Below are 57,066 nucleotides of genomic sequence, written 5' to 3' on the forward strand. Positions count from 1 at the left end.
GGCAGAGGCCCCCCTGGCTGCATTCTCGTCACAGTACAGCGGTCTCCGGGAGGATCGGCGGCGGCAGCGGAGCCCCGTCCGGGCGCAACCCGGCGAGGAACACCGTGATCAGCCGCGGAACGAGATTTGCCGTCGTGTCGTCGAACATCAGCACGTGGGGCCGGGTGAGCATGGCGATCCCCATGATGATCTCGAGCGGCACGACGTCCTCGCGGACCAGCCCGACGTCCTGGAGCCGGCGAATGAAGTCGGTGACCGTCGACTTCGTGAGCTCCCTCGACTCGCGGACGTCGCGTGGTAGCTCGTCGAGGCTGTTGACCAGCGCGGGAACCAATGCTCCCATGCGCAGTTCGACCACGGCGTCGACGAACCGCCGCCACGCTCCCTCCGAGTCGTCCGTGCATTCGTCCAGTCCCCGGACGGCAAGTTCGCGGACTTCGGCGAGCGTCGTCCGGGCAACGGCGTGGGCGAGCTCGTCCCGGCTCGGAAAATTCCGGTAGAGGGTGGCGATCCCGACACCGGCCTTCGCGGCGATGGCGTCGAGTGGTGCGTCGTGCCCGCGGTCGGCGAACACCGCGCGGGCAGCCTTGATCAGCGTGTTGCGTCGTTCCAGCGCGTCTGCCCGCACGATTCCACCTCTTCCGTTGACAACCCAGCATAACCGGAGGAATATTCTCCACAAGTAACGGAGGAATTTCCTCCACTTAGTGGAAGGGGAGTCCGATGAGCACTTCGGATATCGGGACACTTGCGCCGCGCACGAAGCCGACCGCGCGGTCGGCGCACGGTCCGTCCGATCCCGTGAAATTGGCCGCTGTGGTGCTGGGACTCACCGCGGTGATCGCGCTGATGCTGCTGGCGTTCGCGTTGCCCGCCGTCAACAGCGGCCCGCACGACCTCCGGCTGGGCGTCGCCGGACCCGACGCGGCCGTCACCCGGATCGACTCCGCGCTCGACGCAGCACACCCGGGCGCGTTCGTCACCGAGCGCTTTCCCGACGCCGATGCGGTCCGGACGGCGATCGAACACCGCGAGGTGGTCGGCGGAATCGTCGCGACATCGGACGGCATGAAGGTCCTGTCGGCGGGCGCCGGCGGGGCGCCCATCGCGCAGACGATGAACGGTATCGCGGCGGGCATGAGCAAGACTGCGGGACAGACCGTTCCGGTCGAGGACGTCGTTCCGCTGACGGCCGGCGACCCCGCCGGCGTCGGTCTCGGTGCCTTGGCGCTTCCCCTGGTCTTCGGCGGCATGATCCCCGCGCTCGCGCTCGTGCGGCTGTTTCCGCGCAGTGTCGGTCGGCGGGTGGCCGGGGCGGTGCTGTTCGCCGTGAGCGCCGGGGTGGTGCTGACGGCAATTCTGCAGTTCGGCGTCGGAAGCATCGACGGCAACTACTGGACGACCACCGGCACTGTCGTTCTCGGCATCGCCGCCATCTCGCTGACCGTTCTCGGGCTCGAATCGGTGCTGGGCACAGCGGGGTTCGCGCTCGGCGCGGTGACGATGATCTTCTTCGCCAATCCGCTGTCCGGCCTGGCGACGTCCGCGGCGTGGCTGCCGTCGGGGTGGGGCGCATTCGGTCAGCTGCTGCCACCCGGAGCGGCGGGAACCATGGTGCGGTCGACGGCGTTCTTCGACGGACACGGAGCCGGTGCGGCAGTGCTCGTGCTGACCTGCTGGATTCTGTTCGGGCTCGGCCTGTGCCTGGTATCCGGACTGCGTGAGCGGCGCGCCGGGGAAGAACTGGCCGTCGCCTGAGGCTGTGGTTTGATGGCGGCATGGGGGAACGACGGATCGTCCGCCGACTGGTCGGCATCGGAGCGGGACTCGGCGCGCTCGCGGTCCTCGTCGTCGCGGCCTCGACGGTGTGGATATCGCGCGAGGCCTCCGGCTACGTCTACGACGTCGACGACGCACCCGAAGCACCGGTTGTCATCGTCCTCGGTGCGCAGGTGCGCGACGGCAAACCCCGGGAGTACCTGGCCGGACGCCTCGACGTCGCCGTCCGTCTCGTGCAGGACGGCCGCGCGCGGGCGGTCCTCGTCTCCGGCGACGGCGCAGGCAGATCCGGCGACGAGATCGCGGCGATGACGGAATACCTGGTGGAGAAGGGCGTCGACCGCAGCAAGATCGTCGGCGATCGGTACGGGCTCGACACCTACGACACGTGCGCTCGCGCCGTCCAGACGTACGGCGTGACCAAGGCGCTGATCGTCACTCAGGGTTTCCACGTCCCCCGTGCGGTCGCGCTGTGCCGCGGTGCCGGGATCGACGTCGCCGGTGTCAACGCCGGATGCGAATGCCGCCCGATCACGATGGCCAGGAACACCGTGCGCGAATCACTGGCCCGGCCGAAGGCCGTCCTCGACCTGCTGTCCGGGCGCGATCCTGTGGTGGTCTCCGAACCGGAGGACTCACTCGGGAAGGCGCTCGCCGCCGAGGACTGAACTGGAACCGCCGCGGTGGGGAGGGGCTCGTCGGTACGCTTCTCCCTCGACGATCGGGAGGCTGACGATGGTTGGTGCACGACCGGATCCCGGTCCGCGAGAAGTCCGGAAATGGCGTCGCTACCTCGCCGACGAACGCGCCGAGGCGGCCGTCTACCGCGACCTCGCGAAACGTCGGACCGGTGAGGAACGCGAGATTCTGCTGGCGCTCGCCGACGCCGAGGGACGGCACGAGGCGCACTGGCGCGAGCTGCTCGGCGAACACGTCGGCAAGCCCGTGCGCGGTGACGTCCGCACGCGCATCCTCGGTGTGCTGGCCCGGCGGTTCGGATCGGTGTTCGTGCTGGCCCTCGCGCAGCGCGCGGAGACCCGGTCCCCGTACCCGACGGACGTCGACGCCACCGACGCCATGGGTGCGGACGAGCGAATCCACGAAGAGGTGGTGCGGGCGCTGGCGGCGCGCGGGCGAAATCGTCTGTCCGGCACGTTTCGTGCCGCAGTGTTCGGTGCCAACGACGGTCTGGTCAGCAACCTCGCCCTCGTCCTCGGCATCAGCGGTAGCGGCGTCGACAATCACATCGTCCTGCTGACCGGCCTCGCCGGTCTGCTCGCGGGCGCGTTGTCGATGGGCGCGGGTGAGTACGTGTCCGTGCGGTCGCAGCGTGAACTGCTCGAGGCTTCGGCACCGGGGCCGGGCGCCCGTGAGGCGGTGCCGCTCCTCGACGTCGACGCGAACGAACTCGCACTGGTGTACCGCGCGCGGGGAATGCCCGCGCAGGACGCCGAGAAACGCGCGGCCGACGTGCTGCGGAGAGCCGTTCAGCCCGAGCCCGTTTCGGGTACGGAAACCGTCGACGAGCACGAGGCCATCGGCACCGGGCTCGGTGCGGCTGCCGCGAGTTTCTGCTTCTTCGCGTCCGGTGCGGTGATCCCCGTGCTGCCGTACCTCTTCGGCATGGAAGGCACCGCCGCGCTCGTGGTCGCGGCCGCGCTGGTCGGCGTCGCGCTGCTCGGGACCGGTCTGGTGGTGGGGTTGCTGTCGGGTGGACCCCCGGTCAAGCGCGCGTTACGCCAGCTGGCAATCGGGTACGGCGCAGCCGCCGCCACCTACCTGCTGGGCATGCTGTTCGGGACAGGCGCCTGAGAACGTCATCATCACCACGGGTGTGGAACCGTAGCCGGGGACGGGAAACGTGCGCACCGTGTGCCGGGACCAGGACCCGTCGGACAGGGCGACGCGGGCGACACCGGGAAGGCGCGCCGTGATCCGTTGCCGCACGTCGGCGAGGTCTTCGTCGTGCAGCAGTCCGATCTGCCCGCCTTCCGCCGCCGCGGACAGACCCGCCAGCGGTGCCGTGATCCATTTGATGGCGTACCCGTGCTGTGAATCGACCAGTGCCGCATGAACCCCCGCGACCGCGTGCACGGTCGACGCGATGTCCGAATCCATCACCCGGATCGCCAGTTCGCCGACGTCGGTCTTGTGTGTGACGTCGTGATCGACGCCCCGCAGCACCACCCCTTCGGGTGTCTCGACGGCGCGGCGCACGAACCGGACGAGGCGTAGCATTCCGTCGTCGTGGCGGGCGATGAGTTCGCCGGACAGGAATTCGCCGTCCCGCGCGTTGTCGACGCGTTCCATCAGCACCGCGATGTCGGAGATCCGCGGCACCCTCCGGTACAGGTCGGCGAGACCGAAATAGCCGTGTTCCGGCCGGGTGTCCGCGACCCCGTACAGATTCCGGAACTCACGGGTCCATCGAGTGCGTCGCGGACCCGCCGATACGGACAGGTTCCATTCCCATCCCGCTGCCCGGTGCGGCGGTGGCACCGGACTGTCCGCACGACCGGTGAAGATCTGCACGGCGAGGACGTCCCCACCCGGACCGAGTACCGGTTTTCCCACGACGAAATCGATATCGCCGACCGTCTCGCCGAGTGCCACCTGCACCGGCTGTCCCGACGACTTCACCGTGTCGATGGCGCCCGCCACCAGCGTCAGCATTCTGCCGCGGTAGACGTTGCCGAGCGGCCGGCACTGCCGCTGCTTGATGCCCTCGGCGATCACCGTCGGTGCGTCTCCCAGGATTTCGACCAGAATCCAGCCGTCGCCGCTGCCCCGTTGTTCCACTCGTACCGCCCCCTCATGGCGCCCGATCATCCCATGGCGGTGAGGCGGGTGCTCGGCGAGACGGTCGCCGCAACGGCGTTCAGGCCGGTGCGGTCGCGACGGCGTCCAGGAGTCCGGGGAAGCGGGATTCGATGTCGGATCTGCGCAGCTGAGCCATCCGCGAATTGCCGCGATCGACCTGTGTGATCAGCCCGGCCTCGCGCAGGACCTTGAAGTGGTGGCTGCGGGTCGATTTGGACACCGGCAGCCCGAACGACGTGCAGTGACGTTCCGCCCCGTCCGCCTCCACCATGAGCTTCTGCACGACCTCCAGTCGCAGGGGATCGGCGAGTGCGGCCAGGACGGAGACCAATTCGATCTCGTCGACCGCGGGATGTCCCTCGGCGTCGGGCACGGCACACCTCCAGGTTCGGGTCGTCGACCACCAGAGTGAAGGTTCGTCTTGCATCGAACCTAACTCTGGTGCATGGTTCGTATTATATCGAACCTCTGGTGCACGGGGGCCGCACTCTTCAGGAAGGATCGACATGACCTCGGAGCTGACCACGTCGGAAGCCACGACACCGACGTCACCACCCGAAGCAACACCGTCCGACCCGCGACGCGGGAACCTCACTCTCGCCGCCGTACTGCTGGCCGTTCTCGTCGTCCCGATGTCGATCTCCGGAACCGCGGTGGCGCTGCCCGCCATCTCCTCCGACATCGGTGGCGGCGCATCGGGTCAACAGTGGGTGGTGAACGCGTTCAACCTGTCGTTCGCGTGCTTCACCCTGGTCTGGGGGTCACTGTCGGACCGTTTCGGCCGCGGCCGCCTGTTCGCCGCCGGAGCCGCCACATTCGCGGTCGGGAGCGTCGCCAGCGCACTGGCCCCGAACATCGTGGTCCTCGACGTCGCCCGCGGCGTCGCCGGTCTCGGTGGCGCCGCCATTTTCTCGTGCGGCGCGGCGATCCTGTCCTCCGCCTTCGACGGGCCCGCCCGATTGCGCGCGTTCGCCCTGTTCGGGACGACCGCGGGCATCGGTGTGGCCCTCGGACCGACGCTGTCCGGGCTCCTCGTCGACACGGCCGGCTGGCGACCCATCTTCGCGGTCCAGGCCGCAGTGCTGCTCGTGGTGCTCGCGGCGACCCCGGTGATCGGACTGGGACGGCCGGCGGGCGACGCGGCCGCGAAGTTCGACCTCCTCGGCACCGTCCTCCTGGTTCTGGGTCTGCTCGCGGCAATGGTCGGCATCGTCCAGGGCGAACCCTGGGGCTGGGGGAGCCCGGCGGTCGTGGCGTCCTTCGTCCTCGCGGTCGCGCTGCTGGTCGCGTTCGCCCGCGTCGAATCGCGACGTCCTGCTCCGCTGCTGGACCTCGAACTGCTCACGCACGCACGGTTCATGGCCCTGTGCCTCGTTCCGGTGGCGGCATCGTTCGGCTTCGTCACGTTGCTCACCTACTTCCCGACCTTTCTCCAGTTCGTGGCCGGCCAGTCTTCGGCGAAGGCGGGCCTGGTGATCGTGCTCCTCACGATTCCGGTCGTGGTGGGACCGCTCGCCGCAGGCCGCGCGGTCGGCGCCGGGGTGAACCCGCTCGTGGTCATCTGGATCAGCCTGGGAGCGTTGATCGCCGGTGACCTGGGACTTCTGTTGGCGGGCCCCGACACGGTGGTCGCGGTCATCGCGGTGCCGCTGCTCCTCGCGGGCTGTGGAATGGGACTGTCCGCCGGTCTCGTCGACGGTCAGGCGCTCGCCCTCGTCCCCGAGGAGAAGGCGGGTATGGCTGCGGGAGTGGTGAACACGATGCGACTGGGCAGCGAGGCCATCGCGGTCGCGGTGTACGCGGCGCTGCTCACCGGTCTCGTGACCCGCAGGGGCGAGGAAGCGCTGGCCGGCGTCGACGGCGTGGGCAATGCGGCGGACGTCGTCGGCAGGGCCGCGAGCGGTGACCTCGAGCAGGCCCTGGCGGCGGCCGGGCCGGACGTCCGGGAACAGGTGGCGCCGCTCGTGATCGACGCCTACAACAGTGCGTTCCACACGACGCTGGTCGTTCTGGCGGGTGTCGTCGCCGGATTGTCGGGTGTCATCGCGGTGCTGCTGCGACGCGGGGTGGGCGCGCGATGACGGAAGCGGACGACCTGCGACAGCACTATCAGGTCGTGGTGGTCGGCGGCGGCCCGGTGGGATCGCTGACGGCACTCGAGCTGGCGCGCAGCGGAATCGACGTCCTCGTCCTGGAGGCGGCTCCGCACACCACGGACGTTCCGAAGGCGGGGACGATCCACGCGCGGAGTATTCAGCTGCTCACTCGTCGAGGGCATTTCGCGGCGCCGGACGTCGACGCCGGAGCCGCGTCGACCACCTTTCACTACGCCGGGGTCTGGGGTCTGGAGATCACGGCACCACCCGGCGAGGGACCGGCCATCGCCGGTATCGGGCAGAGCGATCTCGAAAGGCTCTTCACCGCACGGCTGATCCGCCTCGGTACCCCGCTGCTGAAGGCCGCGGTGGTCACGGACGTCCACCAGGACGACGGCGGGGCGACGGTGACCTTCACCCACGAGGGACACACCCGAGTGGTGACGGCCGACTGGGTGGTCGGCGCGGACGGCGCCCGCAGCGTCGTGCGGCGAAGTGTGGGCTTCACGGCGACGGAGACTGCCCCGACCGCCGCCGCGCTCCTGGGCCTCGCCGTCCTCGACGACCCCGCGAACGCCCCCAGGGGGTGGGTGCGCACCGAACGGGGCTGGACCGTCCTCAACGTCGATCACGCCGGCTTCAGTCGCATCATCACGTTCGATCTCGGTGGTCCGCACGAGGATCATCGCCGGCCCCTCACTGCGGAGGAACTGCAGGTGACGGTCGACAGATTCGCGGGCCGTCCCGTTCCGTTCCGCAACGCGCGGTCGTTGTCCCGGTTCAGCGACTACTCGCGGCTGGTCGACGACTACCGGCTCGGCCGGGTCCTTCTCGTCGGTGACGCTGCGCACGTGCACTTTCCGCTCGGCGGGCAGGGTCTGAACCTCGGTATCGGCGACGCGATCGGCCTCGGCTGGCGCCTCGCCCTCGTCGCGCGGGGACAGGCCGACCCATCGGTGCTGGACGTGTACTCGCGGGAGCGGCACGCGTGTGCCGCCGGGGTGATCGCCAACGTCGCGGATCAGCGTGAACGTATGCGAATCGGTGTCGACGGTGACCGCCTGCGACACGAACTCGGTGTGCTGCTGGAGGACCGCGACCGCAACCGGGCGCTGGGTTCGGCGATCAGTGCGCAGAGTCAACCGGCGCCCCGCGCTCTCCAGGACGCGGCGCGCGGCGACTTCGCCGCGAACACCGTGATCGAGACGGACACCGGAATCACCGACCTGATCCGGTTGCACGTCGCGGCGGGGAACCGGGGCCTCCTACTGTGCGGGGACGCATCGGAGTCCGTCCGCGCACTCGTCGAACCCTTCTGGGGCGAACGGGTGCGGGTGATTCGGGCGCGGAACCTCGGGGCCACCACCGTGCTCGTGCGACCGGACGGTGAAGTGGCCTGGTCGGGGGAGTTGGGAGACGGCGGCGAACTCGTCACCCGGCTCGCGGAGACGTTCGGCGGCTCCGCCGCCCGTGCGCGGTTGACGAGTGCAGGGACTCGTTAACCGCGCACGGGCGCGAAGCGCCTACCAGCGGACGGGAAGCGATGTCGGACGCCGGAGGAGCACTCCCGAATCCCATGGCACCGCAGCCGGTTCGGTTGCGAGGGCGAGAGTCGGGAACTCCTCCGCCAGCCGGACCAGTGTCGTGGTGATCTCCATCCGGGCCAGCGACGCGCCCATGCAGTGATGCATGCCGTACCCGAATTGCAGATGGCGTTTCCCGTCCCGGAACGGGTCGACGAGTTCCGGGTGGGGGAACGTGTCGGGGTCCCGGTTCGCGGCGAACGCGTCGGCGTAGACGAGGGCGCCCACGGGGATCACGGAGTCCCGCAGCCGAACTTCACGGGTGGCGATCCGGGGAAACGTCGAAATGTTTCCCAGCGGAAGCACCCGCAACAGTTCCTCGACCAACTGCGGCGCAGCGGCCGGCTCCTCCACCAGCAGAGTCCATAGCGCAGGCGCCTGCAACAGCACGTACACGGCCTTCGCGAGCACGGACAGCACGTTCTGGTCGGCGCCGAGGACGGAGCCGAGCAGGATCGCGACGAGTTCGTCGTCGCTCAGCGGCGGTTCCGCCTCGTCCCGCGCCGCCAGGAAACGGTCGATCAGTCCGCCCGGTTCGACGGGCCGCGTCCCGTGCACGAGATCGGTCACGTAGTGGTAGACGAGCCAGAAGTTCTCCAGCAGCCCGGGAATGTCGGTGTCGTGCGACAACTGCACCACCCGCGACGACGTGCGGAAGTAGTCGATGTCCGACTCGGGGATCCCGAGGAAGCCGGCATTCACCTCCACCGGCAGGCGGTCGAGCACCGTGGCGAACAGGTCGGGGTGTTCCTCACTGCGCAGCAACGCGAACCGGCGGTCGAGGATGCGGCGGACCGACCCCTTCAGCTTCTCGACGCCGGCGGGACTGTAGTCGGCGTTGACGAAACTCTTCATCCGCGCGTGATCCGGGGTGTCCAGATTCAGCAGAAGGTCCGGGGGCATCGTGGTGGGCTGAAAACTCGGCCCCCCTTCGACGTTGGTGTCCTTCCGGCCGAAGGACGGATCCGTCAGCACCTTCAGGACGTCGTCATATCGCGTGACGTGCAGGGCGGTGTGCCCGCTCGGCAGGGTGATCTCAGGCAGTCCGGTGGGCCCCTCCGCGGTCACCGGGGTATACGCGACCGGTGGGTCGAGGTGGGGAATGTCGTCGATGGACACCGCGACACCGCGTCGGCCTCCGGGTGGAGCGAGTGTCGAAACCTGGGTCGTCACGTCGTACTCCTTCTGTTGGTGGGATTCACAGGGCGGCGGCGACGCCGGTCAGCCGGGACAGTTCACTCGACGCCTGGGCATTGGTGCGGAAATGGACGGCACGCCAACCGCTCTCGCGTGCCGCGCGCACGTTCTGCTCGAGGTCGTCGATCAGGATGCACTGACCGGCGTCGACGCCCGCCGTCTTCTCCGCGATCGCGAAGATCTGGGGGTCCGGCTTGCGCGCGCCGACCAGGCACGAGTCGACGAGAGCATCGAGCGGGCCGGCGGGTTCGATGATCGGTCTCCAGAATCGCTCCCACTCGACCACGTTGTTCGACAGGACCCCGACGCGCAGACCGTGAGCCTTCAGTCCGCGCAGCGCCGCGGCCATCGCCGTGTTGACGGTGATCCCGTCGAACCACTGCTCGCCGAACGTCTCGAGCCGCGCCCGGGTGAGGTCCAGGCCGGGGTCGGCGGCGGTGAGGTGCTCCCTCAGCCTCGCACCCCACTCGCGCTCGGTGATCTGGGCCAGTTCGATCGGGGCGAGAGGAGGTGCCCCGAGGTCGTCGCCGACGGCCTGCATCGCCGCCTGCAGGGCTGCGGGTGAGATGCCCGTCTTCGTTTCGTACGCCGTGAAGAGGTCGGCGAGCGGGGGCGAGAGCACACCACCGAAGTCGAACCAGACCATGGCGTCGTCCCGCGTCGTCATCGGACGATCCGATCGAGAGCGGCAGTCGAGGCGCTCACTCGCTGCAGGGTGACCCGGCCGTGTGCGATCTGCCGGCCCTCCTGCGCCAGGGTGACGGACAGGACGACCTGGCGGGAGCAGATTTCCGCCTCGGCGACGGCCGCGCAATCCGTCGGCAACTCCAGCTCACCGAAGCTCTCGAAGACGGCGTCGCACCCCACGAGCACGAGCATTCGCGGGGACAGGCCGAACAATTCGTGCGCGGCGACGAGGGCGGTCTGACGCATCGCCTCGAAGATCAGGGCGCCCGGCACGTGGTCGAGCGGGTGATCGAACAGGCCGGGGTGGGCCTGATCGACCAGCACCTGGCTGCGCACGGTGTCGCCGTCGACCCCGATCCGGCTCAGCACCACGTTGTCGAACGAATGTCGAGCCACCTCCCGAGGCTCGACCCGCTCGTGCAACGGATGCGGACGGGCGGGATCGAGCTGCAGCGGTGCTCGACCCCTCTGCCGGAGGCGGTCCCACGCGTCGCCGGGCATCCACTGGATGGTCATGCTCATGGTGGCCGCGGCAGACCCGTCCAGCGCGAGTGTCATCGCGAGGGTTATTCCGACGATGTCGGCGCCCCGCCTCTTCTCGGCGGTGATCGTGGCGTCCAGAACCCCCGCGGCGGGTGCGGGGCCCACTCTCACGGCGTCGAGGTCGACGATCTCGAGCGCTCCGGCGTTGAACACGAACTTGGCGTCGAGCGGAGCGTCGACGTGCCGATGCGAGATCAGGATGGACGCCTGCCGGAACGTTTCGAGCAGAAGCAGCGGATCATACTGTCGTACAACGATATTGTGATCGCTGTAGTAGCTGTGGACTCTGGGCAGTTGCACGCCGAGACGGAATTGTGGGTAACTCTCGCAGATGATGTCGGTGAGGAAGACCTCGCAGATTGCGGCGCGGTGCACGTGCGCGCGGGGGATGGACGACGAATAGGACAGGGTCGGCTCCAGGACGGCGGTCATGTCGATTCCTTTCGTTGACAGCGGAATTCGCACGGGTCGACGCCGCCGGACGACGACGGCGGTGATCAGTGGAATGCGGGACCCGTGCAGAACGGTGGTTCGCGCTGGATCGGAAGAACGCGGGCGAGCCCGCAGCGCGGAGGGCGAGGAGCTCGGGGTCTCGTCGCGGGCCGGGGATCCCGGTGGATGCGCACGATCAGTGAATACCGGGCGATCCGGAGCGTCAACAGATGTAATCCGGTGTTCACCGATCCCTTGACGGTGTTCGGCAGGCGAACGCGACAGTCGAAAGTCGTTGACCTGCGGTATCGGTGACTACGCGTACGAGCAACTTCCGCTGTCGCGTGGCAGGAGTCACAACGTTCGTTCCGGATCGCGACGGAAATGTTACCGCCAGGTATGGCGTGTGGTAACCGGTGAGCGTAGAAGAGCGATGCTATGTTCCCCTCGCCGGGAGTGGCCGGAGTTGACGGAGGGGTCGGGGATGTCGAAGAGGTGGGTCGCGTCGGTCGCGGCAGTGGCGATCGGCTCGGGCATGATCGCCTATTCGAACCAGAACGCTGCCGTCGCGGAACCCGAGCCGGTGTCCAACGGCATACCCGGCAGCGGTCCCTGCGCCAGCGAGGTGTCGAACGAGACGCATTCGCTGATACCGGAGAAGCTGGAGATTCCGATCCCGTACCCGAAGATCACGACGGTGCCGTATCCCGCTCCCGTCACGGAGCCCGTCCGCGTCTCGCAGGCGTTGCCCGCCGACACGTGCACCGATCCGTGCCCCGACCTCACGGACGAGACCGACCAGGCCCCGGGAAACCTGTCGAGCGTGCTGAACATCCCGGACGTCAGCGTGAAGTTCACACCCTTCCACTTCGGTATTCCCGTCCCAGGCGCCGACATCCAGTTGCCCCCGCCGCCGCCCCTCGTGCACCCCGCGACCGAGGAGGCGCCGCGCAGCGCGGCCCCGGCAACCCCGAAGATCGGCGACGTGACCCGGGTGGCCAAGGTGACCGGGTCCGGTTCGGTCAGCCGCACCGACAAGCGTTACCAGGTCAACGGCACCGACCTCGGTATCATGTGGGAGAGCGCCCCCGACCGGATCGCCGTCGCGTTCGGCGACACGGTCGGCAAGGGATTCCAGCCGCCCGGTGGCCAGGGCGACGACTGGCGCAGCAACGTCCTCGGTTTCAGCTCCGACCGCAACCTGTCCGACGGCATGAGCCTCGACAGCATGGTCCAGGACAGCCGCTGCCACGCGGCGGAACTGCTCGACAGCCGCAAACTCGACAACATCGAGATCACCACCATCCCGACCTCGGGTTTCGCCGTCGGGAACCGGCAGTACATGAGCTACATGTCGATCCGCACCTGGAACAGCATCCCCGCCACGTGGTGGACGAACTACGGCGGCATCGCCCACTCCGACGACGGTGGATCGACGTGGACCAAGGACCCGTACGCGAAGTGGGACAACATCTTCGGGGTCACCAAGTTCCAGGTCGCGTCGATGGTCCCGGCCGGCGATTTCGTGTACATGTTCGGCACCCCCAACACGAGGCTCGGCGCCATCGGTCTCGCCCGCGTCCCCGCCGCCGATGTGCTGAACACGTCCGCGTACCAGTACTGGCAGAACGGCAACTGGACGCCCGTCGGTGGCTACACGGAGGCGACGCCGATCGTGGACGCCCCCGCCGCCGAACTGTCCGTGCGCTACGAGCAGGCCACCGGCAAGTGGCAGATGGCGTACCTCGACACGTCCAAGGCGGCCATCGTTCTCCGCGAGTCCGACTCGCCGCAGGGCGTCTGGTCCGACGGGGCGCCGATGGTCAGCGCCGTCGAATACCCGGAACTGTACGGCGGCTTCATCCACCCGTGGTCGAGCGGCGACGATCTGTACTTCACCATGTCGACCTGGTCCGACTACAACGTCTTCCTCATGAAGGCGGACGTAGGCTAGCGCCCGTGCGCGGTTGACGAGTCCAGGGACTCGCTAACCGCTCACGGGTGGCGGAGCCGCCTACAGCAGGCCGTGGCGGGGCGGGACGGTGCCCGACAGTGTCCACCGGCCGATGCGCTGGATCTTCCACCGCGTCGGGTCGTGCAGGGTGTGGGTGCGGGCGTCGCGCCAGTACCGGGACAGGTTGGACGTTTCCGACGCACTGCGGGTGCCGCCCAGTTCGAACAGCACGCTCGACGCCTCGAGTGACGCGCGGGCGGCGGCGACCTTGGCTGCGGCGGCGTCGATCGAGGCGACCGCGGCGCTCTGCTCGCTCAGGTCGCGCCGCGCTGCGTCGATGCTGCGTGCACCCTCCCTGAGGAGTGCCGTCGCGGACCGGACGCTGACCGACGCCTCGCCGGCCAGTTGGATCAGCAGGGGATCGTCGACGGCGTCGGTGACGCCCGCCTCGAAATAGGGCCTTGCCTGACGCGCCGATCGCACGCCCTCGTTCAGGGCTGCCGCGGCGATCCCGGCGTCGATCGCGGCGTGCAGGATCTGGGCCTGCGACCCGTACGTGGTGGGTGCGTCGAAGATGGGAGAGAACGGCACGACGTGGAACGCGGGCACCCGGACTGCGTCCAGGGTGACGGTTCCGCTCGCCGTGGTCTTCTGCCCCATGCCGTCCCAGTCGTCGACGATCGACAGTCCGGCGACGGTGCTCGGCAGGTAGGCGACGGCCTTGGCGGGTTTCCCCGTCGGCGTCGTCGTCCCAGGAAGGGTGGCCCGTACCGCGATCCAGTCGGCGAACAGTGCGCCCGTGCTGTAGAACTTGCGACCGTCGACGACGAAGTCACCACCCTGCTCGGTGAGCGTCGTCGCGTCGATGTCGATCGTCGTCGTTCCGCGCTCGCTCTGGGCGTTGGCGAACCGGCGCCCCGCGAGCACCTCGGAGTAGAAGAATTCCTGCTGCGCCGGCGTGCCCTGGTGACGCAGCACCTCGAGGAACGTGTAGTGGCTGTGCGGGATCTGCGCGATGCTCGGATCGCCCTCGGCCAGGAGACGGAAGACTTCGGCGAGGGTTTCGGTCCGCGCGTCGATGCCACCGTGCTCGCGGGGAACACCGAGTGCGAGCAGTCCGGACGCGGCGAGCACGCCTACCTGTTCGTAGGGGAGTTGCCGACCGGCATCGCGAGCTGCCGCCTCCTCGGCGAATTGTGCGGCGAGATCGGCAGCGACCGCGAGGGCTTCGGCCTCGTCACTGATGCGGTGGGCGTTCTGGACGGCGGTCATGCCTGATCTCCCTGTACTGCGGTCATGCCGTCGAACCTCACACGGACCCGCGAGCCGGGTGAAGGGTTGTACGCGCACTGATTGGAAGGGTGGGCGTGGGCTGCATGGGCGGGTTGCATGCTGGGTATGTCAACCGAACACATCGCTGAGCAGATCAAGTTCGCCTACTGGGTGCCCAACGTCAGTGGCGGGCTCGTCACGTCCGACATCGAACAGCGGACCAGCTGGGATTACGAGTACAACAAGAAGCTCGCCCAGACCGCCGAGAACAACGGTTTCGAGTACGCGCTCAGCCAGGTCCGGTACGAGGCCAGCTACGGTGCCGAGTTCCAGCACGAGTCGACCAGCTTCAGCCTCGCACTGCTGCTGGCCACCGAACGGTTGAAGGTCATCGCTGCCGTCCACCCGGGTCTGTGGCAGCCCGCGGTGCTGGCGAAGCTGGGGGCCACGGCCGACCACCTGTCGAACGGCCGGTTCGCCGTCAACGTCGTCAGCGGCTGGTTCAAGGACGAGTTCACCCACCTCGGGGAGCCGTGGCTCGAGCACGACGAGCGGTATCGGCGCAGCGCCGAGTTCCTGCAGGTGCTCCGCAAGATCTGGACCGAGGACGACGTCGACTTCCGTGGCGACTTCTACCGCATCCACGACTTCACCCTCGAGCCGAAGCCGCTGAACACGCCCGACCGTCCGAACCCCGAACTGTTTCAGGGTGGCAACTCCGCCGCCGCACGGCAGAATGCGGGCCGGTACTCCACTGGTACTTCAGCAACGGCAAGGACTACGACGGCGTCACCGAACAGATCGTCGACGTGCGACAGGTGGCCCGCGAGCACAACCGGGAAGTGAAGTTCGGGCTCAACGGATTCATCATCGCCCGCGACACCGAGAAGGAAGCCCGCGACACCCTCCGCGAAATCATCGAGAAGGCGAACAAGCCCGCGGTCGAGGGATTCCGGTCCGCCGTCCAGCAGGCCGGCGCGTCCACCGCCGACAAGTCGGGGATGTGGGCCGACTCCACGTTCGAGGATCTCGTCCAGTACAACGACGGATTCCGCTCCCAGCTGATCGGGACGCCGGAGCAGATCGCCGAGCGCATCGTCGAATACCGCCGCCGCGGAGTCGACCTCATCCTGGGCGGCTTCCTGCACTTCCAGGAGGAGATCGAGTACTTCGGCGCCAACGTCCTGCCGCTGGTCCGCGAACTCGAGGCTTCCGAGAGGCTCGCGCCCGTGAGTGGTTGACGAGTCCAGGGACTCGTCAACCACTCACGGGCGGCGGAGCCGCCTACAGGTGCCGGGCCAGCGCGCGACCCGCGGCCCGGCCAGAGAAGATGCAGCCGCCGAGGAAGGTGCCCTCGAGCGCGCTGTACCCGTGGACGCCGCCACCACCGAATCCGGCGACCTCACCGGCGGCGTAGAGACCCTCGAACGGTGTGCCGTCGGGCCTGATCACCTGCGAGTCGAGGTTGGTCTCGAGGCCGCCGAGGGTCTTGCGGGTGAGCAGGTGCAACCGGACCGCGATCAGCGGACCGTTCTTGGGATCGAGCAACTCGTGGGGGCTCACGACGCGGGTGATCTTGTCGGCCAGCAGGTTCCGTGCGTTGCGGATCGCCATGATCTGGAAATCCTTGGTGTAGCTGTTCTTCACCTCCCGGTCGCGGGCCACGATTTCGCGTTCGAGGTCCTCGTACTTCAGCGGTGCCTCGGGGGTGAGGGCATTCATGCCGTCGACGAGGTCACGGAGATTGTCGCGGACGACGAAGTCCGCACCGTGCTGCTTGAACGCCTCGACTGGACCGGGCGCGCCCTTCTTCAGGCGTTCGGCGAGCAGCTTGAAATCGCGGCCGGTGATGTCGGGGTTCTGCTCGGAGCCCGACAGCGCGAACTCCTTCTCGATGATCTTCTGGTCGAGGACGAACCACGTGTGGTGGTGGCCGCTGTTCATGATGTGGTCGAGGGTTCCCATGGTGTCGAAGCCGGGGAAGTTGGGGCTGGGCAGGCGTTTGCCGTTGCCGTCGAACCACATCGACGACGGACCGGGGATGATGCGGATGCCGTGGTTCGGCCAGATCGGGTCCCAGTTCTGGATGCCCTCGGTGTAGTGCCACATCCGGTCGCGGTTCACGATGTTGCCGCCGGCGTTCTCGGTGATCTCGAGCATGCGGCCGTCGACGTGCGCGGGGACGCCGGCGAGCATGTTCTCGGGAGCTTTGCCGAGGCGCGCGGGCCAGTTCTTCTTGACCAGTTCGGGATTGCCGCCGATGCCGCCGGACGTGACGACGACCGCCTGCGCGGAGAATTCGAACTCCCCGACCGCGGTACGCGAACTCTTCACACCGCGCGCCTCGGTGGACGGTTCGAGGACGGTGCCGCGCACGCCGGTGGCGGCGCCGTCGGTGACGACGATCTCGTCGACCTGGTGACGATGCTTGAACGTGACGAGACCGCGCTTCGACGCGGCCGTCACGCGGGTGAGGAAGACTTCGACGACACCCGGTCCGGTGCCCCAGGTGATGTGGAAGCGGGGAACGGAATTGCCCTGTCCGAGTGCGGATCCGCGTCCGCGTTCGGCCCACCCGACGTTCGGCATCAACCGCAGTCCGAGGTCGTGGAGGTACTGCCGCTTCTCGCCTGCCGCGAATTCGACGTACGCCTGGGCCCACAGCCGCGGCCACTGGTCTTCGCGGGCGCGATCGAATGCCGCGGTGCCCATCCAGTCCTGGATCGCCAGTTCGTACGAGTCCTTGATGCCGAGGCGCCGCTGTTCGGGGCTGTCGACGAGGAACAGGCCGCCGAGCGACCAGAAGGCTTGCCCGCCGAGATTCGCCGAACTCTCCTGGTCGACGACGAGCACCTTTCGGCCGGCCTTGACCATCTCGTAGGTGGCGACGAGTCCGGCCAGTCCGGCGCCGACGACGATCACATCAGCCTGTTCGGTCACGAGGACCCCTCTTTCCGGTGTGTGTGGGTGTGGGTGGTGTCGGGTTCGGTGTACGCGGCCACGACGTGGGTGAACAGTTCGAGACGCAGTTCCCGGGCGGACGCGTCGTCGTCCTCGATGAGGCACTGGACGCTCGTGCCGTCGTGCAGGGCGACGAGCGCGCGGCCGAGAACGCGGGGATCGCCGACGACGCGGCGCCCGAGCCGGTGCAGCGCCTTCTCGAGGATCGGCACGATGGTCTCCAGAATCGTGTCCTCACGGGCCGCGAGGGCCTTCTTCAGCGACGGGTTGCGCAGGGCGTGGGCGGTGAATTCCGCGTTGATCCGGTACCACTGGTCGTCGACGGGGACGACGCCGAGCACCAGTTCGGTGCCGGCGCGCAGTTTTTCGGCAGGCGTGAGCCCCGAGAGGTCGATGCTGGACGAGTCGGCTGCCAGCCGGATCTGTGCGAGCATCGCGCTGGAGCGCTGTTCCCACATGGCGAAGAACATCTCGTCCAGCGATGCGAAGTTGGAGTAGAAGGCGCCGCGGGTGTAGCCACCGCGTTCGCAGATCTGCTCGACCGTCGACCGTCCGAAGCCGTTTTCGGCGAACACCTCGACCGCGGAGTCGAGCAGACGCCGGCGAGTTTGGCCTCGCCGTTTCGTGACCCGGCGGGGTGTGTCGGTGGCAGGCTCGGAGGAGCGCGCCGGTGACGTCGGCATGGGCACTCCTCCGATCGGGTCGACAGCAGCCGTCGATACACTAGCGTATCGGATACACCGGTGTATCGAACTCGGCTGTCAGAGCCCGTTCGGAGAGTTCTGCGGTCTCAGAGGTAGAGGTCCTGCTTTCGGATCAGGGCCGTCGCCACCACGCTGACGACCGACCGCGTTGGATGGTGTCACGCGGGAATGCTTCCGTTCGAGCTCAGTAGTGGTCGTCGGGCACAGTCCTGGGCGGAGATGCTGCGGTCGGCACACCATCTGTCGGGGATCCGGTCGCGGTGGTGGCATATTGCCGTGTGTCGTCGTCTGATCAGAAGGCCGAGATGGAGCGGCAGGCGACGCGGGTGGTGACCGAGTGAGGTGAACGTGCTCTGAGTGTCGAAGACAGTCATCGAGGTGGCTTCCGGCCTGAACGAGAAGCGCACGAAAGTTTCTAAGCTGCTTGCCGATCCGAGTGGAGCATCGGAAGCGGCTGGTCAGGTTCGGGTGCGTCGCGGCTGCTTTGTCGGTACAAGTTTGTCGGTACAAGGTCGTACTGTACTGGTGTTGGCCGTCGAGGGTGGTTGCTGGCGTGGTGCGGGAGGTGACCGAGATATTGACGTCGCGGTGTGCGCGCCTGCACCGGCAGCGCAGTTCCCGTCGCGGTGACGCCGCTACCGTGACCGCCGGTACGGACCGCCCATGATGGCCACTGCTGCACCTGCGGACCGCAGTGCCGACATAGCTGCGCCGGATCCGTCTCGATTGGTGATCCGGGCGTACGTGTATGTACTCGATCCCACCCCTGTGCAAGTCGAGGCGTTGCGGTCGCATTGCGGGGCGCAGCGTTTCGCCTACAACTGGGCACTGTCGCAGGTGAAGGCGAACCTCGACCAACGGACCGCGGAACGGTCCTACGGGATTCCTGACGCGGAGTTGACCCGGCCGATGTCGTGGTCAGCGTACAGCCTGCGCAAACACTGGAACACCGTCAAGAACGACGTCGCCGTCAACACCGACACCGGGAAGGTGTGGTGGCCGGAGAACTCGAAAGAGGCCTACAGTTCCGGAATCGCGAACTGCGCTGCCGCCCTGTCAAACTGGTCCGATATTCGGTCCGGGAAACGTAAAGGCTCGATGGGGTTTCCACGGTTCAAGGGCAAACGGGCGTTGCTCTCCTGCCGGTTCACGACGGGCAGTTTCGGGTTGGTCATTGACGGCGGGGATCGACGCCACATCCAGCTACCCCGGATCGGGGTGGTCCGGTCTGCCGAATCGACCCGCAAGTTGGCACGCAAAATCGTGGCGGGGACAGCCCGGATTCGGTCGGCGACCCTGTCGTATCGTCGAGGCCGGTGGCAGGTGTCGTTCTCCGTCGAAACGACCCTCCCCGCCAGGGCACTTCCACCCGCCACCACTCGTACCGCCGCCGCCGTCGGTGATCGTGCTGTGGGCCGTTCGGTGGTCGGAGTCGATGTGGGGGTGAAACACCTCGCGGTCCTCTCGACCGGGGAGATGATCGAGAATCCGAAACACGCACGGAAGCGGGCAAAGAGGCTTCGTCGTCTCGGGCGCCGCGCATCGCTGCGGGTCGGCCCGGATCGCCGCACCGGTCAACAACCCTCCCGCCGGTGGCTGCGCACCCGGGAACAGATCCGGACAGTACACGCCCGTATCGCGGACAGTCGCCGCGATCACCTGCACAAACTCACCACTCGACTAGTGCGGGACTTCGACACCGTCGTCGTCGAAGAGCTCAACATCGCGGGAATGACCCGTTCCGGTGGCGTCTACAAACGCGGGCTGAATCGGGCTCTGAATGATGCGGGGCTCGCCGAGATTCGGCGACAACTAATGTACAAGACCGAGTGGACCGGCACCGGACTGCACGTGGCGGATCGTTGGTATCCGTCGAGTAAGACCTGCTCGAACTGTCAGGTAGTGAAAGCCAAACTGCCCCTGAAGGTTCGGGTGTTCACTTGCGATGCGTGCGGATTCCGCGCTGATCGTGATCACAACGCTGCCCTCAACCTCGCTGCCCTCGCAGCAATTGTTGACGGTGGTGCGTCTTCGGCGAGTTGCGGACGAGACGTAAAAGACGCCCGACAGAAACCAACCATAAGACCCGCCGCTCGGCGGGCTGACGGTATCGCTGCGGGAACGCCACATAGTGGTGAACGTGGCCGGGGTAACCCGGCCGCTCATGCCGAGTGCACAAACGACACTCAGCGTGAACGGTACAGGCTCGCGTACAGTTCGTCGTTCGCCGGCCGGACCACGAAACCGACCGCGAACGTGGCGAATGCCAGCATGGTGCCGACGAACGAACTCTGATCGGGAAAGAACAGCTGGTTGAACACCAGGCTGGCGGCCGTCGCGTAGAGGAAGAAGTCGTACCACTCGACTGTCGTCCCCAGGAGGCTGGCGGCGACCACGGTGCGGAGCCGCTTGCGCCGCTCGAGGTCGGATTCGGTCGAGGATGTGTACGGGGCGTCGGACAGCGTAGTCATAGCGCCGCGACGCTATGACCTTTCACTCCGGCGGCGCACTGGTCCGAATCAGCGTGATCGAAACCCTCGCGCCGCGGCCCGCCCGGTGATGAACTGGATGGTGATGCCCATCTGTCGTCGACAAGAGGATCGCGCGTGTCTCTGCATTTCCACTGGTTCCTTCCCACCTACGGTGATTCCCGCAACCTGATGGCGGGTGGTCACGGGAGTTCCATGGCAGGAGACCGTCCCGCCACGCTGCGGTACCTCAATCAGATCGGCGCGGCGGCGGAGTCGAACGGCTTCGAGTCGGTTCTGACGCCGACCGGCGCGTGGTGCGAGGACGCCTGGCTCACCACGGCCATGATGCTGGAGACCACCGAGACATTGAAGTTCCTGGTCGCGCTGCGGCCGGGTCTGCTCAGCCCCACGCTGGCCGCACAGATGGCGGCCACGTTCCAGTGGCAGTCGCAGGGGCGGCTGCTGCTCAACGTCGTCACCGGCGGCGAGGACCACGAGCAGCGCACCTACGGCGACTACCTCGACAAGAACCAGCGCTACGCCCGCTGCGGCGAGTTCCTCGACGTCATCCGTCAGCTGTGGGCGGGAACCGGACCGGTCGACTACGCGGGCGACTACATCCGGGTGGAGAACGCCCAGTTGCAGCGCATCCCCGACCCGGTGCCGCCGATCTTCTTCGGCGGGTCGTCGCCGGCCGCGGGCACCGTCGCGTCCCAGTTCGCCGACACCTACCTCACCTGGGGTGAACCGCCGAGCGCCGTCGCCGGGAAGATCGCCTGGATCCGCGACCTCGCCGACGTTCAGGGCCGCACGCTCGATTACGGCATCCGGCTGCACGTGATCAGCCGTGACACGTCCGAGGAGGCGTGGTCCGAGGCCGACCGGCTGCTCTCCGCCCTCGACCCGGCAACGGTCGAGCAGGCGCAGCAGAGTCTGGCCCGGTCGGGTTCGGAAGGCCAGCGCCGCATGCGTGAACTGCACGGCGGTGGGAGCGCCTACTCGAAGGACGCCGGAGCACGCGCCCTCGAGGTGGCCCCCAACCTGTGGTCCGGTGTCGGGCTGGTCCGCGGCGGCGCCGGCACCGCGCTGGTCGGCTCCCACGAGGAGGTCGCCGACCGCATCGCCGAGTACGCGGCGCTCGGACTCGATCACTTCGTCCTCTCCGGTTACCCGCACCTCGAAGAGGCCTTCAACTTCGGTGAAGGGGTCCGGCCGATCCTCGAACGACGGGGGCTGGTGCAGTCGCGCAGTCACCGCCCCGGCGACCTGTCCGGGTCGACGGCGTTCCTGTCCTCGAGTCGGTAGCCGCTGTCAGACTGGGGGCATGGCGGCGGTCGGGCGAGCGCGAACCTGACGGTCACCGAGATCTGCCGCCTCGTCGGGTACACCAGCCTCGGGTCGTTCGGTGCCAAATTCCGTCAGCTGGTCGGCGCGTCGCCGTCGGTGTGTCAGGCGAAGTTCGCCGAGCACGGGGCGCCGCGCATCCTGGGTGCCACGTGTTCATGCACGGCTGAGCGACCGCCGGTGACCGCCGCAATTTCGGAGAAGCGCCGCCCCCTCGACGCCGACACGGCAGACGCGGTCCGCCGGTCGCTCGAGAGCGGGACGATGGGCAGATTCGGGTTGATCACCACCGACTGTCACGAGACGTACCGGGATTTGGTCGCCAGGGTCGTCGAGTTCACGCAGCCGACGGCATTACGGCATCGAGGCGGTAATCCGTGAGTCTTTCGGCGCATACCCGGTCCTTCAGGTCCGGGATAGCCGATCTGGTTTTGTCGGACCGTGTGGCTAGTGTCTTCGGTCATGGCGGGGAGGGTGGTGAAGCGGGCGTACAAGTACCGCTTCTATCCGACCGCGGTGCAGGCGGAACAGCTAGCTCGAACGTTCGGATGCACCCGGTATGTCTACAACCGGGCATTGGCCGAGCGGACGCGTGCCTGGTCGCAGGAGCAGCGACGGGTCACCTACGCGGACACGTCGAAGATGCTCACCGATTGGAAGCGAGACACCGAGACCGCGTGGTTGTCGGAGCCGTCGAAGGGGCCGCTGCAGGAGTCGCTGCGACAGTTACAGGGTGCGTTCGACAGGTTCTGGCGCAAGCAGACCGGATACCCGCAATTCAAGAAGAAGGGGCGGTCGAAGGAGTCGGCGACCTACTTCTCGAACTGCTTCACCTACCGCGGCGGGCAGATCCGGTTGGCCAAGCAGACCGAACCGCTGGATGTTCGGTGGTCGAGGCCGCTCCCGGAGGGGGCAGTGCCGTCGCAGGTGACGGTGTCACGCAATGCACGCGGTCAATACCACGTCTCGATTCTCGTCGAGGACACGATTCCCGAACTCGAACCGGCCGATCGGGTGGTCGGACTCGATGCCGGGATCACGAGCCTGTACACGCTCTCGACGGGGGAAAAGATCACCAACCCGCGTCACGAGCGCAGGGACCGTGCGCGGTTGGCGAAGGCGCAGCGGGTGCTCGCCAGGAAGGAGAAGGGATCCCGTAACCGGGCCAAGGCCCGACTGAAGGTCGCGAAGATTTTTGGTCGGATCGCCGATCGGCGTCGCGATCATCTGCACAAACTTTCCACTCGGCTGGTGCGCGAAAACCAAGTGATCGCCATCGAGGATCTGAGTGTGCGGAACATGGTCAAGAATCGGTCGTTGTCTCGGGCGATCTCGGATGCGGGTTGGTCCGAGTTCCGGTCGATGCTCGAGTACAAGGCCGACTGGTACGGGCGGCGGGTGGTGGTGATCGACCGGTTCTATCCCTCGTCGAAGACCTGCTCGGTGTGTGGGGTGCTCGCGTCGACGATGCCGCTGACCGTGCGGGAGTGGGCGTGCCGATGCGGCACCGTCCACGACCGGGATGTGAACGCGGCGAAGAACATTTTGGCCGTCGGACTGACGGTGACAGCCTGCGGAGATGGTGTGAGACCGCCCCGCGCCTAGGGTGTGGGGAGGCAACTGTCGGTGAAACAGGAACCTCGGGACGCGAGTCTCGAGGGGATTCTCGGTCGTTCACGGCCGAGAGGACGTCAAGCGGGACAACTCCGGCAACTGGCTGGTGCTCGTGGAGAAGCGGGAGTTCACCGGAGATGGCTTCCCGCACTGAGCGATAGGGGTCAGCGCGCCCGGTGACGTCGGACGGCGTCCCGGTTCGCGCACTTCGGTGAGCAGTACCGCTGACGGCCGTTGCGGGACGTGTCGGCGTAGATGGCGGTGCACTCCTCGAGTGCGCAGCGGCCGAGCCGGTGCATGCCGCGGCCGACGAGGTGCAGTGCGGTGCCGACCGAGAAGAGCGCCTCGAGCACGCCCGCCAGCGACTGCTGGTCGTCGCGGTAGTGGAGGTGCCAGCCGTCGCCGGCGTGGTTGGTCAGTCGCGGGTAGGCGGATGCCTTCGTGAGCATGAGGTTGACCTGTTCGGCCCGGGCTTCGTCGCTGGTGGTGTCCGCGATCGACGACCACCGGTCGAGCATCGCGAGCACGTCGGCGAGGTCGTCGTCGGTGACGGGGAAGTCGACGACGATGCCGGCATCGACGCACCGGTCGACGAGTTCGCCGGTCGAGTCGGGTGGGTGATTGGCAAGGTCGGCGGCGAGTGTGACCGCGTACTCGCCGTAAGGGTTGAGATGCACAATGCCATTACATCATGCTGATGGCATGAGCGAACATCACGAACACGACTGGCAGGAAGTATCTCGGCATCGGACGAGCACGGGAGTCGTCACGTACCTCGGCTGTTCGTGCGGGCGGTGGCAGTTATCGCTGGTCCAGGCCTCGCTAGAGGAATCTAGCCATATCTACGTCTGATCGCAGACGTGAATAGATTTGCCTACGAACCGCCGTGTGCCGGGTCGAGGGTCTGGCGTTTTCGGCACGGGGCGCACATAATCACCACGTGAGCCAAGTTACTGTTACTCCGAGTTCACCCATTCTTGCCCAATCGGGCGGAGAGGGTGGCGGTGCGGCGTTCGATCAGATCATCGGAATCTCGGTGGCGACGGCGATCATCACCGTGGGTCTGCTGTGGATCGCGTACCTGCACCGCACACGCAAGATCACGTGGCTGCAGACGGTCGCCGACACGGCGGCACGCGCGCTCGACCGGCCCCCGTGGGTGGCGCTGCCCCTGGTGACGTTCGTCGGGACCATCCTGACAGCGTTCTTCGGTTTCATCTGGGACGTCAGCCTGCATATCGGGCGAGGCCGCGACGACGGGCCGCTCGCGAACCCCGCGCATTACTTCATCCTCGTCGGACTCTTCCTGCTGTTCATCACGGGAATGCTGGCGATGATCCTGCCGCGCGACGAGAAACCCGGTCCGGCGGCGATCAAGATCACGCGCACCTGGTACGTCCCGGTCGGCGGCGTCCTGGTGGCCGGGGCGGGGCTGTACGCCCTCATCGGGTTCCCGCTCGACGACGTCTGGCACCGTATCTTCGGACAGGACGTCACACTGTGGGGGCCGACGCACCTGATGCTGATCGGCGGTGCGGGACTGTCGCTGATCGGCGTCCTGCTCCTGGACTACGAGGGCCGGATGGCCACCCCCGGTGACACGAAGCAGGACAGCAGGCTGATCTGGTTCCTGCGGTGCGGCACGTTCGGTGGCCTGCTCATCGGCCTGTCCGTCTTCCAGATCGAATACGACTTCGGCGTCGAACAGTTCCGCCTCGTCCTGCAACCGATGATGATCGCGGGCGCGGCCGCGTTCACCCTGGTGGCGGCGCGCATCGTTCTCGGACCCTTCGCGGCGATCGTGGCCGTGGCGGTGGCAGGCATCGTGCGCGCGATCACGGCACTGATGGTGGGACCGGTTCTCGGCGCCCCCACGAACGTGTTCGAACTGTGCCTCGGCGCCGCGGTGCTGATCGAACTGCTCGCCCTGACACCGCTGATCAAGAATCGGATGGCCTTCGGTGCCGTCGGCGGACTCCTCGTCGCGACGGTCGGGCTGTGGCTCGAGTCGCTGTGGATCGGCGCCGTGTACATCTACCCCTGGCCCACCAGCATGTGGCCGGAGGCGCTGGCCATGGCCGTGCCGGTGGGAATCGCGGCCGGGGCGTGCGGCGCCCTGCTCGGGCGGGTGCTCCGATCCGAGGGGCTTCCGCGTCCCGCGATCAGCCGCACCATCGTCGTCGCCACGGTCGTGGTGATCGCCGGTGCCACCGCCAACGGACTCGTCGCGACCGTCCCGGACAACGCCACGGCGACAATCGCTCTCACGGAGGCCGCGCCGGACGGCGGCCGGATGGTCGACGCGGAGGTGCGCATCGACCCACCCGATCTCGCCGGCGACAATCCCGCCTGGGTGTCCATTCTGTCCTGGCAGGGTGGCCCCGGTTTGGGCAACGGATTCACGGTCGACCGACTCGAGCGCACCGGGCCCGGCACCTACCGGACTCACGAACCGGTGCCGGTCCACGGAACGTGGAAGACGTTGCTGCGCGTGCAGGACGGGCGCACGATGACGGCCGTCCCGATCTACCTGCCCAGCGACCCGGGCATCGGCGCCGAGGAACTCCCCGCCGTCGCGTCCTCGACCCGCGACTTCGTCCCGGAGATCACCATCCTGCAGCGGGAGCGGAACTTCGATCATCCGTCCTGGCTGTTCGGTGCCGCGTCGCTGGTCGTGCTCGTGTGCACACTTGCGCTGATCACCGCGCTGGCCTGGGGGGCGGGCCGGATCAGCAAGTACACGCAGGGGCAGGCAGCCACCGGCACCCGCGAGGACGTGACGGTGACATGAATCCGGTGAACGACCCGGACGTCGTCTTCCTCGCCGATCACTCGGTGCTGCTGGCGATTCCCGCGTTCGTCCCTGCGTTCCTGGTGGCCGGCCTGGTCATCTACCTGGCGGTCCGGGACCGCAAGGCGGAAGCCGCCGAGAATGCCGAGAGTGCGAAACACGGCCCGAGTGAGAAAGACGAGGAGAATTAGGTGATCAGGCGGTTGGCCGGAGTTGTCGTGGTACCTGCTGTCGTCGTCGCCCTGGTGTCGGGCTGTGGAGGCGACAACGACACTCCGGCAACGGAGGACGGTGTCGTGATCGACGTCGTGATCGACAGCGGCTCGGTCACACCGAACAACGAGCGTATCGAGGCCACGGTGGGGGAGACCGTAACCCTGCGGATCGAGAGCGACGCCGACGACGAACTGCACGTGCACGCCGTGCCGGAGCATTCGTTCGAGATTCACCCCGGAACGCAGGAAACCCAGTTCTCCGTGGACGTTCCGGGCCAGGTGGCGGTGGAGTTGCACGACACGGGTAAGACGGTGGCCACCCTGCTCGTGCGTCCATGACCGTTGTTCTCGCGCACGGCCTCGGTGGATCCACCGACCTTCCGATTCCGTTCACGTATGCGCTGATCGGGGCGAGTTGGGCGCTCACCGTGTCCTTCGTGGTCCTGGCGTTCGCGTGGCGCACCCCGAAACTGGATCCGGACAGTCCCGGGCGCAGACTGCCGGGCTGGGTGACGCGGTTCGCCGACGCGCCGATCACGCGGAACGTGCTGGCGGCGTTCGGTGTGGTGCTCGCGGTGTGGGTGGCCCTCGCGGCGTTCTTCGGACCCGCGGCATCGTCGGAGAATGCACTGCCGGGCGTGTTCTACGTGCTGCTCTGGGTGGGACTGGCCGCGGTGTCTCTGGCGTTCGGCCCGGTGTGGCGGGTGCTCTCCCCGGTCCGCACCGTACACCGATCGGTGTGCGCGGCGATCGGGCGCCCGCCGACCGAAGGCAATGCGCGGTACCGCAACTCGTGGGGCTACTGGCCCGCGGTCGCGGGACTGTTCGCCTTCGTCTGGCTCGAGCTCGCCTCCGGCAACCCGGGTTCCGTTGCCGCCGTGCGCACCTGGCTGCTGGTCTACGTCGTGGTCACGACGGCCGGGGCCTTCGCGTGCGGCGAACGCTGGTGTGAACGGGGCGATCCGTTCGAGGTGTACAGCACGCTGGCGTCGCGCGTGTCTCCGCTGAGCCGGGATCGGCACGACGGCCGGATCGTGCTGCGCAATCCGCTGGACCACCTGGGATCGATGCCCGTCCGAGCCGGCTCGGTCGCGCTGATGGCAACGCTGCTGGGGTCCACGGCCTTCGACAGTTTCTCGGCGTTCCCGTGGTGGTCTCGGCTGGTGGACGCGATCGGTTCGCCGATCGGCGCCACTCTCGTGCGCACGGCGGGGCTGCTGGTGTTCGTCGGCTTCGTCGGGGTGTCGTTCTGGGTGGCCTCGCGGGCCGCGGGCGGACTACGGCCGGAGCAGCGCTCCGCTCTCCCGGGGCTGCTGTCGCATTCGCTGATCCCGATCATCATCGGCTACGTCTTCGCCCACTATCTGACGTATCTGGTGGAGAAGGGGCAGGCGACGGTGATCCTGCTGGCCGACCCGATGGGGCGGGGATGGAACCCGCTGGGGCTCGGCGACGCCGACGTCTGGTACGTGCTGTCCGAGCATCCGGCCGCGACGGCGTCGATCAAGGTGCTGTGTGTCCTCGCCGGACACGTCCTCGGAGTGATTGCGGCACATGACAAATCCGTGCGGGTCCTGCCGCGGGGTCATCAGCTGACCGGGCAGCTGGCACTGCTGTTCACGATGGTCACGTACACCTTCGGTGGGCTGTACCTGCTGTTCGGCGGCTGACGACCCCGGCGTGCGTCAGCGTGCGAGGACGACTGCCGCCTCCGCGGTGAGCGAGGCGAACGTGAACGTCTCCTCGAGGTAGAGCGTGACATCGGTGGCGGTGTGGCTGTCGTAGCCGATCGACAGGTCCGTGCCGAGGGTCAGCTGGTTGTCGCCGCCACGAGTGGACAGCACGTACCCGCCGCTGATGGCGGGTGCCCAGATGATGTCGCCGGTGACCAGGTCGCGCAGGTGGTGGAACACGGGGTGTCCCTCGTCGCGGGTCTCGCTGACCGCGGTGTACGCATCGGCGTCGAGCACCACCGAATACGGTCCCTCGACACCGGCGAGTCGCAGCGCCGACAGCGCGGACGCGACGGCGTCGGGGATGAGCAGCGGATCCTCCGGCAGACTGAGAACCGGGTTGTCGCTGGACGGTCCGAGTCCGCGGATGCCCGCCTCGTCGAATCCCTGGAAGATCGACTGGTCTTCCGCGAACGCGACGGCCTTCGCGGCGTCCTTGACGGGCTGCCAATCGGAGTCGAGGGAACCCCGGGCGACGTCGTCGACCTCGGCGCGGCTGAGGGTGAACGGGAACCGGAGTTCGACGAGCGGGTCGACCTGCCGCTGCTGCGCCCGGATCCTGCTGTCCGACGTCTTGATCGGGGTGACCCGGCCGAGGTTGTGGGCCGAGTAGGAGTATCCGAACGGTCCCGCGACGTCGACGACGCGTCGACCCGCGACGTGCCGCTTGAACGTGCGGGCGGCCTCTTCGCCGATCTGCTGCCAGGCAACCTCGGTCACGGGTGCCAGGTTGCGGTGCAGATTGCTCGAATCACTCATTGCGATACTCCTTTGAGACCACCGATGTTCAGGGACAGGTCGTACGGGCCGGCCGCGGCGGGCTCGACCGGGTCTTCGGGTGCCGACTCGGCATCGGCCGGCTCGTCGCCCAGCGATTCGAGCACGTCCCGACTCGGCACGAAGAACAACGTGCCGGTGGCCGCCGTGGAGAAGTCGAGGATGCGGTCGTAGTTGCCGGGCGGCTCACCGAGAAACATGCGTCGCAACATCAGCTCGGTGACGGCGGGATCCTTGGCATACCCGATGAAGTAGGTGCCGTACTCGGCCTCGCCGAGGCTGCCGAATGCCATGTTGTCGCGCAGGATGTCGTGTTCGACGCCCTCGTCGTCGACGATGGTGTTGAGGGTGACGTGCGAATTGCCGGGCTGGACGTCGTCGTCGAGTTCGACGTTCTCGAGCTTGGTGCGCCCGATGACCCGTTCCTGTTCCTCGGTGCTCAGCGTGCTCCACTCGCTCATGTCGTGCAGGTACTTCTGCACGATCACGTAACTTCCGCCACGGAAGTCGGGATCCTCGTCGCCGATCAGTGCGGCGTCGGCGGCGTCGTCGTCGGTGGGATTCTCGGTGCCGTCGACGAATCCGAGGAGGTCGCGGGAGTCGAAGTAGCGGAAGCCGTGTACCTCGTCGACCACGGTGGCGGCGGAGCCCAGCGCGGAGACGATCTGGCGGCCCAGTTCGAAGCACAGGTCTTTGCGGGCGGCCTTGATGTGGAACAGGACGTCACCCGGCGTGGAGGGCGCGCTGTGGACCGGCCCGGACAGCGGGACGAACGGATGCAGGTGCGCCGGTTTCGACGACGCGCTTACGCGGTCCCAGAACTGCGCACCGACACCGACCACGCACGACAGTGAGCCGGCGAGTTCGCGAAATCCCACCGCTTTGAGCGGTCCGTCGATCCCGGAGATCACGTCGCACACCGTCGCGCGGTCTTCGTCGGAGTCCCCGGCGACGAGCACCAGGAACAGCGAGGCAGCGCTGGGCGGAGTGAGGACTGCTTGGGGTGCCAATCTCGCGACTGGGCCTGGCATCTGTGTCTCCGTTCACTTCGACGTACGACGCTGCACTGTCCGGAACCTCAGGTCCCATCTAACCGTTTCGAACCGCCAGGTTCCATTCAATCGGTCCGCCGCGCCGCTGCGGGGCGCCGAAGTCTGTCGGTGGGGGCTCCTATCGTCGAGGTCATGCCATTGTCTGTGTCCGAGCGCGAACAGTTTCTGTCCGAGCCGCACATCGCGGCGCTGTCGGTCTCCGCTGGTGAGAACCGCGGACCTCTGACGGTCCCGATCTGGTATCAGTACGCCCCGGGGGGTGATCTGTGGGTACTGACCGGCGCCGGTTCGGAGAAGGCGCGCCTCATCGAGGCGGCCGGGCGATTCACCATGATGGTCGAACGCGTCGACCCCACTGTCCGATACGTTTCCGTCGAGGGCGCGGTGACGCGCACCGTCCCGGGAACCGACGACATGCTGCGGGAGGTCACCGAGCGCTACCTCGCGCCGGAGAAGGTCGACGCCTACCTCGATTTCGCCCGGGCCGAACTCGGCGAACAGGTCGCCATCCACCTCCGCCCCGAGCACTGGCGATCGGCAGACATGGGTCCGGCCTGACCGCGGGGCCGGACGCGTCCTGCTGCCAGTAATGAAAGCGGTATCTGACCGGGACTAGCCGGGAAACGTCGAGCATCTTGCTGTGAACTGTGGGAACTGGAATCCACCTGTGTAATCGAGAAAGCGTTTACAAATTCGGTGACGTGGGTCATAGTAGTCGGGTTCCGGCAGTTTCCCTTCACAGTCAGGAGTTCTCGATGGGCATGACCGAACTCGGCACCGAGCGGTCGACCGCGGTGCCGCACGGGTCGGCAGGGCAGCAGCGCCGCCGGGTGATCAAGGCGAGCGCCGCGGGAACCGTGATCGAGTGGTACGACTTCACGCTCTACGGTCTCGCGGCCGCCCTCGTCTTCGGGCCGCTCTACTTCCCCGGGGCGGGATCCCTGGCCGGCACGATGGCCGCCTTCGGGACGTTCGCCGTCGGGCTCGGTGCCCGCCCGATCGGTGGGCTGGTGTTCGCGCACTTCGGCGACCGGCTCGGTCGCAAGCCGATGCTCCTCATGACCCTGCTCGTCATGGGCGCCTCGACAACGCTGATCGGTGCGCTGCCCACCGCGGACGCGATCGGGATCTGGGCGCCGATCCTCCTCATCGTGCTTCGCCTGTTCCAGGGTGCGGGCGCGGGCGCCGAGTTCGCCGGGGCGATCACGATGGTCACCGAATCCACGGACAGCTCCCGGCGCGCTCTCTCCAGTGCGTATCCGGGGGCCGCGATCTACGTCGGGACCGGCGGCGCCACCATGATCTTCGCGTTGCTCACGCTGATGCCCGACGACCAGTTCCTGTCCTGGGGCTGGCGTATTCCGTTCCTGGCCAGCGCCGTCATCGTTCTCGTCGCCGGCTATCTGCGGTTGAAGGTGAACGAGACCGCCGTGTTCGAGGAGGCCGCGCAGCACGGCGAGGTGGACCGCGCGCCGCTGGTCGAGGCGGTCCGCAACCACTGGCGGCAGATCCTGTGCGGACTTGCCCTGTTCAGCTTCGTGATTCCGTGGGCCTACGTCATGCAGGTCTTCGCGCTCTCGTTCGTGACCAAGACCCTCGGCGTCGATTCCACCCAGGCGCTGATCGGATTGATCGTCGCCGAGTTCTGCGCCATCCCCGTCATCATCGGATTCGGCCGACTGGCCGACAGGGTCGGCCGCAAGCCGGTCCTGTTGTCCGGCGCGATCTTCGGCATCATCTTCCCGTTCCCGATGTTCATGATGCTCGATACGCGGTCGCCGTGGATGGTCGGACTGGCACTGATCCTCGGCATCTGCCTCGTGCAGGGCACGACGTCCGGTCCGGGCGGTGCGCTGCTCTCCGAACTGTTTCCCACCAAGATCCGGTGGAGCGGCATCGCGATCTCCCGGGAGATCCCGGCCGCCGTGGTCGGCGGCACGATCCCGCTGGTCGCCACCGCCCTCGTCGCGGTCGCCGGCGGAACGCCCTGGCTCGTCGCGAGCTACCTCATGGGCTTGAGCGTGGTCGGGCTGATCGGCATCGCACTGCTTCCCGAGACCCTCGGCCGGAGCGTGGGTTCGCGCACGTCCGTCGAGGCCGCATCGTGACCCGTCGCGTCGTGGTGATCGGCGCCGGACTCGCGAGCGCCGCGCATCTCACGGCACTCCGGGCTGTCGGCGCCGACGTGGTCGGTGTGGTGACGCGCGACGAGACGAGGGCGGCGGCGGCACGCCGGCTGGCACCGGAGGCACGGATACTCCCGAGCCTCGACGCGGCAGTAGCCCTGGACGCCGACACGGCGGTGGTGGTCACACCGCCGTCGAGTCACCTGGCTGTCGCGTCGGCACTGGCCGAGCGCGGCCTGAACCTGGTAATCGACAAACCGCTGGCGGCCTCGTTGCACGAAGCGCAGGCGATCGTCGACGTCGCCGAGCGGTCCGGTGTGCGGGCCGCGGTCACGCTGCAACACCGCTACAAGGAGGCGGCGCGTCGCGCCCGGCAACTACTGTCGGACGGCGCGATCGGCACCCTCCGCTCGGCGACCGTCACCGTCCCGCTGTGGCGCCCCGACTCCTACTACGCCGAGGCCGGACGAGGGACCTGGGACCGCGACGGCGGCGGAGTGCTGATCACCCAGGCCATCCACACCCTCGACCTGTACCTGTCGCTGGCCGGCCCGGCGCGCAGTGTCGTGGCCGCGGCTTCCACCAGCCGAGGCCGGCTCGAGGCCGAGGACACGATTCACCTCCTGATCGACCACGGCACGCATGCGGCGTCGGTGACGGCGAGCACGGCCGCGTGGCCGGGCGGTGCCGAGACGATTCACCTCAACGGCGACGCGGGACAACTGCGGCTGGTGGGGGATTCGCTCGACCAGATCGGCGACGGGGTCCGCCGGGTCGTCGACGGGTCCGTCGACGCGTCCGGCCCGGACCCGCTGTCCATGACGGCGTGGTTCCGGTCGCTGTACGACGACGTCTTCACCAGTTGGGCAGCAGGTGCGGCACCGCTGTCCGACGCCCGGTCCGGGCTGCCCGTGCAAGCGGCGATCGACGCCGCCTACCGGTCCGCCGCGGCCCGCACGATGCCGGTCACTGTCTCCGGGGAGACGCATGACACTGTCTCCGAGGAAAGGGAAAGCGCATGTCAGTCTTGAGTATTCGGGTCGACGGTCCGAACGACTATCGCCTCGATCACGGTGACGTCGCGGCACCCGGCGAAGGGGAGGTGCTCGTCGCACTCGACTCGGCCGGGATCTGCGGCGGTGACCTGTCTCATCTTCGCGGCCGGAACGCCGTCGCCGCATATCCGACGGTGCTCGGCCACGAATGCGCGGGACGTGTGTCGCGGGTGGGTCCGGGCACGAGTCTCACGGTCGGTCAGCCGGTGATGGTCTACCCGACCACGGGCTGCGGCCGATGCCGCGCCTGCCGAGACGGCCGGATCAACAACTGCCCGAGCATCCGCGTGTTCGGCCTGTCCGACCCACGCGGGTGTTTCAGCGAGGAGTTCGTCGTTCCCGAGACGCAATGCGTGCCCGTGAGCGACTCGGTGCTGGACCGTTTCGGGGCGCTCGTCGAACCGCTCGCCGTCGGAGTTCATGTGGTCCGGCGCGGCGGCGTGTCGGAGGGGGACACCGCGCTGGTCATCGGGACCGGTGCGATCGGTCTCGCGACCACGCTGGTGGCCAGGAGTCGGGGCGTCCAGGTGTTCGGTGTCGATCGCTACACCGAACGTGAGCAGCCCGCCCTGGCGTGCGGGATGAGCGACTTCACGACCGGCTCGGGGGCCGCGCTCGAGGGCTGGCTCCGGGACCGGACGGATTCGGTCGACCTCGTCTACGACACGGTGTGCACCGAGGACTCGTCTCGGCTGGCGCTGCGGGTCCTCGCGCCGGGCGGCCGGTACGTGGCAATCGCGTCCGCGAAACCGGGGCACGAACTGACCCTCGACTACAGCGCGCTCTACGCCCGCGAACTGTCCGTCGTGGCCTGCCGGAACTACGTCCGGCAGGACTTCGTCGACGCGGCCGAACTCCTCGAATCGGGGAAGGTGGACGCGTCACCGCTGCACACCGCGACGTTCCCGCTGGACGAGTTCGGTCGCGCGGTCGAGGAACTCGAATCGAACGGCAGCAAGCACGTCAAGGTGCTGCTGACCTCGCGGAAACTGCTCGGGACGCGCGCCTTGTTGCGCAAGGAGTGAGCGTCCGCGTGATCCGGGGCCGTCTTCGCGATACGCTGTAAGCGTTTCCACCCGCCGAGGTGGTAGACGGTAGCAATGGCGACGAGAGATGTAGAGGCAGCGATGGCTGATCAGACCCGAGTGCCCGCGAGCCGTCGCGTCACGATCAACACCGTAGCGAAGGCGGCCGGGGTCTCGATCGCCACCGTCTCCCGTGTCATGAGCGGCAGCTCGTCGGTGACCCCGGATCTCGCGGCCCGGGTCCACAAGGTCGCCGACGAGCTGTCCTACCGGCCCAGCACCGCCGCCCGCGGACTCGTCCTCGGGTCGCTGCGGAACATGGGCGTGATCCTGCCGGACCTGGCCAACGCGTACTTCTTCGACGTCGTCAAGCAGATGCACCACGGCGCCACCGCCGACGGATACCGCATGCTCGTCGCCGACTACTCCGGTGACGCGGCCGACGAACTCGCCACCGCACTCGACCTGCTCGGCCAGGTCGACGGCCTCGTGCTGCTCTCGTCGAGGATTCCGACGAGTGGCCTGAAGGAACTCGCCAAGCAGTCGACGCCCGTCCTGCTCGTCAACCGGGTCGAGCTGGAAGTCGATCTCCCCATGGTCGCCGTCGACAACTTCACTCCCATGATGCAGCTGTGCGGGCATCTCGCGAAGCTCGGCCATCGCCGGATCGTCTACGTGAAGGGCTCGGATCTGGCCTGGCAGAACCGCGAACGGTGGCGGGCGATCGAGATGGCGAAGGTGCTCGGGATCGAGGCGACGGCGGTGCCGTCGGACGGCACCATCGAGGGTGGTTACGACGTGGTGGAAGAAGCACTCACGCACGAGCCGACCGCTCTCGTCTGCTTCAACGACCTGACGGCGCTGGGCGTCATCTCGAAACTGCGTGAGCGCGGACTCCGCGTCCCCGAGGACATTTCGGTCACCGGCTTCGACGACATCGACATGGCACGTCACCTGGCGCCGCGCCTGACCACGGTGGTCAGCCCGAAGATCGACCTGGGTGACCAGGCGTGGTCGCTGATGCGCGCGGCCCTGAACAACGAGACCACCACGTCTCCGCCGCTGATCCCCGCCGACGTCGTCATTCGCGAGTCGACGGGGCCCGCCTCGAGCTGAGCCGGGTTTCAGACGGCGGCGAGGCCGTTCGCCGCGGCGTGGATCGCCTCCTTCGGGTCTGCGGCCCACCAGCGGTCGCTGAGGATCTCGACCTCGACAAGTCCCCGATAGCCGGCGTTCCTGCAGTCGGCGACGAATCCGGTCATGTCGATGCACCCCTCGCCGGGCATGCCGCGGCTGCTGAGTTCGCCGTGGATCGGGGTGACCCAATCGGCCAACTGCACCGAGAACAGGCGTTCGCCTGCCCTTGTGATCTGCTGCGCCAGTGCCGCGTCCCACCACACGTGATACGAATCGAGGGCGATCCCGACGATGTCGGATCCGATCGCCTCGACGAGGTCGTTGGCCTCGCCGAGTGAGGTGATCACCGAACGACTCGACGCCATCATCGGGTGCATCGGCTCGACCGCGAGCCGCACCCCCGACTGGCGGGCGTACGGCTCGAGTTCGGCGATGCCGTCCCGGACCTGCCGCCGCGCGCCGGCGAGGTCGCCGTGAGCGGCGCCGCAGACCAGCACGAGGCAGTCGGCGCCGAGGGCGTGCGCCTGATCGACCGCCACTCGGTTGTCGGCCATGGCTTCTCGCCGCAGCCGGTCGGTCGGTTGCGGGAACATTCCGCCCCGGCAGACGCTGGTGACGCGCAGACCCGACTGCCGGAGCCGGGCCGACGCGTCCACCAGGTCCACGCCGTCGAGGACGTCCCGCCACAGGCCGACGCCGCCGAATCCCCACTGCGCGGCGAGGTCGGCGACCTCGGTGAGGCCGGCACCCTTGACGGTGACGGAGTTGAGACTGCAGTGCGCGAGGTCCATGTCAGCGGATTCCGTGCACGGCGAAGTACGCCGAGGTGCGCGCGGCGGTGAAGTCGGGATCGGTGAACAGCCCGATCGCGTCGGCGGCGCGGACCAGTTCGGCCAGGTGGGTGAGGCTGCGGCCGGTCTCGAAGCCGCCGATCATCCGGAAGTGCTCCTGCTTGCCGTTCAGGTACGCCAACCAGGCGACGCCGACCTTGTAGTACTGCGTCGGGGCGGCGAACAGCAACCGGCTCAGGGTTTCGGTGGGGCCCAGGACGGTCCGGAAGCCCTGCTCGTCGCCGTCGTCCAACCGTGCGAATGCGGCGGACGCGAACGGGCCGAGTGCGGCGAACGCACCGAGGAGGGCGTCGCTGGTGTGGGTGCCGTCGCCGGCGATGAGGCCGACGTAGTTGTAGTCGTCGCCGGTGAACACCCGCACCTCGGCGGGCATCCGCTCACGCAGGGCGATCTCGAGTGCCGGGTCGAGCAGGGACACCTTGATGCCGCGCACGCGCTCGTGGTGCGTGGTGAGGATCTGCAGCACGGTGTCCATGGCCGCGCCCGGATCCGCGAATCCCCAGTAGCCGTCGAGGGCGGGATCGAACACCGAACCGAGCCAGTGCAGGACCACCGGGCGGGTGGCCGCCGACAGCACCGCGTCGTACACGGCGAGGTAGTCCTCGGGGCCGGTCGCGGCGCGGGCGAGGTGCCTGCTCGCCATCAGCACCACCTCACCGCCCGCGGATTCGATCGCCTCGACCTGTTCGAGGTAGGCGTCGCGGATCTCGTCGAGCGAGGGGGTGTCGGTTTTCAGTTGATCGGTGGCCACCCCGACGACCACCTTCCCGCCGACCGACTTCGCGTCGGTGAGCGTGCGGACGGCGAGTTCCCTCGCCGCGGCCCAATCCAGTCCCATGCCGCGCTGGGCGGTGTCCATCGACTCGGCCACTCCGAGTCCCAGCGACCACAGATCGCGCCGTAGTTGCAGGGTCGCGTCCCAGTCGATCTGGTCCGCGGCATTCTCCGCCGACGCCCGCAGCGGATCGGCGACCACATGCGCGGCCGCGTACACCGCCCTGCTGGTCGGCGGGGTGGACCGGGTGCCGAGCCGTGCCGGTGCGTTCAACGCGAGAGTCGTGGGCGAACCGTGGCGATCGGGCAGCAGGATCGAGGCCATGAAATCTCCTGTAATCGTTTTCTTGATGTTGTGCAGCTCACAATATACTGTGTCAATTACCGAGGTCCATAGCGTTCATGGGCCGATTGGCAGAATGTAAGCATTTACAGGAGCGGATATGACACAGCCCGGAACGGGTGCCGCCTCGAGGCGCTGGACACTGACCACCGCGACCCGAGCCGTGAGCGACATCGCGCCAGGATCGACGATCGCCCTCACCGGTTCGGGCGGCGGGATCCTCGAACCGGACACCGTCCTGAAGGCGCTGGAGGAGTGCTTTCTCGCGACCGGATCGCCGAGGGAACTCACGATCGTGCACGCCCTCGGCATCGGCGACCGGGTGAGCCGCGGAACCAACCACCTCGCCCACAAGGGCATGGTCAAGCGGGTCGTCGGCGGGCACTGGACGTGGTCGCCGACCATGATCGACCTCGTCCGCAACGACGAGATCGAGGCGTACGCGTGGCCCGGCGGCGCGATCAGTCAGCTGCTGCGGGAGATCGGCGCACGCCGGCCGGGCCTCATCACAGCGACCGGTCTCGACACGTTCGTCGACCCGCGGCACGGCGGGGGCAAGTTCACGCCGTCCGCCACCGAGGACCTCGTCGAACTCCTGACTCTGGACGGCCGCGAGTACCTGCGCTACAAGCCGTTTCCCGTCGACGTGGCCATCGTCCGCGGCGATTCCATCGACCCGTCCGGCAACGTCACGTGCTCGGGCGAGGCGGCCCAGCTCGACGCGCTGGCCGTCGCTCAGGCGGCGAAGGCGAGCGGCGGCCGGGTCATCGTGCAGGTGAAGAACCTGCTGGACCGGCCGATCGATCCGCGGCTCGTGCACATCCCGGCGGTCCTCGTGGACGACGTCGTGCACGCGCCGGCCCAATGGCAGACGTACGCGGGCGAATTCGATCCGGAACTCTCCGGCGATGCGGCGAACTCCGGTTTCGGCGCCACGAACCACGACCCGATCCGCATGCTGATCGCCCGGCGGGCGGCCGCCGAGGTCCGGGACGGCGACGTCCTGAACGTCGGCTTCGGGGTGTCCGCGCTGGTCGTGGATGCGCTCGCCGAACAGGATCGCCTGGACGACATCACGCTTGCCATCGAGCAGGGGCTGATCGACGGCATCCCCGTCTCCGGCGACCTGTTCGGGGCCGCGCGAGGACCGAAGGTCGTGCACTCGTCGACCACCCAGTTCGATCTGTTCTCGGGCGGCATGCTCGACGTCAGCTGCCTGGGTATGGCCGAGGTCGACTCGACCGGCGCCGTCAACGTCAGCAAGATCGGCGGCGGAATCGTCGGACCGGGCGGGTTCATCGATATCTCCCAGAACTCGCCGCGCGCCGTGTTCTGCGGAACGTTCACCGCCCGCGGCCTGGACGTCGCGATCGTCGGGGGAGAACTGGTGATCCGGCGCGAAGGCTCGGTGCCCAAGTTCGTCGACCGCGTCGATCAGGTCACCTACTCCGGCGCTCTCGCCGTCCGTGAGGGACGTGAGGCGGTGTACGTCACCGAACGCGCCGTCTTCGTCCTCACCCGGGACGGCCTCGAACTCGCCGAGATCGCACCCGGCATCGACATCGATCGGGACATTCTGCCGCACATGGGATTCCGTCCGATCATCAAGAACCCACGCGTGATGGACGCGGGGTTGTTCGCCCCCGTCGCCGTCCACATCTGAGGAGAACTACATGTCAACCGGAAACAGCGTCATTCCCTCGTCGGTGCTCGGCGCCGACGAACGCAAGCTCGTCGCCGAGTTCGTCGACGAACGGATCCGTCCCGTCGCCACCGAGCTGGACGAGACCGAACGATTCCCCGAAGAGATCTACCGGGAGATGGGCAAGATCGGGCTCTTCGGCATCACGGTGCCCGAGAAGTTCGGCGGCTTCGGCGGCACCGCCCTCGACTACCTGTTCGTCATGGAGTCGCTGTCCTACGGGTACGCGTCGGTGGCCGATCAGTGCGGACTCGTCGAGATCCTCGGCAGCCTGCTCGGCAACTACGGCACACCCGAGCAGCAGGAGCAGTACCTGCGCCCGATGCTCACCGCCGAGAAGCGCTGCGCCTACGCGCTCACCGAGCCGGGATCCGGATCCGACCTCGGATCGATCACGACAAGGGCGGTGCGGGACGGTGACGGTTGGGTGCTCACCGGTGAGAAGATCTACATCCACAACGCCCCCGTCGCGGACTTCGCGGTCGTCCTCGCCGTCACCGACCCCGAACTGGGGAAGCGCGGCGGAATCTCCGTCTTCCTGGTGGACGTCGACCAGCCCGGTGTCAGCCGCGCGTACCACGAACACAAGATGGGCCAGCGGGCCTCGCAGGTCGGCGGGCTGGTGTTCGACTCCGTCCAACTGTCGGCCGACGCCCTCCTCGGCGAGGAAGGCAAGGCCTTCGGTTACATGATGAAGGTGCTGGCCAAGGGCCGTCTCGGCATCTCGGGCCTGAGCCTCGGCATCAGCCGCGCCGCACTGGACGCCGCCACCCGGCAGTCCCTCGACCGCAGCCAGTTCGGCAAGCCGATCTCCGCCAACCAGGGCATTTCCTTCTCCCTCGCCACCGTCGCCACCGAACTGCGGGCCGGCACCGCGCTGTCGGTCGAGGCGGCGCGGGCACTCGACACGGGGGCAGCGGACGCCGAGACGCTGTGCTCGATGGCCAAGCTCTACGCGTCCGAGGGATGCGTGCGCCACGCCGACGCCGCCGTGCAGGTGTTCGGCGGCAACGGCTTCATCCGCGGATACGAGGTCGAGCGCCTCTACCGCGACGCCCGCATCACGAAGATCTACGAAGGCACCAGCGAAATGCAGCGGCTCATCATCAGCCGGGCAGTACTGAAGGGAGCCGCGGCATGAGCGGCGTTGCACAACCCACCAACTCGGTCGATCTGTCGGGGAAGACCGCCATCGTGACCGGTGCGGCCGGTGGGATCGGTTCGGCGATCGCCCGGGCCCTCGCCCGGAGCGGGGCACTCGTGGTGGCGGTCGACGCCGACCCGAAGGTCACCGACGTCGCCGCGGAGTTCGGCGGACACGGTCTCTGCGGCGACCTCACCGACCCCGAGTTCGGTGCGCGCGCCGTCGACCTCGCCCAGCAGCTGTCGGGGCGCCTCGACATCCTGATCAACGCGGCCGGGATCCAGTTGCGGACCACCGCGATCGACGTGGACGAGGACGGGTGGGAACGTCTCCTGGACGTCAACCTGTCGGCGGCCTACCGGTTGACGCGGCAGGCGGCCAAGTCGCTGGTCGACGCCCGCGGCAGCATCGTGAACATTGCGTCGCTGTCCGCGGATCGCGCTGTCCCGGGGATCGTTCCGTACGGCGCGACGAAGGCCGCACTGACTCAGCTCGGCAAGGGACTGGCCGTGGAACTCGGCCCCCACGGCGTGCGCGTCAACACCGTCTCGCCGGGCTACATCGAAACGCCGATGACGGCGGACGTGCTGCGGCAGGAAGACTTCCGCGCCCAGAAGTTGAGCCGTATCCCGTTGCAACGGTTCGCCGACGGCGACGACGTCGCCGACGTCGTGCTGTTCCTGGTCTCCGACGCCGCGCGGTACGTCACCGGGGTGGTCCTGCCCGTCGACGGCGGGTACTCGATCACATGACGAGCCTGGCGACCGTTCCCTCGGTCACGTTGAACAACGACGTCACGATGCCCGCGCTCGGGTTCGGCCTCTTCACGATCCCCGACGAGGACATGGGTTCCACGGTGTCGCACGCGCTGTCCGCCGGCTACCGCGCGTTCGACACGGCCCCGATGTACGGCAACGAGGCCTCTCTCGGCGCGGCGCTGGCCCGGGCGGACGTCGATCGGGACGAGATCTTCGTGACCACCAAGGTCTCGAACGAGGACCAGGGCTACCAGCAGACACTGGACGCGTTCGAGGCGAGTGCGGCGAAACTCGGCCGCATCGACCTGTGCCTGATCCACTGGCCGGCACCGAGCCGCGGACAGTACCTGGAGACGTGGCGGGCACTCGAAAAGCTGTACTACGACGGACGGGTGCGGGCGATCGGCGTGTCGAACTTCCAGCCCGAACAGCTCGAGCGGCTCGCGGAGATCGCGACGATCACCCCGGCGGTCAATCAGATCGAACTGCACCCGCTGCTCACGCAGTCCGCACTGACGGATCTGCACCGGTCGATGGGCATCCGCACCCAGGCGTGGGCGCCGCTGGCGAGAGGGCACCTGAACGACCACGCACTCCTGGCGGCGCTCGCCGCCCGGCACCATGTGTCGGTCGCGCAGATCGTGCTCCGCTGGCACTTGCAGATCGGGACGATACCACTGCCCAAATCTTCTGCGGTGCACAGGATGCGGCAGAACGCGAATGTGTTCGACTTCCGGCTGTCCGCCGCGGAGATGGACGCGATCTCGGCCCTGAATCGGGATCAGCGCACGGGACCACACCCCGATGACGTCGACTGACGCCGGCTCGATGCGGGTGGTGCTGGCCCCGGATTCGTTCAAGGGCTCACTGACCGCGACGGAGGTGGCGGCGGCTCTGGCAGCCGGCTGGTCGACGGTCCGGCCGAACGACGAGTTGGACATGCTCCCGCAGGCGGACGGCGGCGAGGGCACGGTGGACGCCGTCGCGTCCTGCCACGGCACCGGCGTGTGGCGTGAGGTTCCGGGGGTTCGAGGCCCCGACGGACGTCCGACGACCGGACGCTGGCTGCTGCTCCGGGACGGCACGGCGGTGGTCGAGCTGGCCCAGATGAGTGGGCTGCCCCTGATGGACTCGCCGGATCCGGGGGGAGCGTCGACGACCGGCCTGGGGCAGGTGATCGCCGCCGCACTGGCGGACGGCGCGAAGGCGCTGCTGGTCGGACTCGGCGGTTCCGCGTCCACCGACGGCGGTGCGGGCGCCCTGCGGGCGCTCGGCGCGAAGCTCCTGGACCGCGACGGCCGGGAGATCCCCGACGGGGGCGCCGGCCTGGCCGCTCTCGCCTCGATCGACGTGGGCTCACTCACCGAGCCCCCACCCGGTGGCGTCGAACTGCTGACGGACACGACGGCCGTCCTCTGCGGCCCACATGGGGCAGCGCACGTCTTCGGGCCGCAGAAGGGCGCCGACCCCGCGGAGCGCGACCGCCTCGATCGCGCGCTCGCGACGTTCGCCGCCTGCCTCGGCGCACGACTGCCGTGCAGTCCCGACGAACCCGGCGCGGGAGCGGCGGGAGGCACTGGATTCGGACTGTCGGCCTGGGGCGGCCGGCTGGTGCCGGGCGCCGCCCGCATCGCGGAGCTCACCGGGCTGAGCGCCGAGTTCGGCCGCGCCGACGTCGTGGTCACCGGTGAAGGCCAATTCGACGCGACGTCGCTGTCCGGCAAACTCGTCGGTTCCGTGCTGGAACGGTGCGCGGGGACCGCGACCCGATCGGTCGTCGTCGCAGGCCGCCTCGCGGCGGCGCCACCCGGCATCGGGATCTCACTGTCCGACCTGGCGGGGAGCTCCGAATCGGCACTCGCCGCACCCGCGATGTGGTGTCGGGTGGCCGGAGCGGTCGCCGCCGCCCGGCTCACCAGCGCTTTGTAATCGATTTCTGATCTGTCCGGTTGATCCGGATGGCCCTTGACCACACCATGCAGCGCTTGACTTGTGACGCCGATCACGGTAAGAAAGCGTTTACATTCTTTTTTCAGGAAGTGGACGAACGATGACACGGACGCAACGATCAATCAGGGCGGCAGCCCGGGCCGTCGGCGTTGCCGCGGCAGTCTCCGTCATGGCGAGCTCCGCCATCGCCTGCTCGACGGGATCGGAACAGATCGAGCGGGACGGGGCGGCCGTCGACCGGGGCAACATGGTGATGGTCTCCGAGGTGCGGTCGCTCACCAACCCGTATGAAGCCGCGTGGGTGCAGGGCAGCCGCGCGTACGCCGAATCGCTGGGGATCGAACTGAAGGTGATCGTCTACGGCGGCGACTCGCAGAACGCGCTGTCGCAGTTGCAGTCGGTGCTCGCCGCAGGCAAGACCGTGCTGCTCAACATCAACCCGAACACGAGCGCCGACACCCCCGCGATCGTGCGCGCCGTGCAGAACAGCGGCGGGTGCGCGGTCACCCAGTGGAGCAAGCCGGCCGACCTGCACCCCTGGGACGTCGGGAACGGATGGGCGTCGTACGTCGCCTACGACGGCGTCCAGCAGGGAGCCGACACGGGGAAAGCCCTCGTCGATTCGCTCGGCGGCACCGGCGGCGTGATCGCGCTGCAGGGTTTGCTCGCCAACGAGATCAGCCAGACCCGGTTCCAGGGCTTCCAGCAGGCGATGGACGGACAGTCCGGCGTCACCCTGCTCGACGACCAGCCCGCCGACTTCGACCGCAACAAGGCCTACACCACCACGCAGACCCTGCTCAACAAGTACGGCGACCAGGTGAACGGTATCTGGGCCGCAACGGATTCCATGGCACTGGGCGCCCTGCAGGCGGTGCGTGAGGCGGGCCGCGCGGGGGAGATCAAGATCGCCAGCGCCGCGGACGCCACCCCGGAAGGCCTGGGCGCCATCGCGAACGGGGAATTGCTCTCCACCTACACGACCGACCCCTACTTCAACGGCGCGATGGGACTCGCCATCTGCTACCAGGCCATGAGCGGCGCACTCGACGTCGAGTCGCTGCCCCGGGAGAACCGCGAGTTCTTCGTCGATCAGTCGCTGATCACCGCGAACAACGTCGACCAGTTCCTCGCCGTGCCGAGTGACGAGGAGATCGTGCGGTCCGTGCAGGATCCGTTCTCCCGCATCACCGGCCCGGTAGCCCGGTAGCCCCCACCCTCGATTCACGAACCACACAATCTTCCGAAGGAGTGACGATGTCGACGACTGAAGTGACCGGGGAGGTGACGACCCCCGCAGAACCTGTTGCGCCCGTGCGCAGCACACGACCACGCGTTCGCCGGCTGCTCTCGACCGCCGGCCCGCTCGCCGCCCTGCTGGGACTGTGCGTCGTCTTCGCCGCGCTGGCTCCCGGCTTCGCGACGGCCAGCAACGCGATGGCGATCGTGGAGCAGGCCGCGATTCCCGTGGTCCTCGCGATGGGTGCCACGCTGGTGGTCCTGGTGGGCGGCGTGGACCTGTCGATCGAGGGCGTGATGGCGGCCAGCGGGCTGACGTTCGTCCTGCTCGCAGCGAACAGCGTCAACGGCAACGACCTGGGACTCCTCGCGGTCCTGCTGGCGCTGGGGGTCGGTCTGCTCTTCGGGGTGGTCAACGGCGTGCTGCACGTCGTCGTCCGGGTGCCGTCCTTCCTCGTCACACTGGGTACGTGGTTCGTCGGTCTCGGTGTCGCCACCGTGCTCTTCGGCACCGCCACCCCTCAGCTCGCCGACCCGTCGCTCGCGGCCTGGGCCGGCGGCCACTGGCTCGGGCTTCCCGTCGTCGTGGTGTTCGCGCTCGCCGCCGTCGCGGTGACAGTGCTGCTGTGCAAGGGAACCCGGCTCGGCATGCACACCTACGCGATCGGCGGCGACGAGGCGACCAGCCGCCTGGCGGGCGTCCCGGTCGGGCGCACCAAGATCATCCTGTTCGCCGTGGCCGGACTGCTGTCCGGGCTCGGCGGAGTGCTGGCCACCATCCGGCTCGGCGTCGGCGACGTGAGCGTCGGATCGGGAAGCCTCTTCCTCACCCTGTCCGCGGTGGTCGTCGGAGGCACCCTGCTGAGCGGCGGTCGCGGCGGACCCCTGCATTCCCTCGTAGGTGTGCTGCTCCTCGTGGTCCTCGGAAACGGGCTTCTCCTGTCGGGCGCCAGCCCGTACATCCAGCAGGGCGCGCAGGGTCTCATCATCGTGGTCGCGGTGATCGCCACCGGGTGGCCCGCCCGCAGTCGATTGAGGGTCGTGAAATGACATCTCTCCTGGAACTCCGCAATGTCACGAAGAAATTCGGACCCAACACCGTCCTCGACGACGTGAGCCTGTCCATCGCTCCGAACGAGGTCGTGGGGCTGATCGGCGAGAACGGCGCCGGAAAGTCGACGCTGCTCAAGATCCTCGCGGGAGTCCACCGCCAGGACGGCGGCCGGATGGTGCTGGGCGGGCGCGAAGTGAGCTTCGGAAGCCCCGCCGACGCCGCCGACCACGGGATCGGGGTGGTGCACCAGGAGCAGTCGCTGCTGCCGAACCTCACCGTCGGCCAGAACCTGATCCTCGGACACGAGGGTGACACCGCCCGCGCCGGGTTCCTCCGCCGACGGAAGATCAGGGCCCGCGCCCAGGAAATGTTGTCGGTGGTGGAGTCGACGGTCGACCCGGGCGCCCTGACCGAGACGCTGGGGTTCGCCCAGCGCCAGATGGTGGAGGTGGCTCGGGCCGTCGGCGGCAGGCAGGTGGAACACCCGCCGCTGCTCATCCTCGACGAGCCGACGTCGGTGCTCGAACCCGAGGACGTCGAAGTGCTCCATCGCCGGGTCACCGCCCTCAAGGAGCGCGGTTCCGTCATCTTCGTCTCCCACCGTCTCGACGAGGTCCTCCGCTTCTCCGACCGCGTGTACGTGCTGCGCGACGGCAAGGTGGTCGGTGAGCGGATCGCCTCGGCGGCAACCGAATCCGAGCTGTACCAGCTGATGATAGGCAAGGGCGCGGCCGAGGAGATCTACTCGTCGGAGCGCAAGCAGGCCGTTCCCCGGACGAGCACGCCGACTCTGTCGGTCCGCAACCTCACCTGCGGCGGCAAGGCGAAGGACGTGTCGCTGGACGTCCACGCCGGCGAGATCGTGTCGGTGGTGGGCGTGGTCGACTCCGGACGCGAGGAGGTTGCCCGCGCCGTCTTCGGCGCCGTCCCCGTCGACTCCGGAACCGTCGAGATCGACGGACAGCGGTCGGCCCCCGGATCACCTGCGGACGCCGTGCGGTCCGGTGTCGCATACGTTCCCGCCGAGCGTCGCGTCGAAGGCATGATCGCGGGCGCGACCGTCGCGCAGAACATCGCGACGGTGCATCCGGTGAAGGCCGGCGGTGGCCGGATCTCCTCGGGTGCCCGGGTGGAGGAGACCGCCCGCGGCTGGATCGAGAAACTCGGCATCCGGCCCGCGGACCCCGACGCCGACATCGCGCGACTGTCGGGCGGCAACCAGCAGAAGGCCGTGGTGGCCAAGTGGATCCTGGGCGACGGCCTGAAGGTATTGGTTCTCGACCACCCCACCCGCGGCCTCGACATCGGCGCGAAAGAAGACCTCTACGCCGTCTTCCGCGACCTCTCCGACCGGGGAGTGGCGATTCTGGTGCTCGCCGACACCCTGGACGAGGCGATCGGGCTCGGCCACCGCGTGATCGTGATGCGGGACGGCGAGATCACCGGCGCGTTCGACTCGCCGCCCGGAAACCCGCCCAGCAAACTCCAACTCCTCGAGAAGATGATGTGATCGCCGTGGCAACAAGAACTTCCGCCGAGAGGACTTCCACCGAGATGCGCGCACCCGAGGGTGCGGCGCCGGCCGTGTCCCGGACGACGCGGGACCGGTTGCGGCTGGCAGGCCCGTCGGTCGTGCTGGTCGCGCTCGTCCTCCTCGTCGCGCTCGCCGAACCGAATTTCCTGTCGATGAACGCCCTCGCGGTGGTCTCGGCGCAGGCGGTCCCGATTCTGCTGCTCGGGCTGGGCCAGATGTTCGTCATCCTCACCGGCGGCATCGACCTGTCGGTGGCCGCACTGGCGTCGCTCGCCACGGTGATTCTGGCGACGGTGATCGGCTCCCTCGGTCCCCTCGCCGTCGTCGTCACCCTCGTGGCGCTCACTCTGATCGGTGCGCTGACCGGTCTGCTGATCGTGTTCGGGCAGGTCCCGTCGTTCGTCGTCTCGCTCGGGGCGCTGGGGTTCTGGGGTGCGGTCGCGCTCGTGGCGTCCGGGTCGACCACCATCTACATCAGCGAAGGCTACGACGCGATCTTCTGGCTCAGTTCGTGGACGGTGCTCGGTCTCCCCATGGCGGTGTGGGCCGGTGTCGCCGCAGTGGCCGCGGTGTTCTGCGCGATGCGGTTCTCCCCGCGGGGCAACGTCTTCCACCTCGTCGGACTGGGGGAGAAGGCGGCGATGATGAGCGGCGTCCGAACCCGGATCGTCCGGATCGGCGCATTCGCCCTGTCCGGATTCTTCGCGGGCGCCGCCGGTATCGTATTGTCGGCCCAGCAGCAGAGCGCCGCACCGCAACTCGCGGATTCGCTGCTCCTGCCTGCCATCGCGGCCGTGCTGGTCGGCGGCTGCGCCATCACCGGTGGAATCGGTGGAGCGTGGCGGGTGCTCGTCGGCGCCCTGGTGGTCACCGTTCTCCGGGTCGGCGGCTCGGTGGCCGGCATCGACCCCAGTTTCCAGCAGATCGTGTACGGCGCGGTCGTCATCGTCGCGGTCGCCGTGACCCTCGACCGCAGCCGGCTCTCGATCATCAAGTAAGACTCTGTGTCAGTGTGAGATTCGAAGGAGAACGATGAGTACGACGGCACGCGGTGCGGTGATTCACGAAGTGGGCGGCAAGTGGGAGGTCGACGACCTCGTCCTCGCGGAGCCCGGTCCCGGCGAGGTGCGGATCAAGGTGATGGCGTCCGGACTGTGTCACTCCGACGATCACCTCGTGACCGGTGACATTCCCAATACGCTGCCGCTGGTCGGCGGACACGAGGGTGCCGGTGTGATCGACGCGGTCGGGCCCGGTGTCACCCGGCTCGCCATCGGCGATCACGTCGCCACCGCCTACCTCCCGGCCTGCGGAACTTGCGCCTGGTGCGCGCAGGGGATGCAATATATCTGCGACACGGGGGCCGGTATGGAGGCTGGTTTCATGCTCGACGGAACAGCGCGGTTCGCCACGCAGTCAGGGCGGCCGATCGGCGCCATGCAGCGCCTCGGCACGTTCGCGAACTACCTCGTCACCTCGCAGGCCCAGGCCGTCGAGATCGATGACGACATCCCGTTCGACGTGGCCTGCCTCGTCTCGTGCGGGGTGGCCACCGGGTGGGGCTCCGCCGTGAACGGCGCGGTCGTCCGCCCCCGGGACACGACAATGGTCGTCGGGGTCGGCGGTGTGGGGATCAACGCGGTGCAGGGCGCCCACCACGCGGGTGCGGCGCACGTCGTCGCGGTCGACCCGGTCCCGTTCAAACGCGAACGAGCCCTCGAACTCGGCGCCACCCACGCGTACGCGTCGATCGACGAGGCCATGCCGTTCGTCCGCTCGGTCACCAACGGGCAGGGCGCCGACAGCGCCGTCGTCACCGTCGGCGTGGTGGACGGACAGCTGATCGCCGACGCGTTCGGAGCCGTCCGCAAGGAGGGAACCGTCGCCGTCGTGTCGATCGGCCAGAACGAACCCGGGATCCCGATCAGCCCGCTCGAACTGGTGGTCTACGCCAAGCATCTGCGGGGGGTGCTGTTCGGCAATTGCAACCCCACCCGGGACATCCCGGCCCTGCTGGACTACTACAAGTCGGGACGACTGAAGCTGGACGAACTGATCACCCGGCGCTACAGCCTGGACCAGGTGAACGACGCATACGTGGACATGCACGCGGGGCTCAACCTGCGTGGTGTCCTGATCCACGAACACTGACGAGGAACTGCCAAAGATGTCGACAGTCGAAGCAACACAGATCCGCAGCTACGGACACTTCATCGGCGGGCGCAGCGTGCCCCCGTCGGAGAACATCATCGAACGGGTCAGCCCGGCCGACGGCCGCGTCGTCGCCACGTTCACCGCGGGCACCCGCGCCGACGCGGCCCTGGCCGTCGCGGTCGCGCGGGAGGCCTTCGACGAGGGCGAGTGGCCGCACTGGACCGCGATGGACCGCGGCCGGGCACTGCTGCGCTGCGCGGGGCTGATGCGCGAGCACGAGGAACGACTCGCCCGGATCGACGCGGAGGAGTCGGGCAAACCGATCACTCTGGCCCGCGGCGACGTCGGCGCGAGCATCGAGTTGTTCGAGTACGCCGCGGCGCTGGCCATGACGATGCACGGTGAGGCACACACGGCGCTCGGCGACGACTGCACCGCCATGGTGGTCCGGGAGCCCGCCGGCGTGGTCGGCATGATCATCCCGTGGAACTTCCCGCTGCTCCTGCTCGCGCAGAAGTTGCCGTTCGCGCTCGGCGCGGGCTGCACGGCGGTAGTGAAGCCGTCCGAGTTCACGTCCGGCACCGCCGTCGAGCTGGCCCGGTTGCTCACCGAGGCCGGGATCCCCGACGGGGTGGTGAACGTGGTGACGGGCGCGGGTGCCGAGGTCGGTGCCCCGCTCGCGGAGAGCAGCCTGGTCGACATCCTGTCGTTCACCGGGAGCACCGCCACCGGTAAGCGCATCGTGGAGGCCTCGGCGGGCAGCGTCAAGCGACTGTCGATGGAACTGGGTGGCAAGGCCGCCAGCGTCGTGTTCGACGACGCCGACCTCGACGACGCACTCGACGGAGTCCTGTTCGGTGTGTTCTTCAACCAGGGTGAGTGCTGCGTGTCGGGTGCCCGGCTCCTGGTCCAGGACTCGATCGCGGACGCCTTCCTCGCCCGCCTAGTCGAGGCCGCCGGCCGCATCACGGTGGGCGGACCGCTCGACGACGCCAGCGAACTGGGTCCGATGATCGACGCCGGCCACCTCGAGAAGGTGCTCGGGCACATCGACGCGGCGCGGCGGGACGGCGCGACCGTCCTGACCGGCGGTGACCGGCTGGGCGGAGAGAACTGGGGGAGCGGGCATTTCGTCGCCCCCACGATCCTCGACGGCGTGGCCGAGGAGTCCGCCGCCTTCCAGGAGGAGATCTTCGGTCCCGTGCTCACCGTCACCCGGTTCAGCGACGTCGACCACGCCATCCGGCTCGCCAACGCCACCGAATACGGACTCGCCGGATCGATCTGGACCAAGAACATCGACAAGGCGCTGCGGGTGGCGAAGGAGATGCGCAGCGGCCGCGTGTGGGTGAACACCACCATCGACGGCGCCCCGCAGCTGCCTGCCGGCGGCATGAAGCAGAGCGGGTTCGGCCGCGAGATGGGGCAGGCCGGCTTCGACGAGTTCACCGACGTCAAGACCATTCAGATCCGCACCGGACCACGTCAGCGCGTGTTCCCGAACTGGACCGGAGGCAACCGATGAGTGCCACCTACGACTACGTCATCGCGGGCGGCGGCACCGCGGGCTGTGTGCTGGCCGGACGGCTGACCGAGGATCCAGCGGTCCGGGTCCTCCTGCTCGAGGCCGGCGGCAACGACCGGCATCCGTTCATCCACGTGCCGGCGGGCTTCGCGAAACTCACCGCGAGCAAGTACGACTGGGGATTCTCGAGCGTCCCGCAGAAACACTGCAACGACCGGGTCATCCCCCTCGCCCAGGGCAAGGTCATCGGCGGTGGCGGCTCGATCAACGCTCAGGTGTTCACCCGGGGCGCGCACGAGGACTACGACGAGTGGGCGCTGAAATACGGCTGCGCGGGATGGTCGTTCGAGGAGATCCAGAAGTACTTCCTCCGGTCCGAGGACAACGAACGACTGTCGGCGCCGTACCACGGCACCGACGGGCCGCTCGGGGTCTCCGATCCCGTCAATCCTCATCCGCTGTCGAAGTCGTTCGTCCAGGCGGGTCAGGAATTCGGGCTGCCGTTCAACGGCGACTTCAACGGCGAGCACCAGTACGGTGTCGGCCTCTACCAGACGACCACGAAGAACGCCCGCCGGTGCAGCGCCGCCGTCGCGTACCTCGCACCCGCCAGGAAGCGGCCCAACCTGACGGTGCGGGAGAACGTCGCCGTGTCGCGGGTGCTGCTCGACGGCGGACGCGCCACCGGGATCGAGGTGCTCACCCCGCACGGTGTGGAGACGTTCCGCGCGTCCCGCGAGGTGCTGGTCGCGGCGGGCGCGTTCGGATCACCCAAGATCCTGCAACTGTCGGGGATCGGTCATCCCGACGACCTTCGCGACGCGAATGTCGAGGTGGCCCATGCCCTTCCCGGTGTCGGCCGGAACCTGCACGACCACTGCGACCTCGACGTCATCTACGAACTCCGTGAATACCAGAGCCTCGACCGACTGAACCTGATGCGTCCGGCCACGGCGAAGGCGGGACTCGAGTACGCGGCCTTCCGGCGGGGCCCGCTGGCGTCGACCGTCGTCGAGGCCGGTGGGTTCAGTTTCGGGCACGCGGCGGAGTCGATTCCGGATCTGCAGTTCCACTTCCTGCCCGCCGCCGGCGTCGAGGCCGGTGTCGCCGCGGTCCGTCCCGGCTACGGCTGCACCCTGAACTCGTACTCACTGCGGCCGGAGAGCCGCGGCTCGGTGAAGATCAGGTCGAACGATCCCACCGCCCAGCCGCTGATCGACCCGAACTTCCTCGCCACCGACTTCGACCTGGAGTCGAGCATCGAGGGGCTCCGGCAGAGCCGCGAGATCATGGCGCAGTCCTCGATGGCGCGGCACATCAAGGCGGAACATCTGGCCGGTGGTCTGTCGGTGAACACGAAGGACGACTACGTGAAGTTCGTCCGCGAGTACGGCCGTACCTCGTACCACCCGGTCGGCACGTGCGCGATGGGTGTCGGTGACGACGCCGTCGTCTCACCGGAATTGAAGGTGATGGGCATCGAGGGTCTGCGGGTGGTCGACTCGTCCGTCATGCCGCGCATCGTCAGTTCCAACACCCAGGCTCCCACGGTGATGATCGCCGAGAAGGCGATCGATCTGATCCGTGGGGAAGGATGACCGGATGACCAATTTTTCCGGACTGACCGAGGACGTGGCTCGGGAGGCCGTCGAGCTGGCTCGGCCGTCGATCGAGAACCTCTCCCACGGATCTCCGGGGCATCTCGTCGTGCTCCGGCCAGGCGTCGCCCCAACCGCCGACGCGGAGTTGCCCGTCGTCTTCCGCTGTAGCTGGGGTGAGAAGAAGGACTGGGCCGGGCCGTACGACGCGATTGCCGAGTCGAAAGCGCGGATCAGCTGGACCACCGGCCTGCCGTCGCACGCCGTTCAGCAGCTGCATCCCTACCTGTACCAGCACGGTTGGACCAAGTGGGGTGGCAGCGCGGTGGGCGAGGGCGGGCTGGTCGTGGCGTACAGCGGCGACAAGTGGTTCCACGACCAGTTCTATTCGGAGCTGGTCGTCGCGGCGATCACGGTCGTGTGCCTTCGCGAGATGGACTCCGTGATGCGCGACCCGAGCACTCTGTTCCTCGGCAACGGAAGCGAGAATCCATGAAGGTGAACGATACTCGGACGTTCGGGCGCGCAGGGTTCGACGTGACCCTGCTCGGCTACGGCGGTGCGCCCATCGGCAACATCTTCCGGCCGGTCCCCGAGGCGGAGGCGCAGGCGCAGATCGCCGAGGCGTGGGACATGGGGGTGCGTTCGTTCGACACCGCGCCCATGTACGGGCACGGGCTGTCCGAGCACCGGGTGGGCCATGCACTGCTGACGAGGGACCGCGACGACTACGTGTTGTCCACGAAGGTGGGGCGCACGTTGACGCCCGCGCGCCGTGGGTCGTTCGACACCGGAATCTGGGTGGACACCCCGCCGTTCCGGGCCGACTTCGACTACTCGTACGACGCGGTCCTGCGGCAGGTGGAGGACAGCCTGCAGCGCATGTGCCAGGACAGATTCGACATCCTCTACGTGCACGACGTCGACCGGTACACGCACGGCGACGCCCAGCCCGCGCGGTTCGCGGAAGCGCTCGAGGGTGCGTTCCCCGCGCTGATCCGGTTGCGGGAGGAGGGCGTGGTCCGGGCGATCGGCGTCGGGGTCAACGAGGCCGACGTCTGCGTCGACGCCCTCGAACGCGTCGATCTCGACTGCATCCTCCTCGCGGGGAGATACACACTGCTCGAGCAGGATCCGGTGAAGGACCTGCTGCCGCTCGCGGTGGAGCGCGACGTCGCCATCGTCCTCGGCGGTGTGCTCAATTCGGGCATCCTGGCCACCGGCGCGGTGCCCGGCGCCAAGTTCAACTATCAGCCCGCACCCGAAGAGGTGCTGAGCCGGGTGCGCGACATCGAGAAGCACTGCGAGCGTCATCGGGTTCCGTTGGCGGCCGCCTCGATTCAGTTCGCCGCCGCGCATCCGGCGGTGCGGGAACTTCTGCTGGGCGCACGGAACTGCGCGCAAATGCGGCAGAACGCGGCCTGGCTCGAACACCCGATCCCGGCCGAATTCTGGGATGACCTGCGCGCCCCGGGACTGATCCTGGAGGAGGCGCCCACGCCGTCCTGACCGCGGGTCACATCGTGTACGGAGCGGTCGCGTTCTGTAGCTCCTCGAGAAAGTCGGAGGGCACCGAAGCCCAGTCCGGCCGCCACTCTCCGGCCAGCTGATCTGCCCGGAGATCCGCGACCAGGGCGACGACGAAGGGTCCACCGTCGGGAAGCACGCGGTGGAGTCCGCGTGCCGCGCAGATCGAGGCGATGGAGGCGAGGGCCTGCTTCGCCTCGTCGTCGCGGCCCGCGGCGGCGAGGCACGCCACCCGGAGGCGCTCGGCCAGCAGGTAGGCGCGGTTGCGGCCGGTGCCGGCCAGTCGATCGGTCCACTCCTGCGCCCAGGTGCACGCCAGCTCGATGTTCTCGCGCGCCCCGGTGGCGAGCAGCATCCGGATCGCGGTGGCCTCCTCGACCTGCGCGACGATCTCGTCGATGCCCGACACCGGGCGCCGCCGGTCTTCGTGTGAGATCGGGTCCGGTGCCCCCAGGGCGGGATGCGGGGTGATGCCGAGCCGCCGGCGTTCGTTCTCGATGCGGGCCCGCAGGCGGGCGAGGGAGTAGGTCTCGGCCACCTCGAGTCCGGCGTGCAGGCGTGTCGTCGCCTCCTCGCGGTCACCCCGCAGCGCCTTGACGTGAGCGCCGGTCACGAAGCGGGCGACCTTGAAGTCCACCCCACCGGTCTCGACGGCGAGGGTGTATCCGTCGTCGAGGAGACGTTCGGCTTCTTCGACGTCCCCGCGTTCGTACAGCACCTCACCGAGCAGCGACCCTGCCAGCCGGGCGGACGGCGCTCGCGGCCCGCCCAGTTTCCGTCCGGCTCGCCGGGCCCGCCGGAAGCGGTCGACGGCGTCGTCGACGTCGAGCTGCTCGTAGGACGCGACACCCAGATAGCTCTGACCGTGAACGACGTTGTGCGGTCCTGTGTTCCGCTCGTAATAGGGCCGGGCCACTTCCTGGATCCTGCGCACCTCCGCGAAGTCGAAGCGGTACACGGCGGCGAACGTCGTGACGTTGAACGCGGCGCACACCACCCACGGGGACATGGCCTCCGGCCGCGCCAGGCAGTCGGCGGCGAGTTCGTCGATCCGGCCGCTGCGGTCGTTGCGCAGTTCCGCCACCGCACGGACGACGCCCGCCTCCGCCCGCAGATCCGCCGTGTCGCTCGCGCTCGCGCCGCTGTGGTCGAGTGCCCATTCGGCTCGCTCGAGCGCGCGTTCGGCGGCCATGGTCCGGTTCGCCATCGCGTGCGCCCAAGCCGTCGTGACCTGCAGCCGGGCGCTCGTGGCGACCAGAGCCGGCGGCAGCTTGTCGACCACCGCCGACAACGTCGCCGCCTGGGACTGCTCGAGCAGTATCAGTCCGTCCGCTTCGACGAGTTCCACGGCGCGTTGCTCTTCGCCGCCGGCGATGGCGTGGTCGACGGCCTCGCGGAGCAGGCTGTGGTCGCAGAACCAGCGGGACGCGACGCGGTGCAGTTCCCGGATCCGGTCGGGTTGGTCGCGTTCGAGCCGTCGGCGCAGGAACTCGGCGAACAGGGTGTGGTAGCGGAACCACGTTCGCTCGTCGTCGATGTGGCGCAGGAACAGGTCCCGGTCCTCGGCGGCCTCGAGCATCGCCTGCCCACGCGCGGTGTGTGCGAGGGCGCCGGCGAGACTGCCGCACGTGCGTTCGGTGATCGAGGTGGCCAGCAGGAAGTCGAGCATCTCGGGTTCGAGGGTGTCGAGGACGTTCTCGGCGAGAAATTCGCCGATCGCGTGGTGGCGCCCGGACAGTCCGGCGATCAGCTCGGAGGGGTCCGCTCGCCCGCGCAGCGACAACGACGCCAGTTGGAGAGCCGCCACCCACCCGTCGGTGGAGTCGCGGAGCTCGGTGACGTCCTCGCTGTCGAGGGGCAGGCCACCGAGGTCGACGAGGAACGACCGGGCTTCGGAGTCGTCGAAACGCAGTTCGGAGTAGTCGATTTCGACGAGTTCGTCCTTGACGCGCATGCGGCTCATCGGCAGCCCGGCCCTGGTCCGGCTCGTCACCACGACCTGCAGGTGGTGACACCCGTTGTCGAGGAGGAACTCCAGGGCGGCGATCGTCGCGGGCTCGGACACGCGCTGCCAGTCGTCGATGATCAGGGCGATCCGTTCGCCGCTCTCGTGGATCTGGTTGACGAGCGAGGTGAGCACGTAGCGTTCGGCTTCGTCGTCGTGCTCTTCGAGGACCTGGCCGAGTTCCTTGGCCAGGTTGGGGCGCACGCGGCGGATCGCCTCGATGAGGTGCGCGACGAACCAGACCACGTTGTCGTCGTCGCTGTCGACGGTGAGCCACGCGACGGCCACGCCCTCGTCGGCGAGGACGTTCCGCCACTGGGCGGCCAGGGTGCTCTTGCCGAATCCGGTGGGGCCGTGGATCACGGTCAGCAGGCGTCGGCGTCCGGCCCGCAGCAGGTCGATCAGCCGATTCCGGTCGACGAGCTGACGGGTCGCGGCGGGCGGCCGGAACCGGGTGGCCGGCGCGGGCGGCGGCGTCGACGCATATCGTGCCCGTCCCGTCGTGGAGGTCCGGAACGGACCGGAGATGGTCGAGACCGCCCCGGGCGAGGAATCCTCGACATGGTGCACCCCGGCGTCGACGGGCATCGCCATCTCGTCCACAGCCAATCCGTGGTGGCGTTCGACCTCCCGCAGTTCGTCGCCGAACGCGGCGGCGGACGCGGGGCGATCCTCCGGTTTACCGGACATCGCGCGCTGGATCACGGCGCTGAGGTCCTCGGGGAAACCCTCCGTCCGCAGGTCCGGGACAGGTTGGGTGGTGATCCGCAGGAACTGCGCGATCACCTCCTCGCCGTTGTGCCGTTCGAAGGCCGCGTGCCCCGTGATCGCGCTGAACAGGGTCGCGCCGAGGCTGTACACGTCGGAGGCGGCGGTCGGGGTCCGCCCCGACAGCACCTCGGGAGCGGTAAATGCGGGGGAGCCGGTGACGGTGCCCGCAGTCGTCTCGAACGCCCCCGACATCCGCGCGATCCCGAAATCGGTGAGCTGCGGTTCGCCGTACTCCGTCAGCAGGATGTTTCCCGGTTTGACGTCTCGGTGGAGGATGCCCACCCGGTGCGCAGTTTCGAGTGCACCGGCAAGTTTCACCCCGATACGCAGGGCGTCGCTCCAGGGGATGGGCCCGCGCCTGCGGATCTGCGCGTCCAGCGAATCGTGGGGATGGAACTGCATCACGATGTACGGCCGGCCGGTGTCGGTCGTCCCGACCTGCATGATGTTGACGATGTGCGGGTGGCCGCTCAGCCGGCCCATGGCGCGCTGCTCCCGCAGGAACCGTTCGAGGTTCTCGGCGTCGAGCGCCGCGGTGAGGACCTTGACTGCCACGGTTCGATCGAGTTCCGGTTGGGCACACCGGTAGACCACCCCGAACCCACCGTGCCCGATCTCCCTGGCATCCTCGAGACCGACCGCGGACAGCTCGGTTGCGAGTGTTTTCGACACCGACTCACGCTGGGTGGCGAGCGGGTCAAAATCGGTCATTCCACCACCTCTTCGCTCGTCATCGAGCATATCGCGGTACGCGTGACCCCGAGGCCGG

48 protein-coding genes and 3 pseudogenes are annotated in these 57,066 nt (G+C 68.1%); 35 read left to right on the forward strand and 16 right to left on the reverse strand.

Annotated features, from left to right (window positions below; genetic code table 11):
* Positions 1-28: 28 nt before the first annotated feature.
* On the reverse strand, positions 29-628 hold the full coding sequence (locus CJ177_RS14795; RefSeq protein ID WP_095868011.1) for a TetR/AcrR family transcriptional regulator: 600 nt from the start codon (positions 626-628) through the stop codon (positions 29-31).
* A gap of 95 nt (positions 629-723) precedes the next feature.
* On the opposite strand from CJ177_RS14795, the gene CJ177_RS14800 reads away from it, so the two are divergent.
* From CJ177_RS14800 to CJ177_RS14810, 3 genes are all read left to right on the forward strand, one after another.
* Positions 724-1,758, forward strand: coding sequence for a hypothetical protein (locus CJ177_RS14800; RefSeq protein ID WP_095868012.1), 1,035 nt, complete (start codon positions 724-726; stop codon positions 1,756-1,758).
* A gap of 20 nt (positions 1,759-1,778) precedes the next feature.
* Entirely contained in the window at positions 1,779-2,447 is a 669-nt protein-coding gene (locus CJ177_RS14805) for a vancomycin high temperature exclusion protein (protein WP_005251270.1), read from the forward strand.
* Between the two features lie 67 nt (positions 2,448-2,514).
* Positions 2,515-3,591, forward strand: a complete 1,077-nt coding sequence (locus tag CJ177_RS14810; RefSeq protein ID WP_025433237.1) for a VIT1/CCC1 family protein — start codon at positions 2,515-2,517, stop codon at positions 3,589-3,591.
* On the opposite strand, the gene CJ177_RS14815 is transcribed toward CJ177_RS14810, so the two are convergent.
* The gene (locus CJ177_RS14815) at positions 3,514-4,578 is read right to left on the reverse strand and encodes a GAF domain-containing protein (RefSeq protein ID WP_095868013.1); all 1,065 of its coding nucleotides are present in this window, start codon (positions 4,576-4,578) and stop codon (positions 3,514-3,516) included. The two genes, CJ177_RS14810 and CJ177_RS14815, sit on opposite strands and share 78 nt — an antisense overlap.
* A 79-nt stretch (positions 4,579-4,657) precedes the next feature.
* Entirely contained in the window at positions 4,658-4,972 is a 315-nt protein-coding gene (locus CJ177_RS14820; RefSeq protein WP_025433236.1) for a helix-turn-helix transcriptional regulator, read from the reverse strand.
* Positions 4,973-5,105: 133 nt separating this feature from the next.
* Between CJ177_RS14820 and CJ177_RS14825 the strand changes: the two genes are divergently transcribed.
* Positions 5,106-6,680: an MFS transporter gene (locus tag CJ177_RS14825; RefSeq protein ID WP_095868014.1), complete on the forward strand. Its 1,575-nt coding sequence runs from the start codon at positions 5,106-5,108 to the stop codon at positions 6,678-6,680.
* Positions 6,677-8,197, forward strand: a complete 1,521-nt coding sequence (locus CJ177_RS14830; RefSeq protein ID WP_095868015.1) for an FAD-dependent oxidoreductase — start codon at positions 6,677-6,679, stop codon at positions 8,195-8,197. The genes CJ177_RS14825 and CJ177_RS14830 overlap by 4 nt, the downstream gene beginning before the upstream one ends.
* Positions 8,198-8,218: 21 nt before the next feature.
* On the opposite strand, the gene CJ177_RS14835 is transcribed toward CJ177_RS14830, so the two are convergent.
* Genes CJ177_RS14835 through CJ177_RS14845 form a run of 3 tightly spaced genes read right to left on the reverse strand, consistent with a single transcriptional unit; the run spans position 8,219 to position 11,137 of the window.
* Positions 8,219-9,451: a cytochrome P450 gene (locus CJ177_RS14835; RefSeq protein WP_061698525.1), complete on the reverse strand. Its 1,233-nt coding sequence runs from the start codon at positions 9,449-9,451 to the stop codon at positions 8,219-8,221.
* A gap of 25 nt (positions 9,452-9,476) precedes the next feature.
* Positions 9,477-10,142, reverse strand: a complete 666-nt coding sequence (locus CJ177_RS14840) for an HAD family phosphatase (RefSeq protein WP_005251278.1) — start codon at positions 10,140-10,142, stop codon at positions 9,477-9,479.
* The gene (locus tag CJ177_RS14845; RefSeq protein WP_095868016.1) at positions 10,139-11,137 is read right to left on the reverse strand and encodes a ScbA/BarX family gamma-butyrolactone biosynthesis protein; all 999 of its coding nucleotides are present in this window, start codon (positions 11,135-11,137) and stop codon (positions 10,139-10,141) included. Before CJ177_RS14845 ends, CJ177_RS14840 begins: the two co-directional genes overlap by 4 nt.
* Before the next feature lie 484 nt (positions 11,138-11,621).
* Here CJ177_RS14845 and CJ177_RS14850 point away from each other — a divergent pair, with 484 nt between their 5' ends.
* Positions 11,622-13,091, forward strand: a complete 1,470-nt coding sequence (locus CJ177_RS14850) for a DUF4185 domain-containing protein (protein WP_095868017.1) — start codon at positions 11,622-11,624, stop codon at positions 13,089-13,091.
* Between the two features lie 60 nt (positions 13,092-13,151).
* On the opposite strand, the gene CJ177_RS14855 is transcribed toward CJ177_RS14850, so the two are convergent.
* Complete coding sequence (locus CJ177_RS14855; protein ID WP_095868018.1) at positions 13,152-14,363, reverse strand: SfnB family sulfur acquisition oxidoreductase; 1,212 nt, start codon at positions 14,361-14,363, stop codon at positions 13,152-13,154.
* A 126-nt stretch (positions 14,364-14,489) separates the two neighbouring features.
* Here CJ177_RS14855 and sfnG point away from each other — a divergent pair.
* Positions 14,490-15,604, forward strand: a pseudogene (sfnG, locus tag CJ177_RS14860) (dimethylsulfone monooxygenase SfnG).
* Between the two features lie 43 nt (positions 15,605-15,647).
* Here sfnG and CJ177_RS14865 read toward each other — a convergent pair.
* On the reverse strand, positions 15,648-17,303 hold the full coding sequence (locus tag CJ177_RS14865; protein ID WP_005251284.1) for an FAD-binding dehydrogenase: 1,656 nt from the start codon (positions 17,301-17,303) through the stop codon (positions 15,648-15,650).
* The gene (locus CJ177_RS14870; protein WP_095868019.1) at positions 17,300-18,007 is read right to left on the reverse strand and encodes a TetR/AcrR family transcriptional regulator; all 708 of its coding nucleotides are present in this window, start codon (positions 18,005-18,007) and stop codon (positions 17,300-17,302) included. The genes CJ177_RS14865 and CJ177_RS14870 overlap by 4 nt, the downstream gene beginning before the upstream one ends.
* A gap of 687 nt (positions 18,008-18,694) precedes the next feature.
* Between CJ177_RS14870 and tnpB the strand changes: the two genes are divergently transcribed.
* On the forward strand, positions 18,695-20,323 hold the full coding sequence (gene tnpB / locus CJ177_RS14875) for an IS607 family element RNA-guided endonuclease TnpB (protein WP_257014581.1): 1,629 nt from the start codon (positions 18,695-18,697) through the stop codon (positions 20,321-20,323).
* Here tnpB and CJ177_RS14880 read toward each other — a convergent pair.
* Positions 20,230-20,499, reverse strand: a pseudogene (locus CJ177_RS14880) (MFS transporter); the annotation flags it as partial. The gene tnpB and the pseudogene CJ177_RS14880 sit on opposite strands and share 94 nt — an antisense overlap.
* A 135-nt stretch (positions 20,500-20,634) precedes the next feature.
* Between CJ177_RS14880 and CJ177_RS14885 the strand changes: the two are divergent.
* The 4 genes and pseudogenes from CJ177_RS14885 (at position 20,635) to CJ177_RS14900 (ending at position 23,448) form a co-directional block, all read left to right on the forward strand.
* A complete protein-coding gene (locus CJ177_RS14885) occupies positions 20,635-21,804 on the forward strand; it encodes an LLM class flavin-dependent oxidoreductase (protein WP_061044074.1) in 1,170 nt (389 codons plus the stop codon).
* Positions 21,805-21,840: 36 nt separating this feature from the next.
* Positions 21,841-22,013, forward strand: a pseudogene (locus CJ177_RS48330) (AraC family transcriptional regulator); the annotation flags it as partial.
* A gap of 10 nt (positions 22,014-22,023) precedes the next feature.
* Positions 22,024-22,224, forward strand: a complete 201-nt coding sequence (locus tag CJ177_RS14895) for a hypothetical protein (protein WP_050983327.1) — start codon at positions 22,024-22,026, stop codon at positions 22,222-22,224.
* Between the two features lie 81 nt (positions 22,225-22,305).
* Positions 22,306-23,448 (forward strand): RNA-guided endonuclease TnpB family protein, encoded by a 1,143-nt coding sequence (locus CJ177_RS14900; protein WP_037183094.1) that lies wholly within the window; start codon positions 22,306-22,308, stop codon positions 23,446-23,448.
* 173 nt (positions 23,449-23,621) lie between these two features.
* Here the strand turns inward: CJ177_RS14900 and CJ177_RS14915 are convergent, their stop codons facing one another.
* On the reverse strand, positions 23,622-24,134 hold the full coding sequence (locus CJ177_RS14915; protein WP_005251293.1) for a CGNR zinc finger domain-containing protein: 513 nt from the start codon (positions 24,132-24,134) through the stop codon (positions 23,622-23,624).
* A gap of 263 nt (positions 24,135-24,397) precedes the next feature.
* Between CJ177_RS14915 and CJ177_RS14920 the strand changes: the two genes are divergently transcribed.
* From CJ177_RS14920 to CJ177_RS14935, 4 genes are read left to right on the forward strand one after another with little or no spacing between them, the layout of a single operon-like run.
* A complete protein-coding gene (locus CJ177_RS14920) occupies positions 24,398-26,248 on the forward strand; it encodes a hypothetical protein (protein WP_179443225.1) in 1,851 nt (616 codons plus the stop codon).
* Entirely contained in the window at positions 26,245-26,439 is a 195-nt protein-coding gene (locus CJ177_RS14925) for a hypothetical protein (RefSeq protein ID WP_005251297.1), read from the forward strand. The genes CJ177_RS14920 and CJ177_RS14925 overlap by 4 nt, the downstream gene beginning before the upstream one ends.
* Positions 26,440-26,802, forward strand: coding sequence for a hypothetical protein (locus CJ177_RS14930; RefSeq protein WP_061698510.1), 363 nt, complete (start codon positions 26,440-26,442; stop codon positions 26,800-26,802).
* Positions 26,799-28,133: a hypothetical protein gene (locus tag CJ177_RS14935; protein WP_095868021.1), complete on the forward strand. Its 1,335-nt coding sequence runs from the start codon at positions 26,799-26,801 to the stop codon at positions 28,131-28,133. Before CJ177_RS14930 ends, CJ177_RS14935 begins: the two co-directional genes overlap by 4 nt.
* Before the next feature lie 15 nt (positions 28,134-28,148).
* Here the strand turns inward: CJ177_RS14935 and CJ177_RS14940 are convergent, their stop codons facing one another.
* Both CJ177_RS14940 and CJ177_RS14945 read right to left on the reverse strand, forming a co-directional pair.
* Complete coding sequence (locus CJ177_RS14940; protein ID WP_005251300.1) at positions 28,149-28,955, reverse strand: family 1 encapsulin nanocompartment shell protein; 807 nt, start codon at positions 28,953-28,955, stop codon at positions 28,149-28,151.
* Positions 28,952-30,004 (reverse strand): Dyp-type peroxidase, encoded by a 1,053-nt coding sequence (locus CJ177_RS14945; protein WP_005251301.1) that lies wholly within the window; start codon positions 30,002-30,004, stop codon positions 28,952-28,954. Before CJ177_RS14945 ends, CJ177_RS14940 begins: the two co-directional genes overlap by 4 nt.
* 153 nt (positions 30,005-30,157) lie before the next feature.
* Between CJ177_RS14945 and CJ177_RS14950 the strand changes: the two genes are divergently transcribed.
* The 5 genes from CJ177_RS14950 to CJ177_RS14970 all read left to right on the forward strand — a co-directional run bounded on the left by CJ177_RS14950 (position 30,158) and on the right by CJ177_RS14970 (position 35,347).
* Positions 30,158-30,583 (forward strand): pyridoxamine 5'-phosphate oxidase family protein, encoded by a 426-nt coding sequence (locus tag CJ177_RS14950; RefSeq protein ID WP_005251302.1) that lies wholly within the window; start codon positions 30,158-30,160, stop codon positions 30,581-30,583.
* Positions 30,584-30,780: 197 nt separating this feature from the next.
* Positions 30,781-32,133 (forward strand): MFS transporter, encoded by a 1,353-nt coding sequence (locus CJ177_RS14955; protein WP_095868022.1) that lies wholly within the window; start codon positions 30,781-30,783, stop codon positions 32,131-32,133.
* The gene (locus CJ177_RS14960) at positions 32,130-33,182 is read left to right on the forward strand and encodes a Gfo/Idh/MocA family protein (RefSeq protein ID WP_095868023.1); all 1,053 of its coding nucleotides are present in this window, start codon (positions 32,130-32,132) and stop codon (positions 33,180-33,182) included. The genes CJ177_RS14955 and CJ177_RS14960 overlap by 4 nt, the downstream gene beginning before the upstream one ends.
* On the forward strand, positions 33,179-34,231 hold the full coding sequence (locus CJ177_RS14965) for an alcohol dehydrogenase catalytic domain-containing protein (RefSeq protein WP_095868231.1): 1,053 nt from the start codon (positions 33,179-33,181) through the stop codon (positions 34,229-34,231). Before CJ177_RS14960 ends, CJ177_RS14965 begins: the two co-directional genes overlap by 4 nt.
* Positions 34,232-34,333: 102 nt before the next feature.
* Positions 34,334-35,347: a LacI family DNA-binding transcriptional regulator gene (locus CJ177_RS14970; RefSeq protein ID WP_005251307.1), complete on the forward strand. Its 1,014-nt coding sequence runs from the start codon at positions 34,334-34,336 to the stop codon at positions 35,345-35,347.
* Between the two features lie 8 nt (positions 35,348-35,355).
* Here CJ177_RS14970 and CJ177_RS14975 read toward each other — a convergent pair whose 3' ends face one another.
* Positions 35,356-36,159: a sugar phosphate isomerase/epimerase gene (locus CJ177_RS14975; RefSeq protein WP_095868024.1), complete on the reverse strand. Its 804-nt coding sequence runs from the start codon at positions 36,157-36,159 to the stop codon at positions 35,356-35,358.
* A 1-nt stretch (position 36,160) separates the two neighbouring features.
* Positions 36,161-37,318 (reverse strand): DUF993 family protein, encoded by a 1,158-nt coding sequence (locus tag CJ177_RS14980; protein WP_095868025.1) that lies wholly within the window; start codon positions 37,316-37,318, stop codon positions 36,161-36,163.
* A gap of 118 nt (positions 37,319-37,436) precedes the next feature.
* Between CJ177_RS14980 and CJ177_RS14985 the strand changes: the two genes are divergently transcribed.
* The 14 genes from CJ177_RS14985 (at position 37,437) to CJ177_RS15050 (ending at position 53,503) form a co-directional block, all read left to right on the forward strand.
* Positions 37,437-38,999 carry an acyl CoA:acetate/3-ketoacid CoA transferase gene (locus tag CJ177_RS14985; RefSeq protein WP_005251310.1) on the forward strand — a complete coding sequence of 521 codons (1,563 nt, stop codon included), beginning with the start codon at positions 37,437-37,439 and terminating at the stop codon, positions 38,997-38,999.
* Positions 39,000-39,009: 10 nt separating this feature from the next.
* Complete coding sequence (locus CJ177_RS14990; protein WP_095868026.1) at positions 39,010-40,179, forward strand: acyl-CoA dehydrogenase family protein; 1,170 nt, start codon at positions 39,010-39,012, stop codon at positions 40,177-40,179.
* Positions 40,176-40,934 carry an SDR family NAD(P)-dependent oxidoreductase gene (locus CJ177_RS14995; protein ID WP_095868027.1) on the forward strand — a complete coding sequence of 253 codons (759 nt, stop codon included), beginning with the start codon at positions 40,176-40,178 and terminating at the stop codon, positions 40,932-40,934. Before CJ177_RS14990 ends, CJ177_RS14995 begins: the two co-directional genes overlap by 4 nt.
* Complete coding sequence (locus CJ177_RS15000; protein WP_095868028.1) at positions 40,931-41,758, forward strand: aldo/keto reductase; 828 nt, start codon at positions 40,931-40,933, stop codon at positions 41,756-41,758. The genes CJ177_RS14995 and CJ177_RS15000 overlap by 4 nt, the downstream gene beginning before the upstream one ends.
* Entirely contained in the window at positions 41,745-42,869 is a 1,125-nt protein-coding gene (locus tag CJ177_RS15005; RefSeq protein ID WP_095868029.1) for a glycerate kinase, read from the forward strand. The genes CJ177_RS15000 and CJ177_RS15005 overlap by 14 nt, the downstream gene beginning before the upstream one ends.
* 121 nt (positions 42,870-42,990) lie before the next feature.
* The gene (locus CJ177_RS15010) at positions 42,991-44,100 is read left to right on the forward strand and encodes a sugar ABC transporter substrate-binding protein (protein ID WP_257014529.1); all 1,110 of its coding nucleotides are present in this window, start codon (positions 42,991-42,993) and stop codon (positions 44,098-44,100) included.
* 47 nt (positions 44,101-44,147) lie between these two features.
* Positions 44,148-45,179 carry an ABC transporter permease gene (locus tag CJ177_RS15015; protein ID WP_061045357.1) on the forward strand — a complete coding sequence of 344 codons (1,032 nt, stop codon included), beginning with the start codon at positions 44,148-44,150 and terminating at the stop codon, positions 45,177-45,179.
* Positions 45,176-46,693 (forward strand): sugar ABC transporter ATP-binding protein, encoded by a 1,518-nt coding sequence (locus CJ177_RS15020; protein ID WP_095868030.1) that lies wholly within the window; start codon positions 45,176-45,178, stop codon positions 46,691-46,693. Before CJ177_RS15015 ends, CJ177_RS15020 begins: the two co-directional genes overlap by 4 nt.
* A gap of 44 nt (positions 46,694-46,737) precedes the next feature.
* Entirely contained in the window at positions 46,738-47,715 is a 978-nt protein-coding gene (locus tag CJ177_RS15025) for an ABC transporter permease (protein ID WP_025433220.1), read from the forward strand.
* 34 nt (positions 47,716-47,749) lie between these two features.
* Positions 47,750-48,868, forward strand: coding sequence for a Zn-dependent alcohol dehydrogenase (locus tag CJ177_RS15030; protein ID WP_025433219.1), 1,119 nt, complete (start codon positions 47,750-47,752; stop codon positions 48,866-48,868).
* A 16-nt stretch (positions 48,869-48,884) separates the two neighbouring features.
* Positions 48,885-50,396, forward strand: a complete 1,512-nt coding sequence (locus CJ177_RS15035; RefSeq protein WP_005251327.1) for an aldehyde dehydrogenase family protein — start codon at positions 48,885-48,887, stop codon at positions 50,394-50,396.
* Positions 50,393-51,994: a GMC family oxidoreductase gene (locus CJ177_RS15040; protein ID WP_025433218.1), complete on the forward strand. Its 1,602-nt coding sequence runs from the start codon at positions 50,393-50,395 to the stop codon at positions 51,992-51,994. The genes CJ177_RS15035 and CJ177_RS15040 overlap by 4 nt, the downstream gene beginning before the upstream one ends.
* Positions 51,995-51,998: 4 nt before the next feature.
* Positions 51,999-52,490 carry a hypothetical protein gene (locus CJ177_RS15045; RefSeq protein ID WP_025433217.1) on the forward strand — a complete coding sequence of 164 codons (492 nt, stop codon included), beginning with the start codon at positions 51,999-52,001 and terminating at the stop codon, positions 52,488-52,490.
* Positions 52,487-53,503 (forward strand): aldo/keto reductase, encoded by a 1,017-nt coding sequence (locus tag CJ177_RS15050; protein WP_061699474.1) that lies wholly within the window; start codon positions 52,487-52,489, stop codon positions 53,501-53,503. Before CJ177_RS15045 ends, CJ177_RS15050 begins: the two co-directional genes overlap by 4 nt.
* Before the next feature lie 7 nt (positions 53,504-53,510).
* On the opposite strand, the gene CJ177_RS15055 is transcribed toward CJ177_RS15050, so the two are convergent.
* Positions 53,511-57,008, reverse strand: a complete 3,498-nt coding sequence (locus CJ177_RS15055; RefSeq protein ID WP_061699473.1) for a serine/threonine-protein kinase — start codon at positions 57,006-57,008, stop codon at positions 53,511-53,513.
* Between the last annotated feature and the right edge of the window lie 58 nt (positions 57,009-57,066).

The organism is Rhodococcus sp. ACPA1, from assembly GCF_002300195.1.
Taxonomy (GTDB): domain Bacteria; phylum Actinomycetota; class Actinomycetes; order Mycobacteriales; family Mycobacteriaceae; genus Rhodococcus_F; species Rhodococcus_F opacus.

Bases quoted from the DNA above. Each gene is read 5' to 3' on its own strand.
- CJ177_RS15030 (WP_025433219.1), top strand. From the start codon at position 47,750: ATGAGTACGACGGCACGCGGTGCGGTGATTCACGAAGTGGGCGGCAAG.
- CJ177_RS14975 (WP_095868024.1), bottom strand. From the start codon at position 36,159: ATGGACCTCGCGCACTGCAGTCTCAACTCCGTCACCGTCAAGGGTGCC.
- CJ177_RS15010 (WP_257014529.1), top strand. From the start codon at position 42,991: ATGACACGGACGCAACGATCAATCAGGGCGGCAGCCCGGGCCGTCGGC.
- tnpB (WP_257014581.1), top strand. From the start codon at position 18,695: ATGGCCACTGCTGCACCTGCGGACCGCAGTGCCGACATAGCTGCGCCG.
- CJ177_RS15015 (WP_061045357.1), top strand. From the start codon at position 44,148: ATGTCGACGACTGAAGTGACCGGGGAGGTGACGACCCCCGCAGAACCT.
- CJ177_RS14840 (WP_005251278.1), bottom strand. From the start codon at position 10,142: ATGACGACGCGGGACGACGCCATGGTCTGGTTCGACTTCGGTGGTGTG.
- CJ177_RS14830 (WP_095868015.1), top strand. From the start codon at position 6,677: ATGACGGAAGCGGACGACCTGCGACAGCACTATCAGGTCGTGGTGGTC.
- CJ177_RS14950 (WP_005251302.1), top strand. From the start codon at position 30,158: ATGCCATTGTCTGTGTCCGAGCGCGAACAGTTTCTGTCCGAGCCGCAC.
- CJ177_RS15055 (WP_061699473.1), bottom strand. From the start codon at position 57,008: ATGACCGATTTTGACCCGCTCGCCACCCAGCGTGAGTCGGTGTCGAAA.
- CJ177_RS14980 (WP_095868025.1), bottom strand. From the start codon at position 37,318: ATGGCCTCGATCCTGCTGCCCGATCGCCACGGTTCGCCCACGACTCTC.
- CJ177_RS14825 (WP_095868014.1), top strand. From the start codon at position 5,106: ATGACCTCGGAGCTGACCACGTCGGAAGCCACGACACCGACGTCACCA.
- CJ177_RS14990 (WP_095868026.1), top strand. From the start codon at position 39,010: ATGTCAACCGGAAACAGCGTCATTCCCTCGTCGGTGCTCGGCGCCGAC.
- CJ177_RS15000 (WP_095868028.1), top strand. From the start codon at position 40,931: ATGACGAGCCTGGCGACCGTTCCCTCGGTCACGTTGAACAACGACGTC.
- CJ177_RS14900 (WP_037183094.1), top strand. From the start codon at position 22,306: ATGGCGGGGAGGGTGGTGAAGCGGGCGTACAAGTACCGCTTCTATCCG.
- CJ177_RS14805 (WP_005251270.1), top strand. From the start codon at position 1,779: ATGGGGGAACGACGGATCGTCCGCCGACTGGTCGGCATCGGAGCGGGA.
- CJ177_RS15020 (WP_095868030.1), top strand. From the start codon at position 45,176: ATGACATCTCTCCTGGAACTCCGCAATGTCACGAAGAAATTCGGACCC.
- CJ177_RS15050 (WP_061699474.1), top strand. From the start codon at position 52,487: ATGAAGGTGAACGATACTCGGACGTTCGGGCGCGCAGGGTTCGACGTG.
- CJ177_RS14925 (WP_005251297.1), top strand. From the start codon at position 26,245: ATGAATCCGGTGAACGACCCGGACGTCGTCTTCCTCGCCGATCACTCG.
- CJ177_RS14810 (WP_025433237.1), top strand. From the start codon at position 2,515: ATGGTTGGTGCACGACCGGATCCCGGTCCGCGAGAAGTCCGGAAATGG.
- CJ177_RS14935 (WP_095868021.1), top strand. From the start codon at position 26,799: ATGACCGTTGTTCTCGCGCACGGCCTCGGTGGATCCACCGACCTTCCG.
- CJ177_RS14845 (WP_095868016.1), bottom strand. From the start codon at position 11,137: ATGACCGCCGTCCTGGAGCCGACCCTGTCCTATTCGTCGTCCATCCCC.
- CJ177_RS15025 (WP_025433220.1), top strand. From the start codon at position 46,738: ATGCGCGCACCCGAGGGTGCGGCGCCGGCCGTGTCCCGGACGACGCGG.
- CJ177_RS14945 (WP_005251301.1), bottom strand. From the start codon at position 30,004: ATGCCAGGCCCAGTCGCGAGATTGGCACCCCAAGCAGTCCTCACTCCG.
- CJ177_RS15040 (WP_025433218.1), top strand. From the start codon at position 50,393: ATGAGTGCCACCTACGACTACGTCATCGCGGGCGGCGGCACCGCGGGC.
- CJ177_RS14870 (WP_095868019.1), bottom strand. From the start codon at position 18,007: ATGCCGACGTCACCGGCGCGCTCCTCCGAGCCTGCCACCGACACACCC.
- CJ177_RS14995 (WP_095868027.1), top strand. From the start codon at position 40,176: ATGAGCGGCGTTGCACAACCCACCAACTCGGTCGATCTGTCGGGGAAG.
- CJ177_RS14850 (WP_095868017.1), top strand. From the start codon at position 11,622: ATGTCGAAGAGGTGGGTCGCGTCGGTCGCGGCAGTGGCGATCGGCTCG.
- CJ177_RS14800 (WP_095868012.1), top strand. From the start codon at position 724: ATGAGCACTTCGGATATCGGGACACTTGCGCCGCGCACGAAGCCGACC.
- CJ177_RS14985 (WP_005251310.1), top strand. From the start codon at position 37,437: ATGACACAGCCCGGAACGGGTGCCGCCTCGAGGCGCTGGACACTGACC.
- CJ177_RS14955 (WP_095868022.1), top strand. From the start codon at position 30,781: ATGGGCATGACCGAACTCGGCACCGAGCGGTCGACCGCGGTGCCGCAC.
- CJ177_RS14970 (WP_005251307.1), top strand. From the start codon at position 34,334: ATGGCTGATCAGACCCGAGTGCCCGCGAGCCGTCGCGTCACGATCAAC.
- CJ177_RS14855 (WP_095868018.1), bottom strand. From the start codon at position 14,363: ATGACCGCCGTCCAGAACGCCCACCGCATCAGTGACGAGGCCGAAGCC.
- CJ177_RS14940 (WP_005251300.1), bottom strand. From the start codon at position 28,955: ATGAGTGATTCGAGCAATCTGCACCGCAACCTGGCACCCGTGACCGAG.
- CJ177_RS15035 (WP_005251327.1), top strand. From the start codon at position 48,885: ATGTCGACAGTCGAAGCAACACAGATCCGCAGCTACGGACACTTCATC.
- CJ177_RS15005 (WP_095868029.1), top strand. From the start codon at position 41,745: ATGACGTCGACTGACGCCGGCTCGATGCGGGTGGTGCTGGCCCCGGAT.
- CJ177_RS15045 (WP_025433217.1), top strand. From the start codon at position 51,999: ATGACCAATTTTTCCGGACTGACCGAGGACGTGGCTCGGGAGGCCGTC.